Here is a 55,469-nt window from a genome sequence, read left to right as displayed (position 1 = left end):
CCTATCGGTCTCCAACCGGTTACCTGCGGTGCACCCGTTCGCCGCCTCGGGCGGCGCGAGGCGGCCGAGTTGCGGCGTCGTGATACGGCCATCATCATGGCGCCGGCCGGGGTGCCAATGCGGGGCCGTTCCGACCGTAAACCATTGCGCCGCAACTCGGCCGCCTCGCGCCGCCCGAGGCGGCGAACGGGTGCACCGCAGGTAACCGGTTGGAGACCGATAGGTCACGCCAGATCACACAATGCTTCCATTTCGGCGTGGCTCGGCAGGTAATCACCGGTCAGGGCGGCATTATTGCGATCATGCCTGACCTGACCCGCCGGGCGGTGCTGCGGATGGGAGCCAGCGCCGGCCTGGGAGCCGCCGGCGTGTTCGCCTTGAGTGGCCTGCTCGATCCGGTCAGGCCGCAGGCCGCGACGCTGCCGCAGGCTCCGGCCCCGTTCGAGCCGTCCGCGGCGAGCAGCAACCTGCCGACCAAGCTCACGGGTTCGTTCGTCTCCGCCGCCCGCGGCGGCGTGAAGACGAACTACGTGATCGCCCTGCCACCCGGCCATACCGGGACACTGCGCCCCGTGATCGCCCTGCACGGCAAGGACGGCGACGCGAACATGATGCTCGACTGCGGTGTCGAGCAAGGCCTGGCCCAACTGGTCAAGGAGGGCAAGCCGCCGTTCGCGGTGGTGGGCGTCGACGGCGGCAGCGATTCCTATTGGCACAAACGGGCCGACGGCACCGACGCCGGCGCGATGGTGCTCGACGAGCTGTTGCCGATGCTGTCCACGATGGGTTTCGACACCTCCCGGGTGGGTTTCATGGGCTGGTCGATGGGGGGCTACGGGGCGCTGCACCTGGGCGCCAAGCTGGGGCCGGCGCGGACCGCGGGGATCTGCGCGATCAGCCCGGCGCTGTACAGCTCGTTCGCCGACAGCGCCCCCAAGGCGTTCGACAGCAACGACGACTGGACGCAGAACAGCGTGCTGGGCGTGCCTGCGCTGTCGCAGATTCCGCTACGGGTGGACTGCGGCACCTTCGACCGCTTCTATCCCGCCACCCGCCAATTCGTCAGCCAACTCAAAACGCCACCGGTAGTCAGCTTCACGGTCGGCGGACACGACATGACCTGGTGGCGTCTCATGTTGCCCGGCGAGCTCGCCTGGATGGCGACCTAGCGGAGACCCCATGAGCGTCCGGCCCAGCGAACTCACCACCCGCCAAGTGGAGCGGGCGGTGAAGCGGACCGGATTTCGACCCGACATCGAGGGACTGCGGGCGGTCGCGGTCATCGCGGTGGTGCTCTATCACGCGGGCATCCCTGGCGTCAGCGGCGGATACATCGGCGTGGACGTGTTCTTCGTCATCTCCGGCTACCTCATCACCGGCCTGTTGTTCCGGGAGGCGTCCTCCACCAACACCGTTGCGCTGGGCCGCTTCTACGGCGCGCGGGCTCGTCGCCTGCTGCCGGCCGCCGCGGTCGTCGGCGTCCTCACCGCCATCGGCGCGGCCGTCGTGCTGCCGCCGCTGCAAGCGCGCAGCGTGTTCCTCGACGGCATCGCCAGCGCCCTCTACGTCGGCAACTACCGGTTCGCCACCCAGGGCACCGATTACCTGACCCCGCACCTGGAATCGCCCTTCCAGCACTACTGGTCGCTCGGCGTGGAGGAACAGTTCTATCTGGTGTGGCCGGTGCTGATCATCGGCACCGCCTGGCTGGCGCGGCGCCTTCCGGCGCTGCGGGGCGCCACACCGTATGCGGTGGTCCTGGGCCTGGTGGGGGCGGCGTCGCTGACGGCGGCCGTGCTGTGCAGCCGCACGTCGCCGTCCTGGGCGTTCTTCTCCCTGCCGACCCGCGCCTGGGAACTGGCGGCGGGTGGCCTGCTGGCCCTGTCGATTCAGCAGTGGCACCACCTGTCACTGCGCACCGCGTCGATCGCCGGCTGGGGCGGCCTGGCGCTGATCCTGCTCACCTGCACGCAATTGGACGCGCACACCCCCTACCCCGGCACCGCCGCGCTGCTGCCCGTGCTGGGCACCGCGCTCGTCATCGGCGGCGGCAGCGTCAGCCGCGGCCTGGGGGCCGGCCGGCTGCTGTGCCGGCCTGCGATGCGCGCGATCGGCCGGATCTCCTATTCCTGGTACCTGTGGCACTGGCCGGTGCTGTTGCTGATGCCCGCACTGCTGGGTGAGCCCGCAGGCCTGCCCGCCCGGCTGACCGCGACGGCGGTGTCCGCCGGGCTCGCCATCATCACCTTGCACCTGGTCGAAAACCCGGGCCGGTTCGCCGCCGCCCTGCGCCGGTCGGCGAGGACCAGCCTCGCCGTCGCCGGGGCCGCCAGCGCGGTCGCGGCCTGCGCCTGCGTGCTGTTGCTGAACGCGGTGCCGGTGCCCGTCGGTCATGGGGCGGCCGCCCCGCGGGCCAACATCGTCGCGGTTCCGCCCAGCGCCGCCCCCACCGTCAGCGCACAAGAGGCGGCGGTCCGAGTGGCGTTCGCTCAGGCGCGCGCGGCGGTCGCCGCGTCGGCGAACCTGAAAGCCGTGCCCGCCAATCTCGATCCCCCGCTCGCCAAGGCGTCCGCCGACAAGGCCGCGGTCTTCGTCAACGGGTGCGTGCGCTCCTGGCGCGAGGTCGGGCAAAACGAGTGCGCGACGGGCGATCTCGCGTCGCCGACGACGGTCACCCTGATCGGCGACTCACACGCCGCCATGTGGGACCCGGCCTTTGCGCAGGTCGCCGAGCAGCGCCACTGGCGGGTGGAGACGCTGGCCAAGGTGACCTGCCCCATCCAGGACCTGCACATCGTCAGCCCGTACCTGGGCCGCGAGTACACCGAGTGCGAACAGTGGCGCGGCCAGGTCGTGGCCCGGGTGGCCGCCGAACATCCGCGCCTGGTGGTGGTGGACATGAGCCGGCGCTACGCCGCGGACTTCGGTTTCACCTCCTACGACCCGGCGTGGATCGACACCCTGGGCCGCACCGTCACGCAATTGCGCGGCACCGGCGCTGCGGTGTTGATCCTCGGGCCCGCCCCGGATCCCCATTCGTCGCTGCCCGCCTGCCTTTCCGCGCACCTCGACGACGCCGGCGCCTGCGCGCCGACGCGGTCCGCCGCGGTCAACGACGACGGCATCGCCGCCGAGCGTGCGGCAACCACGGCCGGCGGCGGCCAGTACGCGGATCTCACCGACCTGTTCTGCACCCCCGAGCGCTGCCCGATGATCGTCGGCAACACTCTGGTGTTCCGCGACGACAACCACGTGACGACCGAGTACGCGCAGTTGCTGGCGCCGGTGATGGGCGCGCTCGCGGACCGGGCCCTGGCGGGTGGGTGAGCGGAAATGAACTTCTGGTGGTTGACGAACGTCATATCAGCGAAGGGTTTTGGGAGGTTGTAGGGGATGACTCCGCTGCTGCTGGCCTGCATTGCGGCCGCCGCTCCAGTCGCCGGGTTCGGCTTGCTGAATTTGCAAGCCCGCCTGGAGCGATGGGACTACGAGCGCCACGCCGAGGACTGAACCCCAGTCGTAAATCCGCGTGGCCGCGCCCGGACTCTGCGCGCTTTTGCTGATGTTTTGCCGCTCACCGCGGCCGCATGCTGGCTAACATGATCGACATCGATTCGTCGGCGGACATGCCGCTGCTGGACTGGAGCGAGCAGAGCTTGAGCGAGCTGCCCACTGGGACGGTGACGTTGCTGCTTGCCGACGTCGAAGGCTCGACCCGGCTGTGGGAAACCCAGTCCGACACCATGACGGCGGCCCTCGAGCAACTGAACCAGACCGTCAACGGCCTGGTCGCCGCCCACGGCGGGGTGCGGCCGGTCGAGCAGGGCGAGGGCGACAGCTTCGTGATCGCCTTCGCCCGCGCCAGCGACGCCGTCGCTTGCGCCCTGCAGATCCAACTGTCCGTACTCCCGCCGATCCGGATCCGAATAGGCGTGCACACCGGCGAGGTCCAGCTGCGCGATGCCGGCAACTACGCCGGGCCCACGATCAACCGGACGGCGCGGCTGCGCGACCTCGCCCACGGCGGGCAGACGGTGCTGTCCGGGGCCACCGAACCGCTGGTCGTCGACCGGCTACCGGCCGACGCCTGGCTGATAGACCTGGGCGTGTACCCGTTGCGGGATCTGCCGCGCCCCGAGCGCGTCGTGCAACTCAACCATCCCGGCCTGCGTGCGGAATTCCCGCCGTTACGCACCACGAACGCCGTTGCGGCGTCTCATCTTCCGGTCCAATTGACCAGCTTCGTCGGCCGTGGCGACCAGATCAGCGACGTCGGACAGATCCTGCGGGACAACAGGGTGGTCACCCTGACCGGCGCGGGCGGCGTCGGAAAGACACGGTTGGCGGTGCAGGTCGCGGCGCGGGTGTCCGACGAGTTCCCCGGCGGGGCCTGGTTTGTCGATCTCGCCCCGGTCACCAACCCCCTCGTCGTGCCCGTCACCGTGGCGCGCACCCTGGGCCTTGCCGATCAGCCGGGCCGCTCCACGATGGAAACGGTGGCGAAATTCGTCCGGGACCGCAAAATGCTACTGCTGCTGGACAATTGCGAACACCTGCTGGATGCGAGTGCCGAGCTGATCGTCGCCCTGCTCGATGCCGGGCCGGGCGTCACCGTGTTGGCGACCAGCAGGGAACCGATCGGCATGGCCGGGGAACTGACCTGGCGGGTGCCGTCGCTGACGGTCGACGGCGAGGCCCTCGAGTTGTTCGCCGATCGTGCCCGCCGCACGAGACCGGATTTTCAACTCACCGAAGACAATTCGTCCGCGATCGCTGAGATCTGTCAGCGCCTGGACGGCATGCCGCTGGCGATCGAGCTGGCCGCCGCGCGGACCCGCACGCTGTCGCTGACCCAGATCGTCGACGGGTTGCACCACAACTTCCGCCTGCTGGCCGGGGGCGCGCGCACCGCGGTCCGCCGCCAGCAGACGCTGCGCGCATCCATCGACTGGTCCCACGCCATGCTCACCGAGCCGGAACGCATACTGTTTCGCCGGCTGGCGGTGTTCATGGGAGGGTTCGACCTGGATGCCGCGCACGCCGTGGGCGCCGACGCCGGGGTCGAGCACTTTCAGCTCATCGACCTGCTCGGGCTCCTGGTCGACAAGTCGCTGATCGTCACCGAGGAAATCGACGGCATGATGCGCTACCGGCTGCTGGAGACCGTCCGGCAGTACGGCCTGGAAAAGCTGGCCGAGTCGGGTGAAGCCGAGGCCGTGCGCATTCGCCACCGCGACCACTACACCGCCGCCGCGGCGGAGCTGGAATCGCGGATGCGTGGTGACGGCTCCCCGCTGGTCCCCTGGGCCGAACTCGAGATGGCCAACCTGCGGGCGGCCCACGCCTGGAGTTGCGACGCCGGGGAGTTCGACCCGGCGCTGCGGCTGGTGTCGGCGCTGCAGCGGGTCTGGCTGACGCGTGGCCGGTTTCGCGAGGGCGTGACGGGGTTCGATGCCATCTTCAGCGACGAGCGGTACCGCGACGCGGACGTCGCGCCCCAGGTCTGGGTGCGGGGGGTCGCCGACGCCGGGCTGCTCGGGGTCTGGTCCTCGGTCCCGTTCAGCCTGCAGCGCGCGCAACAGGCCCTGGCTACCGCGCGCCAGCTCGGCGACGAGGCGCTCGTCGTGCACAGCTTGATGACCTGCGGCATGTTGGCGGTGGGCAACCCCACGTTGGCCGAACCGTACTTCACCGAGGCGGCGGATCTCGCACGCACATCGGGTGACCTCGCCGCGCTGGCGCAGCTGCGCGCCTACCAAAGTTTCACGTGTGCCGTCGGGGGTGACATCATCGCCGCGCAGGCGGCGGGCGAGGAGGGACGAGACCTCGGCGACGCGCTCGGCGACAGCTTCGCGTCCCGTTACAGTCGTACGTTCCTCGGCAGCACGCTGGCAATGCGAGGCAGGCTGACCGAGGGCCTCGAGATGTCGCGTTCGCTGGTCGAGGAGGCGCGAGCGGCCGGGGACCGCCCCATGGAGGTCTTCGGTCAGATCATCTGCGCGCAAGCGCTCGCGTCGATCGGCGATGCCGTTGCGGCGCGCACCGCAGCGCACACCGCCCTGGAAATCGGCGCCGCGCTGGGCGGTTTCCACGAGGACTCGGCCTATACGTTCCTGGCCATCGCCGAACTGGCCGCCGGTGACGCCGCGGCGGCCAGACAGGCCTGCGACGCGGCCTGGCGGTCCACGTATCCGTTGAAGGAACTTCTCAACCGGTGCACGGTGCCCATTGCCGACGCGGCGCTGGGCTGTGGCGACCTGGCCGCCGCCCGACGCTGGGCGGACGACACCGTCGCGGTCGCGCCGGGATCGCAACGGATGCTGGCGCTGACGTCGCGCGCCCGGGTCGCCGTCGCCCAGGGCGAGCCGCAGCAGGCCGAAACCGATCTGCACGACGCCGTCGCGGTCGCCGAGCGCACCGGCGGACACGTGTTACTTCCGGACGCCCTGGAGGGTCTCGCGGCGCTGGCCGCCGACTCCAACCCCGAGCACGCGGCCCGGCTTTTCGGTGCGGCAAATGGCATGCGGCAACGCCATGGCTCGGTGCGCTTCAAGGCTTTTCAACCGGCTTACGACGCGGCGCTGTCAACGGTTCGGGAAACCCTGGGGCAGGACGACTTTGAAGCCGCGTGGTCAGCGGGGCGTGCCCTGTCCACCGCGGAGGCCATCGGTTACGCGCAGCGGGGTCGCGGCGCGCGCGGGCGACCGGCCAGCGGTTGGGAGTCATTGACGCCGACCGAGATCGACGTGGTTCGCCTCGTCAGCGAAGGGCTGCCCAACAAGGACATCGCCGCGCGAATGTTCATCTCCGCGCGCACCGTCCAATCTCATCTGACGCACGTCTACGCCAAACTCGCCGTGTCGTCGCGGGTGCAGCTCGCTCAGGAAGCCGCCCGCCACACCTAGGCCGACAGCTGGGTCCGGATGAGCGGCGCGATCTTGTCCGCCATGTATTGGTGCCCGGCGTCGTTCGGGTGCACGCCGTCCGCGCCGATCAGGTCGGGCCTGCCGACGAACCAGTGTTCGGCGATCGGGTCCACCCACGTCGCCCCCGCGGACCCGGCCGCCGCGGCGAGCGCGTCGCGAATCAGCAGGATCGGGAGGGGCACGTCTGCCGTCGGCCACGGCGGCCCGATCACCAGAAACCGCGCGGACGGCGCCAGACGCCGGGCCAAATCGAATGTGCTGCGGGCTTTTTGACCGATCACACCCGGATCGATCGGCTCGTCGTTGCGCGAGCCGAAAAAAACCACCAGGACATCGTCGGCCTGCACGGCCCGGGAGGTCAGGTCCTCGAACACGCTGCCGTGGTCACCCGGCATGCCGTAACCGGCCCGGCCCTCGGCCGCCACGTCGGCCGAGATCCGCTCGCCCCGCGCGGCGAGCCCGTCCCACGCGCGGGCGGGCCACGACCTCGAGCCCAACCCGCCCTCGCCGGTGCCGGTGGTGTAGGAATCCCCGACGACCGCCAGATGGTTCAACCGGAAATCCAGGGTCAGCGTGTCGTAGGTGCGCACCTGGGCGGGATAGGCGATGCCGACGCCGACCAGAAAGGTCAAACCGATGACGAAGGTGGCCAGACGACTCACTACTACCTCCCTCCCCCGTCAACGGCATCGTCATGTGCCACTGCGTTCCATCGATTATCGCCCGCGATTCGCGGCGGGGCGCTAAGACAACCCTCACACGGCGCGGGCTGAAACCTTTTCCAGCGAACGGTCGATCGGATGGACCTTGCCACCCGCGGCCTCTTCGGGTTCGCTTCTCGCGGTGACGGCTTTGACATCCACCATCTTGCGCATCCAACGACGCGCGGGCTCTTCGACGAAGTGATACATCGCGATCGAGATCAACACGGCGATCGCGAGCAGGCCGATGACGTTCCACTTCCACGGATTGTCCTGTGGCCTCAGCTCGAATTGCTCGACGGACCAGCCCCAGGCGGTGTGCACCAGCTCGTGAACCATGTACAGGCAGAACGAGATCTGCCCGCCGTACACCATCAACCGCGTTGAGAGCGCCCTCGGCAGGCTCCCGACGCCGATCGCCAGCGTGATCACCAACGGAATGAACAGGATGTCGACCACGCCGCCGCTGTCGTTCTCCACGACGCCGGAGATCGGGTGCGCGTCAAACCAATACAGGACGCCCACCATGGCGGCCAGGAGAAACAGGGACAGGTACCCGGCGACGCGGCGGCCGCGATCGGTCAGCCGCAGCCTGCGCACCGCGGCGCACGCCAGCGCGCCGGCGACGAATTGCGTGACGATCCGCGGCAGCCAGCTCCACGGGGTGTAGAAGTGGCCGCTCGCCAGCAACATGACCACGGGCGGCAGCGCCGCCGCGAACGCGAGCACCATCAGGCTGCGCGCCCGCGTGGCCTGCTTCATCCGCAGGATGACCAGCACCAGGAGGCCGAAGAGCAGGTACGCCAGCCATTCGGCGCTGATCGACCAGGCCGGCCCGTCCCAGCTGGAGTCGTCGAAGAACGGGACGAACCACAGCTGCACCAGCAGGATCTGGCGGACGTAGCTGATCGCGGTGAGCTGACCGGCGTCGGGCGACGGCACATGGCCGACGTGCAGCGTGAAGATCACCCACAGGGCGGCGAGGTGCAGGGTGACCAGGTACACCGGCCACACCCGGGCCAGCCGCAGCCACAGGAAGTGCAGGGTGGCGCGCGTCGACCACGACCGGCCCATCCGGTCCAGGTAGTTCCAGGTCAGCACGAACCCGCTGAGGATGAAGAAAAGGTCGACGCCCTGGGCGCCGCAGTTGAGCACGGGCGCGAGGGCGTCGCGGAAGTCGGGCCCCACGTCGCCCAGCATCGGCCGGAAGTGGAAGAGCACTACCCAGAGCGCGGCGACGATGCGAAGTCCCGTCAGGGCCTTGATCTCTCCCCTGATCTCTGCGCCGCGCACGATGCTCTTTCCGCCTGGACTTCACGTTCGCCTGGTAGCTCGGCTGACCGGGCGACCTCGCGCTGTCACAAGTCCCCGCCTCGCAACCGGTAGCCCTGGCAGCCTAGCAGCGCAACCGCCGTGACGCCCGGACGGTTGTGGTGTGGCACGCGGACTTTCGCGGCGAATCGGCCCCGGACCAACTTTGCTCGTATCGGCGCGGAATGGCGGCGAAAATCGCTTCTTAACAAAACGTTAGATGCGGCTTTCACCCTCCTTAAGCTTGCGGTTTAGCGTCAAAGCCATAGCGAGCGCCACGGAGAGTGAGGGGTGCCCATGACGATCGCCGATGTCCTGACACGGGATCAGAACGGCATCTTCCAGTGCGGCGGCGCATGGGTTCGGGCTCACCGCCGCCAATTGGCGACCGTGGTGACGATCCGGGGGGAAATAAGCGCCTGCAATGCGGATCAGGTCGGCGAGCACATTCGGCGTTTCATCCTCGGAGAGGACCGCGTGGTGCTCGACATGGGCGACGTAAGCGAATTTGCTACGGCGGGCATTTCACTTCTGGAGACCTTCGATGACGCGTGCCGCGCCGAGGGGGTGCAGTGGACCTTGGTGGCAAGCCCGGCGGTCGCCGAACTGGTGGCTGACGGCGGGTTCTCCGGCAATTACTCGGTGCCCGAGGCGCTGCACGACTTGGCCGACGCGATCGCCAGCCGCCGTCGCATGGCGTTGCCGCTGGTCAGGATGTCTTAGCGCGCCGCTCACGGCGCTGCCTGGAGATTCCCACCACCGCCAGCACCCCTGCGCTGGTCAGCAGCAGCAGGGCCAGCAAGAGCAGCTGCGGGTCATACACCGTCGACGTGGTGAACGGCTGCCCGTCCGCGATCGGCGCCACCGCCACGGTGTGGTGCGACCGCGCCCAGCTGACTCCCGCGCCGATCAGCGCCGCGCAGGCCAGGGCGAGTTCGACCAACGCCCTGTTGCTCCGGTAGCGGGCGCTCACTGCGCGGACCCGGCGTCGTCGTCACGGTCGAAGTCGGTGACGTCGGCGGGCTCGACCCGCTCCTGGACCAACGGGGTCAGGGCCGCGCGGAGCTCACGGTGCCGGCGCGCCCACGCCTGCGCGTAGCGCGCGCCGGTCAGCTTCAGGCCGATGCCGATGCGGCCGCGCGGCACCCCGACCAATTCGCCTAGGGCCCGCGCCGACTGCCACCGCGCCAACTCCTTGCCGGAGGCTTCGTGGTTCTCCGGTTCCGGGTACACCTTGAGGATCTCGCGCACCAGGATGGTTTCGGTGCCCTGGCGCAGGGCGTCCTCGGTGAGTTCGACCGAGACGTGGATCCTGGCCGCCTTCACCTGCAACCCGACGAACCCCGATACCAGGACCAAGAAGATCAGCGGGATCAGGAACGACACGGGCGCACCGCTCCAGATTTCGATCAGGATCATCGCGCCCGCGGCCACCGGGCCCCACAGCACCCAGATCCAGCTGGCGCCCGGTTCGTAGAACAGCGGCTTGCGTTCCGCGGCCGTCGACTCGGAATTCACAGCAAGCCCCATCTCACGAAAGCCAACCCGCCACGTCGGCGGCCCAGTAGGTCAGCACAATATCGGCTCCGGCCCGGCGAATGCTCGTCAACGACTCGAGAGCCGCGACCCGCTCGTCGATCCAATTGTTGGCGGCCGCAGCGCAAATCATGGCGTACTCCCCCGAGACCTGGTAGGCCGCCACCGGCACCGGCGACACCTCCGCCGCGGCGGCCACCACGTCGAGGTAACCCAGCGCGGGCTTGACCATCAGGATGTCCGCGCCCTCGTCGAGGTCCAGCCGGATCTCGCGCAGCGCTTCGCGGAAGTTGCCCGACTCCTGCTGATAGGTGCGCCGGTCGCCGGACAGGCTGGAGCTGACCGCCTCGCGGAACGGGCCGTAGAACGCCGAGGCGAACTTCGCGGCGTAGGCGAGGATGACCACGTCGGTGTGGCCCGCGGCGTCCAGGCCGTCGCGTATCGCGGCCACCTGGCCGTCCATCATCCCACTCGGGCCCACCACGTGCGCGCCCGATTCCGCCTGCGCCACAGCAAGTTTCACGTAGCGAGCCAACGTGGCGTCGTTGTCCACCCGGCCCCTGGCGTCCAGGACGCCGCAGTGGCCGTGGTCGGTGAATTCGTCCAGGCAGGTGTCGGCCATCAACACCGTCGCATCGCCGAGATCCTTGGCCAGGTCGCGCAGGGCGAGGTTGAGGATGCCGTCGGGATCGGTGCCCGCCGACCCCGTCGCATCCTTGTCTTCGTCCCGGGGCACCCCGAACAGCATCAGCCCGCCCACCCCGGCCGCGACGGCGTCGGCCGCCGCGCTGCGCAGCGAGTCGCGGGTGTGTTGCACCACGCCCGGCATCGACGCGATCGGCCGTGGTTCGTCGATACCGTCGGCGACGAACATCGGCAGCACCAAATGCCTTGGCTCCAAAGATGTTTGCGCCACCAGGCGACGCATCGCGGGGGTGGAGCGGAGCCGGCGCGGACGCTGCCGCGGGTAGGCCATGGGCTAGCTCCTCTGGTGGCGGCCCACTAGCGCCTGCGGCTCTTCTTACGCGGCGGTGGCAGCGCGCCCTCGGCGCGCAACCGGGCGGCGTGCTCGGCCAGGGCATCGACCAGCGGGCCGACGGCGGCCGTCTCGGGCTGCACGTCCACCCGCAGCCCGAATTCCGCGGCGGTCTCGGCCGTCTTGGGACCGATGCAGGCGATGATCGTCCGCGCGTGCGGCTTGCCGGCGATGCCGACCAGGTTGCGCACGGTGGAGCTGGAGGTGAAGCACACCGCGTCGAAGCCGCCGGTCTTGATCATCTCCCGCGTCTCCGCCGGCGGCGGCGCGGCCCGCACCGTCCGGTAGGCGGTGACATCCTCGATCTCCCAGCCGCGCTCGCGCAGTCCCTCGGCCAGCGTCTCGGTGGCGATGTCGGCCCGCGGCAGCAGCACCCGGTTCACCGGGTCGAAAATGCTGTCGTAGTCCGGGAAGTCGTCCAGCAGGCCGAGTGAGGACTGTTCGCCCGCAGGCACCAGCTCGGGGCTGATGCCGAACGCCCGGACCCGGTCGGCCGTCGACTCGCCGACACAGGCGATCTTGACGCCCGAGAACGCCCGCGCGTCCAGACCGAACTCGCCGAACTTCTCCCACACCGCGCGCACCGCATTGGTGGAGGTGAACACCACCCACTGGAAGCGGCCGTCGACCAGACCCTTGACGGCCCGCTCCATCTGGGCGGGGCTGCGGGGCGGCTCGACGGCGATGGTCGGCACCTCGATCGGCAGCGCGCCGTAGGACGTCAGCCGCTCGCTCATCTCGCCGGCCTGGTCCTTGGTGCGCGGCACCAGCACCGTCCAGCCGTACAGCGCCCGGCTCTCCCACCAGTTCAGCTTCGCCCGGCTGGCCACCGTCTTGCCGATGGTCACCACCAGCGGCCCGGTCAACGGGCCCGCCGGGTCCGTCCCACCCAGCACGGCCGAGTCGGTCAGACCGCCCAGCGTGGTCTCGATCGACCGCTGCTGGCAGGTGGTGCCGTGCGCGGTCACCACGCACGGGGTGCTCTCGGAGAGCTCGTGCTCGATCAGGGTGCGCGCCGCGTCGGCCAGATGCGACGTGGTGGCCTGCAGGATCAGCGGGCCCGGCGCGGCGGCCAGAGCGTCCCAATCCACGTTCGGGTCGCGCACGTCGGCGACCGTGTGCGACGAGCCCAGCGGCAGCCCCGCGTAGCTGGGCACGGCGCCGGTCGGCGCCAGGCCGGGCACGATCTCGATGTGCAGGTGGCTCCGCGCGACGGCGTTCACCTCGGTGATCACCGCGTCGACCGTCAGCGGGTCGCCGGCCACCAGCCGCACCACGTCGGCGCCGGCACGGGCCTCGGCGGTCAGCGTCTTGGCCACCTCGGCCGGCTCGCCGAGCGCCGGGCGGACATCCGGACCGGCCGATATCACCGCGGGCTGCTCCGCTCCGCCGGTGGGCGCGTCACCGTTGCCGGCGGCGGCCTCGGCCGGCGCCGGGCCGGAGACGGGTGGTAGGTCCTTGCCGATCAGCGCCAGCACCGGCTCCGGCACGTCGGGGTCGGTGAACACCAGGGCGGCGTTCGCCAATACCGTCGCGGCCCGGGTGGTCAACAGACCCGGATCGCCGGGTCCGGAACCCACGTACGTGATGCGGCCGGGTCTCGGCTTACGCCCTCGCGTCGTCATTGTCGCTCCCACGTCACTCGCAATTAATTTCCTCGGTTCGGGTCCTGCCGCGCTTCGGCCATCAGCTCTCGGGCGCCGAGTTCGAACAACTCCGCGGCGACCGATACCCCCAGCTCGTGCGCCCGGTCGGCGGTGCCGATGCCGGACGCGCGTATCACGTCGGACCCGTCCAGCGCCGCCACGCAACCGCGCAGCGACAGCTCTTCGAAGACGCGGCCGTCCTCATCGATGGACTCGACCACCTCGGCGATCGCGCCCACCGGTGCGGAGCAACCCGCCTCCAGTTCGGCCAGCAGGGCTCGCTCCGCGGTGACCGACGCGCGCGTGTCGGCGTCGTCCAACTCCGCCAGCACCGCCGCCAATTCATCACCCGCGCGGCATTCGACGGCGAGCGCGCCCTGAGCCGGTGCTGGCAACATCTGCACCGGCTCTAACGTCTCGGTGACATCGTCGAGGCGACCGAGCCGGGCCAGTCCGGCCCGAGCCACCACGATCGCGTCGAGATCACCATTGCTTACCCTGTTCAACCTGGTATCTAGGTTGCCTCGTAGGGGGCGGATTTCCAAACCGAGACCCAATGCCCTAAGCTGCGCGGCCCTGCGCGGGGACGACGTGCCCACCAGCGAACCCGGCGGCAACTCCCCGAGCACCAGCCCGTCGCGGGCCACCACCACGTCGCGGGGGTCGTTGCGGGGCGGTATCGCCGCGATCGTGAACCGCGGGTCGTCCGCCGTGGGCAAATCCTTGTGCGAGTGCACCGCGGCGTCCACCCGGCCGTCGTCCATGGCCTCGCGCAGTGCGGTGGTGAAGGCGCCGACGCCCAGGGTTTCGATGGGCGCCGACGAGCGGTCGCCGGCGGTGGTGATGATCACCAACTCCGCGGGGTGACCGTTGGCGATCAGGGCGTCCCTGACGACGCCGGCCTGGGTGGTGGCCAACAGACTGCCCCGGGTGCCTATCCGGATCACATTCGCCAATCGGCTACTCGGCGGTGGGTTCTTGCGTTCCGGCGTCGAATCCCGTTGCTATGACGGGCAATTCGCCCGCAGCGACGGCGTCGACGGCGGTCTGGTCGAGTTCGAAGAGTTCGCGCAGCGCTTCGGCGTAGCTATCGCCGCCGGGGGCGCTGGCGAGTTGTTTGATCCGCACGGTCGGCGCGTGCAGCAGCTTGTCCACCACCCGCCGCACGGTGCGCGCCACCTCCTCGCGGTGGGCGCTCTGAAGGCCGGGCAGCCGGTTGTCCAGGCGCAGCAGCTCCGCCTCCACCACGTCGGCGGCGCGCTGGCGCAGCGCGGTCACCGTCGGGGTGACCTCGGCCATCCGCTGGCCGGCCAGGTAGGCGGCCACTTCGGCGGCCACGATGTGGCGCGCGGCGTGCACGTCGGACGCGGCGGCGTGCGCCGACGGCTCGTGCTGCACGCGGTCCACGTCGACGACCCACACACCGGGCAGGCCGGCGACCGCCGGATCCACGTCGCGCGGCATGCCCAGGTCGCAGATCACCAGCGGACGCGTCGACTCGTCGCGGCGGGCGGCGGCCAGCGCGTGGTGCACGTCGGCCAGCGTGATCACCGGGCTCACCGCGCCGGTGCAGCTGACCACGACGTCGGCGTCGGCGACCGCGTCGGCCAGCCGGTCGAGGGCCATCGCGTCGGCCTGCACACCGGATTCGCGGATCTTGCGGGCCAGCCGCTGCCCCCGGGACAACGACCGATTCAGGACGTGCACCCGCCGGACACCGGAGCGGGTCAGGTGGGCCGCGGCCAGGGCGCCCATCGCGCCGGCGCCGACCAGCGCGGCGGTCTTGCCCTCCAGGCCGCCCAGCCGGCGCTCGGCCATGTCGAGGGCGACCGACACCACCGAGGCGCCGGCCGCATCGATCGCGGTCTCGGAATGCACCCGCTTGCCCACCGACAGCGCCCGTTGGGCCAGCTCGTGCAGCACCCGCCCGACGGTCCGATTGCCTTCCGCGGTGGCATACGCGCGGCGCACCTGGCCGAGCACCTGCTGCTCACCCACCACGGCGGAGTCCAGCCCGCTGGCCACCGCGAACAGGTGCTCGACGGCGGCCTCGCTGTACCGGACGTACGCGTATTTGGTCAGGTCCCCCATCGACATTCCGGAGTGATCCGACAGCACCTGCCCAATGGCCGCCAACCCGCCGTGGAACGCGTCCACCACTGCATAGACCTCGACCCGGTTGCATGTCGACAGCACCATCGCCTCGGTCACCAGCGGCGACTGCAACACTCGGTCGACGATCTTGCCCTGATCGGATTCGTCGATGCTGAGTTGTTCCAGGACGGAGACCGGCGCACTGCGGTGCGAAACCCCGAAGAGCAAGACGCTCACGGCAGCATCACCTGGCCAGCTCCCTTGCTTCCTCCAGTAACTGAACTGGTTTCCAAGGTAATCGTTTATCAGGTGGGCTACCAAATAATTGCCCGGTGGTCCTCATCTCCCCAGATCCGCGCGCAGCCGCGGCTCGTCGAGGTCCCAGTAGCTGTGCTCGCGGCCGTCGAGCAGGATCACGGGCAGCCGGTCACCGAATTCGGCCCGCAGCGCCGGGTTGCCGGCGGCCGCGGCGGCGTCGACGTCGGTCGTCGACAGGTCGAAGCCCAGCTCGGACGCCAGTTCCTCGAGCCGGTCGTGCACCCGCACGCAGAGGGTGCAGCCGTCGCGAGTCAGCAGTTCCACCTGCGGCCGTCGGGGGGCGTCGGTCATGGCCATCAGTCTGGCACCGGTGACTTGTGGGGACATCTGGCCGGCGTTACTTTCCGGTCATGGCCCTGCGAGTTGACCCGGCGGTGATGCAGAGTCACGCCGTTTCCACCGCCGGCGCGGCAGAGCACCTTTCGAGCCGCCTCGCTCAGCTGGACGATCAGGTGGGGCAGATGCTGGGCGGCTGGCAAGGCGCGTCCGGGACGGCGTATTCCTCCGCGTGGGAACTCTGGCATCGGGGCGCTCGCGAGGTTCAGCTGGGGCTGTCGATGTTGGCGCGCCTCGTGGGTGAGGCCGGCGAGGGCTATCAGGCCAACGAGGCCGGGTCCGCCGCGGCGGAGCGAGCGGTGCGCGGTGGCTGAGGCGTTTCGGGTGGATCCGCAGGCGTTGGCCGACTCGGTGCAGCGGATGGCCGATTTTCAGCGCTACGCCGAGGACATGATCACCGAAATCGATTCCCGCGTAACGCGTTTGCACACCACGTGGACGGGTGAGGCTGCGGCCGCGCACGCCGAGGCGCATCAGCACTGGGTGCGCGGCGAGGCGATGATGCGCGAGGCGCTGGCGCAGTTGAAGAAGGTTGCCGCGACCGCGCACGGCAACTACACCGGGGCGATGTCGACGAATCTCGGCATGTGGTCGTGACCAGATGGCGCCGCTGGCGTGTGACGCGACTGCGCTAGACCGCGCCGGTGCCACGGTGCTGGCCACCGGCGAGTCCATGGGATCGGTGATTTCGGCGTTGACGGCGGCGCTGGCCTGCAGCGCGGGCACGAGCTTCATGGCCACCGAGACCGCCGCGGGCGGCGGCACCATGGCAATGCTGTTGGCGGAGGCCACGCCAACACTCGACGATCAACGCGAGCAAAGCTCTCAGGAAGTCGACTCCGCCTACACCACAGATGCGAGCGGACATTGTCGAGTGTGCAGCTAGCTTCACGCTCGGCGCCGAGTGTGCGGCTAGCTTCACACTCGACAGCGCGGCATAGCCGACGCCCCGCGGCACAACCGCCGGATAGGGTTGGATACCGGGACCCACTGGGTCGCCAGGCAACACAGCGATCTAGGAGGTTTGGCGATGACTTCCTCTGACCCCGTCAACGGAGACGTCAGTCGCGCTGACCTGGAGTCGCTGGCCGCCGACGCCAGCGCGGCCCGTGCGCTGGAGGACCTGCAAGCCGAAAAGGCCGCCACCGACGAGGACCGGCCCCAGCCGCCGATCGACCTGACCGCGGCCGCCTTCTTCGACGTCGACAACACCCTGGTGCAGGGCTCCTCGGCGGTGCACTTCGGCCGCGGCCTGGCCGCGCGCAACTACTTCACCTATCGCGATGTGCTCGGTTTCATCTATGCCCAGGCCAAATTCCAGGTCCTCGGCAAGGAGAACAGCAACGACGTCGCCGCCGGCCGTCGCAAAGCGCTCGCCTTCATCGAGGGCCGCTCTGTCGAACAGCTGGTGACGCTGGGCGAGGAGATCTACGACGAGATCATCGCGGACAAGATCTGGCCGGGCACCCGCGAGCTGACGCAGATGCACCTCGACGCGGGCCAGCAGGTGTGGCTGATCACCGCCACCCCTTACGAACTCGCGGCGACCATCGCGCGGCGGCTCGGCCTGACCGGCGCCCTGGGCACCGTCGCGGAGTCCGTCGACGGGGTGTTCACCGGCCGGCTCGTCGGCGACATCCTGCACGGGACCGGAAAGGCGCACGCCGTGCGGTCGCTGGCGATCCGGGAGGGCCTGAACCTCAAACGCTGCACGGCCTACTCCGACAGCTTCAACGACGTGCCCATGCTCTCGTTGGTGGGCACCGCCGTCGCGATCAACCCGGACGCACGCCTGCGCACACTGGCCCGCGAACGCGGTTGGGAGATCCGGGACTTTCGCACCGCCCGCAAGGCCGCCCGGATCGGGGTCCCGTCGGCGTTGGCGCTCGGTGCGGCCGGTGGTGCACTGGCCGCGGTGGCTTCCCGGCGGCAATCGCGCTGATAGGCTGCGCCGCTGAGACCTATTCGAGCGGAGAGCGACAGCGCTATGACAATCCCCAAGGGAGCCGAAGGGCTCATCGGCAGCCATTACCGGGCGCCGGATTACTTCCTCGTCGGCCGCGAGAAGATCCGGGAGTTCGCCCTCGCCATCAACAACGACCATCCGACGCACTTCAACGAGGCCGACGCCGCCGCGGCCGGATACGACGCGCTGGTGGCCCCGCCCACGTTCCTCGCCATCGCGGGCCGGCGCGTGCAGCTGGAGATCTTCACCAAGTTCAGCATTCCGATCAACATCGCGCGGGTCATGCACCGCGACCAGAAATTCAAGTTCCACCGGCCGATCGTCGCAGGGGATAGGCTTTACTTCGACACCTATCTAGACTCGGTCATTGAGTCCCATGGCGCCGTGATCACCGAGATCCGTAGCGAGGTCACGGACGCCGAGGGCAAACCGGTCATCACCAGTACAGTCACGATGCTGGGGGAAGCCGCAAACAACGATGCCGACCACGAAGCAACCGTCGCGGCAGTCGCGTCCATATCAGCGGGAAAGTCCATATCAGCGGGAAAGTAGGTTCGAATCAATGACGTCACAGGGGGAAAGCGGTAGCACGCAACTGAAGCCGCCGGTCGAGAAGGTCCGGTCGCACTACGACAAATCGAACGAGTTCTTCAAGCTCTGGCTCGACCCGTCGATGACCTACAGCTGCGGCTATTTCGACGAGAATCCGGACCCCCAGAACCTGACCAAGACGCTGGAAGAGGCGCAGTACGCCAAGCGCAAGCTCGCGCTGGACAAGCTCAACCTCGAGCCAGGCATGACACTGCTCGACATCGGCTCCGGGTGGGGTTCGACGATGCGGCACGCGGTGGCCGAGTACGACGTCAACGTCATCGGCCTGACGCTCAGCGAAAACCAGTACGCCCACTGCGTGGCCGAGTTCGACAAGATGGACAGCCCCCGCCGCAAAGAGGTGCGGATCCAGGGCTGGGAGGAATTCCCTGGCGACGTACCGATCGACCGCATCGTGTCGCTGGGTGCGTTCGAGCACTTCGCCGACGGCGCCGGTGACGCCGGGTACGAGCGGTACGCCACCTTCTTCAAGAAGTACTACGACCTGCTGCCCGACGACGGCCGCATGCTGCTGCACTCGATCGTGGTGCCGTCCGCCGAAGAGGGCAAGAAGATGGGCTTGCAGGTGAACATGACCCTGCTGCGGTTCATCAGCTTCATCCTCAAGGAGATCTACCCGGGCGGGAAGCTGCCTCAGGTCGACCTGGTCGACAAGTACGCGACCGACGCCGGTTTCAAGATCGAGCGCCACCACTTCATCGGCAAGAACTACGTCCCGACGCTGACCGCCTGGGGCGACGCGCTCGAGGCGCACAAGGAAGAGGCGATCGCGCTGAAGGGGCAGGAGACCTACGACATCTACCTGAAGTACTTGCGCGGCTGCTCGGACCTGTTCCGCGACGGCTACACCAACGTCTGCCAGTTCACGATGGTCAAGTAATTCGCCCGAAAAACGCCCCGGAAGCCATTGGCTCCGGGGCGTTTTCGCGTCGGCACCAAGCCGGATAGCGAACCGGGCGGGGCCGGTAAACGAAAAGCGTCAGCCGAAGAAGATGTTGCGACGGCCGGCGAGCAACCGGTACAGCGTCTGCTGGATGGTCTCGCGCACCTGATCGGTCAACTCGAAGGTGACCATCGGGTCCTCGGCGTCGGACGCGGCGTAGTCGTTGGTGTAGATCGGCTCGCCGAACGCGATGCGCCACTTCGACGGCAGCGGCACCAGGCCCGCCGGCCCGGCCAGCGGGAACAGCGGCGTGATCGGGAAGTAGGGCAGCCCGAAGAGCCGCGCCAGCAGCTTCACGTCGGTCAGCATCGGGTAGATCTCTTCCGAGCCGATGATCGAGCACGGGATGATCGGCGCCTTGGTGCGCAGCGCCGCGGTGACGAATCCGCCGCGGCCGAACCGCTGCAACCGGTAACGGTCCTCGAAGCGCTTACCCAACCCCTTGTAGCCCTCGGGGAACACGGCGGTCAGTTCGCCGGCGGCGAGCAGCCGGTGCGCGTCCGTGGTGCAGGCCATGGTGTGGCCGGCCTTGCGGGCGGCTTCACCCACGACGGGCAGGTCGAACACCATGTCGGCGGCGAGCAGCCGCAGGTCGCGCTGCGCGGGGTGCTCGTCGTGGACGGCGACCGACAGCATCAACCCGTCGAACGGCAAGACCCCGGCGTGATTGGCCACCACCAGTGCGGCGCCCTCGCTGGGCAGGTTTTCGACACCGCTGACCTCCACCCGGAACCACGACCGGAAGAAGAACCTCAGCAGAGGCCGCACGATCGCGCTGTTGAAGTGCGGATCGAAACCGAACTCGTCGACGGTGTAGTCGCCGGTGAGCCGCTGGCGCATGAACCCGGCCACTGCGGCCACGCGCTGGGCGAGGTCGTTGAGCGGCACCTCCGACGAGCCGGCGCCGGCCGCACGCCGATGCTCATCGATCTCGCGAACGACGGCGGCGATCTGCTCGGCCGACGCCCGACCATTCGGATCCGAGAGCAAGGAGGGATGCTGGCGGGCGGACTCCGCGCGCTGATCGGCTCTCCGGCGTGCTGCTACCCGACCCCGATTCGTATGCAGCGGAATAACATTCGCTCTGCTTTCACCCGCCACGATTCCTACCTGACCCCACCCCACGGAATTGGATTTCGGCTGCCCCAGCGCTGAGCTAGGGATATGGCGCGACCTTCCAAGGAGCGTACCCGATGCGGATCGATAATGGGAGTCATGCCGCGGCCGCGAACGTAGTCGTCGAAGGCCTCGGCGGTCGTCCATTTCGGCTGATAGCCCAGCTCCGTCCGCATCCGGGTGGTGTCCATGACGCGGCCGTAACTCAGGTAGGCGAACTGATCGCGGCTGATCTCGTTGTAACGGTTAGCCCGTCTCAACGAATCGAGCGCCCACACGCCAAAACCGGGCACTGGCAACGGAATCCGGCCGGCCCGGCGGATCGCTTGCGACAGCATGATGATGCCGTCGGCGCCGATGTTGAACGTGCCGGCCTTGCCGGCCATCGCCGCGCGATCCAGCGCGCCCAGCGCATCCTGCTCGTGGAGCAACTGCAGCCGCGCGTCGCGGCCGAACATCGTCGGCACCAACGGCCCGGCCAGGTACCGCGACAGCGTGGTGTCCATAGCGGGTCCGATCATGTTGGCCAGCCGCAGGATCGTCACCGCGATATCGGGCCGACGGCGGCCCAGTCCGCGGGCATAGGCCTCGATGTCCAGGCTGTCCTTCGCGAAACCGCCGCGCAAGGGCCGGCGGCTCGTGCTGTCCTCGGTGAACATCACCGGATCGTGCGCGCTGGACCCATACACCTCAGACGTCGACTTGAGCACCACGCGCCGCACCGAGGGCGCCTTCTGACAGGCGGCGAACAGCTGCATCGCACCCATCACGTTGATTTCCTTCAACGCCGCGGTGCCCCCGGACCGCGGGGCGTACGACGCCGCGGCCGCGTGCACCACGGTGTCCACCTCGCCGTTGCGAATCACTTTGGCGATGAACGGGTTACGGATGTCGGCGCGGACGAACTCCGCGCGCCCCATCCGGCGGAGCATGTCCTTGCTGGGCGCGATCGCGTCCACGGCGATGACCGCGTTGATCATCGGGTTCTGCGCGAGCCGCGCCGTCAGGTAGCCGCCCAGGAACCGGCACGCACCGGTGACCAGCACCACCTTGGGGTAGTGCACCGTGTTGCTCGCGGTGTCGCCGGTTCCGGCGCCATCCCCACTCGACTGACCCACCCAAACAGCCTATCGACTCCGGAGAGACCGCAGCGGATGCCGCGGGCGGGCCTACTTGCCGAGTTTTCTGCGCTGCACCCGAGTGCGGCGCAACAACTTGCGGTGCTTCTTCTTCGACATGCGCTTGCGCCGCTTCTTGATTACTGAACCCATGAACTCCGCTATCTGACCCGTGACCTGTTTGCAGGATTGACCCGGACACTTTACCCGGCGGGACGCACCGAACACCAAACGGCGTCGGCGACCACCGAGCGAAGAGCGAAGTGCGGTTTCGGGTCAGCCCGCGTCGAAGTAAGACGTCTCCAGCATGTCGTGCACCGCCTTGGCGTGCACCCGGAAAGACCGCCCGACCCGGACCGCGGGCAGCTCGCCGTTGTGCACCAGCCGGTACACCGTCATCTTGGAGACCCGCATCAACGCGGCCACTTCGGCGACGGTCAAGAATTGTGTCCTGCCCTGCTGGCCCTCGCCGGAACCGGTGTCCCGCTTACCAGCAGAATCGCGCGCCGATGGCCCGTTCGTAGACGTCATCGCAACCCAATCGTGTCAGGCACCCGCAATGCCAGCGGCTTCCCCTCCGCTGGCACCCACACGTGCATACAAAGAGGAGAATAGCGGGACTAATGGGGTTACTGGTACTGGTGGGGGACAATCAGTTCAAATTTCTTGGATTACTCCGATGTAATTCTTAGCTGCTCAGAGCGCGTTTTGGCGGCCTGAACGGCCGCGTCGACGGCCGTCCGCAGGCCGCCCCGTTCCAGTTCCCGCAGCCCCGCGGCGGTCGTGCCGCCGGGTGAGGTGATGGTCGCCCGCAGCTGCGTCGCCGTGGCGTCCACGCGCAGCCCCGGGGTCTCGCCCTCCCCCGGCCGCCCGTCGGCGTCCATCCGTTCCAGCAGCATGGCCGCGGATCCGGCCATCGTCTGCGCCGTCAGGTCGGTGGCCACCTCCCGGCTCAGCCCGGCGGCCACCCCAGCGTCGATCAGCGCCTCGACCATCAAGAAGAAGTAGGCCGGGCCTGACCCCGACAGCGCGGTCACGGCGTCCATCTGGGCCTCGGGCACGGTCAGCACGCCACCGACGGAGTCGAACAGGGCCGATACCCCCTCGAGTTGCGGGGCGGTGACGAACCGGCCCGTGGCCAGCGCGGTCACCCCCGCGCCGACGAGCGCCGCCGCGTTGGGCATCGCCCGGACCACCGGTGTCCCGGCGGGCAGCTTCGATTCGAAATACGAGATGCCGATGCCCGCCGCGACGGTGACGAACACCTGCTCGGCGGTGTCGCTCTCGGACGCCGCCGCGGCCCGGGACAGCTCCGCCAGCACCGGCTCCACGTCGGTGGGCTTCACCGCGACCACCACGAAGGACGCGTTCTCCGCCGCGTCGGCCACCGAGGTGATCAACACCGAATAGGTGTCGGCCAGGTACTGGGCGCGCTCGGGCACGCGTTCGGCCACCACCAGGTCTTTGACCTGCCGGCCCGCGCGCAGCAGACCCGACAGCAGTGCCTCCCCGATGCTGCCGCCACCGATGATCGCGATTCTTGCCATGCCCGACAGCATCGCAGACACCGGCGTCTAACCAGCGGCAGGGACCAGCGCCAGTTGACGGGCTTGCACCACGAGGCGGCCCAGGCTGTCGACGACGGTGTGGTCCTCGTCGAACCAGTCGTGCCCGATCTCCGTGCAGGTCGCGATGATTCGCAGCCACCCGTCGGCGGGCAGCCCGCGCAGGAAGGCGGTCAGTTGGACGGTGGGCGCCCAGCCGGTGCGTTCCACGGCGAAGGTCACCGGCGCCGACAGATCCCCGCACATCAGCGCGAACAGGGCGTCCGGGGCGACGTCGCGGGGGCGCGCCCACATCTGGATCACCGGCGGGCCCCCGTCGGCCGTCGGACCCAGCGTCGACAGCACCGGTCGGACGTCGCAGCCCTCGCCGAGGTGCACCAGGCCGGCCAGCGGGTGGCCCGGCCCGATCGGGGCGATGTCGTCGGGCGGCTCGGGCGCCATCAGGTCCACCACCGGGTTGGCCGACAGCAGGGGCTTGGCGTCACCGTCGGGCGGAAAGTGTTCGGGCTCGCCGAGGTTGACTACGGCGTGCACGGCGGTCCGATCACCCTGGGTGAGCTCGACGTCGACGACGCTGATGCGGCGGCCGCGCTTGCGGATCGACGTCACCAGGTGCATCGGCCCCGGATCCGGGGCCCACAGGAAGCTCGCCGACACCGCGACCGGCTGCTGAACCGGTTCGAACTCGCTCGACGGCCCACCGCAGGCGGTGCGGGCGGCATTGGCGCAGAGCGCCAGCATGGCGCCGCCGTGCACCTTGGGACCGATGGTCCAGTGCTTGTCGAGCTCGCCCTCGAAGACGCCGGGGCCGACCTCCCGCAATGCCATCGCGGTGGTGAATAACGCGTTCATGGTCTCCTGGGTCTGTCAGCGCAGCAGGTGCGTGCGGGCGAACTGCAGCGATTCGGCGAGCATGCTCTCGCGCTCATTGGCTGAACGCGCGCTGGACGTGGAAACTTCCAGGATGACGTGGCCGGCGAAGTGGCTGCCGGCCAGCATCTGGCACACCTCGGCGGTGGGCTGGGTGCCGCGCCCGGGCACCAGGTGCTCGTCGGCGGGCAGGCCGCTGCCGTCGCACAGGTGCAGGTGCACCAATCCGCCGCCCATCCGCTGCGCCATGTCCAGCGAGTCGCTGCCCGCGGTCGCGGTGTGGGACAAGTCCAGCGTGTAGTGGGCGTGGTTGCCGTCCAGCGGGTCGTAGGAGGGTGCGAACGCCGAGATCGCCGGGCCGGGGCCGCCGCCCCGCCTGCGCATCCGCTCCAGCGATTGGCCCGAGCCGAAGAACCGGTCCGCCCGGAACGGGAACATGTTCTCCACCGCGATCAGCACGTCACTCGAGGCTTCCAGCTCGGCGACCTGGTCGCTGAACCCCTCGGCGTAGCGCCGCTGCCAGCGAAACGGCGGATGCACGACGACGGTCTGCGCGCCGAGTTGTTCGGCGGCCCGCACGCTGCGGTCCAGCTTGGGGATCGGGTTGGCGCCCCACACCCGCTGCGAGATCAGCAGGCAGGGCGCGTGCACGGACAGCACCGGGACGCGATAGCGCCGGGACAGCTTTTCGATGGCGTCGATGTCCTGGCTGACCGACTCGGCCCACACCATCAGCTCGACGCCGTCGTACCCGAGCCGCGCGGCGTACTCGAACGCGGCCTCGGCCCGCAATGGGTACACCGAAGCCGTTGAGAGTCCGACTTTGATAGCTGGGCGCAACGGTCTGTGTGGTCCCCGGTCCGCCTAGCCCGACTGCAACGACAGCGCCAACGGGCCCAGGGTGATCAGCGCCCCCACCGCGACCGCGATCAATGTGCTCGCGATGTCCTCGGTCTTGCGCACCACCCGGACGCCGACGACCAGGCCGAGGATCACCAGCACCGAGAGCACCAGCGCCACGATGCTGTTCCAGCGCCACAGCTCGTCGAAGGCGACGAACAGGCCGGCGCCGAAGGCCACGGCCAGGATCGACTGGAAGACGACCAGGCTGCCGCGCCACAACGCCTCGAACCTGCCCGGGCCCGCGTGGGCGTCGGTCGCCGTGGCCACCCCCTCGGTCGCGCCGTCGGGGTGGTCCTCGTCGCGCTCCTCGTGCGGCAACAAACCGGCGGCGAACGGGTCCTCCGCGTCCTCGTCGTCCTCGTCGGCCTCGGTCTGCAGGTAGGAGCGCACATAGGCGGAATCCTCCAGCGCGGGCTCGGCGTCGCGGACCTCCGAATCCATCACGTCCACCGGCAGATCGGTGTAGTGGTCCAGCGGATCGGGATTCATGTCCTCGGCGCCCGATTGCCCGATGCCGTTGGTCTCCCCCGCCTCGCCGTGGCTCAGCGGGCGCGGGTACGCGCTGCGCTCGGGGCCGGAGGCCTTCTTGGGCTGAGACGGCGACTTGGGCCAACGCGGCTCGGGCTGCGACCAGTACGCGGCCGCGGGCTTGTCTTCGGTTTGCTGCTCGGCCTCGGTTTCCTCGGCGGCCGGCCGTTCGGCCGTGCGCGGGTCCTCGTCGTCGTCACGGATGATCGGGATCTCACCGGTCAGCTCGGCGACGGTGACCGCGTCGCTATCGCCGCGCCGCCTGCGCCTGCGCCGCGTGACCGCGGGGGCGCCGATGGTTCCGTTCCTGGCCAGAAGTTCGGCCACCGAGATCGGCCGAGTGCCGGGGCTCTCGGTCTCGGAGTGTGGTCCGGTCATGCTTTGTCGCCTCTCGATCGGTTGCCGTCCCGATCACCTGCCTGGCCTCCAGCATCGCGCACGGATCGCTTCATGAGGGGCGTTCCGTCGGCTTCGCTGTCGAGTTTGCGCAAGATGAGACCTTCCCGTAACGCCCACGGGCAGATATCCACCGATTCGATCGACAGCGCTCGCATACTCGCCTCCGCCACCAGCGCACCCGCCACGATCTGTGGCGCGCGCTCGGCGCTCACCCCTTCCAGTTCTGCCCGGTCAGCGGTCGTCATCCTAGAGATGAAAGATATGAGTTGCCTGAGGCCGTTTGCTGTGAGCGTCCTCTTCACCCGCGGTCCTGCAGCCGACGGCGCCGCGCCCGTCAGCCGCGCGAGCGAGCGAAACGTCTTCGACGTCGCCACCGCCAGGTCGGGCGCGCCGGCGTCGAGCACCTGCTCGCTGGCCTCGGCGAGCTCGGCGTCCAGCCAGTCCCGCAGCATCCCGACCCTGCGCCGCCCGGGCGGGTCGTCGGGTAGCCATTCGCGGGTCAGCCGGCCGGCGCCCAGCGGCAAAGACAGCGCCACCTCGGGCTCCTCGTCGACGCCGCTGGACATCTCGAGCGAGCCGCCGCCGATGTCGAGGTTGATGATCCGCCCCGCGCTCCAGCCGTACCACCGGCGCACCGCCAGGAAGGTCAGCCGCGACTCGTCGACCCCGCTGAGCGCCTCCAGCTCGACGCCGGTTTCCTTGCGGACGCGGGCGAGCACGTCGTCGGAGTTCACCGCGTCGCGCAGCGCCGAGGTGGCGAACGCCATCAGCTCGGCGCACCCGGAGCTGTCCGCGATCTTGGCGAACTCGTCGATCGTGGAGATCAGCTTCTCGGCGCCGCGCTTGGTGATCTTGCCCGAGCTGTCGATCGACTCGGCCAATCGCAGCGTGGCCTTCGTCGAACTCATGGGCGTGGGATGCCCGCCACGGTGCGCATCAACCACCAAGAGGTGAACCGTGTTGCTGCCCACGTCGAGCACGCCCAATCGCACGGGAAACAACCTAGTCGGATACGGGTGGGCCGCGCGTTGCGGCCCGCTGGGGACGTTGCCGATCTTGATCCGTCGGGCCCCGAGTGTCAGCGGGCCGAAGAGCCGGTTTTGTCGACTAACGTGGACGCCGTGGCGAATTCCTACCCTGAGCCGGGACACGAGGTCGAACTGGACTTCGCCCGTGAGTGGGTGGAGTTCTATGACCCGGACAACCCCGAGCACCTGATCGCGGCCGACCTCACCTGGCTGCTGTCGCGGTGGACTTGCGTGTTCGGCACGCCCGCCTGCCACGGCACGGTGGCGGGCCGCCCGGACGACGGCTGCTGCTCGCACGGGGCGTTCCTGTCCGACGACGACGACCGCGCCCGGCTCGACGACGCCGTGCAGCAGCTGACCGACGAGGACTGGCAATTCCGCGAAAAGGGCTTGGGCCGCAAGGGGTATCTGGAGCTCGACGAGCACGACGGGCAGCCGCAGTACCGCACGCGCAAACACAAGGACGCCTGCATCTTTCTGAACCGGCCCGGCTTCCCCGGCGGCGTCGGATGCGCCCTGCACAGTAAGGCCCTCAAGCTCGGCGTCGCGCCGCTGACCATGAAGCCCGACGTCTGCTGGCAGCTGCCGATCCGGCGCAGCCAGGAGTGGGTGACCCGGCCCGACGGGACCGAGATACTCAAGACCTGGGTCACCGAATACGACCGCCGCGGTTGGGGTTCCGGCGGCGCCGACCTGCACTGGTACTGCACCGGCGACCCCGGCGCCCACGTCGGCGCCAAGCAGGTGTGGGAGAGCATGGCCGACGAGCTCACCGAGCTGCTCGGCGCCAAGGCCTACGCGGAGCTGGCGGCGATGTGCAAGCGCCGCGGCAAGTTGGGGCTCATCGCGGTGCATCCGGCGACTCGGCTCGCCGAGTAGCACCAGTCTTGTTGTAGGACAAGAGCATTCGCTGCGCGCTGGCGTGCAGGTACGCCTCGACCGCCGCGGCGGCCCCCGCCTCGTCGCCCGCCAGCACGGCCTCGGTGATCGCGCTGAGGCCGGCCACCACGGGCGCGGCGTCGTCGTAGGCGGCGGTCAGTTCGTGCTCCCGGCCGCCGAAAGCGTCCTCGACCCAGCGATACAGCAACACCAGCGCACGGTTGCGGCTGTGCTGGATGAGCGTCCGAAAGTAGGCGAGGTCGGCCGCCTGGCGCGCCTGGACGCTATCGGCGTCGCGGACCGCCGCCAGCGCGGCGCGCAGCGCCTCGGCATCCTCGGGCGCGCCCCGTCGCGCGGCCGACCGGCCGATCAACGGCCCCAAGGCGGCCCGGATCTCGAACAGTTCCACGAGGAACTCCGGCCCCAGCTTGCGGACCAACGCCTCGACGACCGCGGGGTGGGTGAGCCCGTGCGGGTCGGCGACCACGTTGCCGCTGCCGTGCCGGGTCTCGATCAGCCCCATCTCCTGCAGCCGGGCCAGGCCTTGGCGCAGCGACGTGCGGTTGACACCGAGCTGTTCGGCCAGGTCCCGCTCGGGCGGCAGGGCCGTACCCGGCGGAAACGCGCCGTCGAGGATCGCGTCGGTGATCGACGCGGCGATCTGTTCATCGACGCGCTGGCGGTCGGGCGGGCGCAGCGGACTTGACTGGTTCATTGGCTCAACCAATATAGTGGACGCATCCACGGAAGGTGAGCAATGGACGGAGACACGCGATTGGCGGCGGCCCCACGCTGGCGCGGCAAGGCCGGCCGCCTGGAGGTCTGGTACGCCACCCTCTCGGATCCGGCGACGCGCGCCGGGCTGTGGGTGCACTGCGAGACGGTCGCCCCGCTCCGGGGCGACGCCTACGCGCACGGCTGGGCCACCTGGTTCCCCGCCGACGGCCCGCCCCGCACCGAGCGGTTCGGTCCCGCGCCCGCCCAGCCCCCGTCCGGCCCCTGGTGGTTCGACGCCGCGGGCGCGCGGGTGGGCGACAAACAGCTGACCGGGCGCGCCGGCTCGCTCGCTTGGGACCTGTCCTGGGCCGAAACGGGCGCACCGCTGTGGACGTTTCCCCGCGCGGCCTGGGACCGCGAGCTGCTGCCGGGCGCCCAGGTCGTCCTCGCCCCCACCGCCGACTTCGCCGGCTCGCTCACCGTGGCCGACACCGCTTTGCGCCTCGAGGGGTGGCGCGGCGGGGTCGCCCACATCTACGGGCACGGCAACGCCAAGCGCTGGGGATGGGTGCACGCCGACCTCGGCAACGGCGATGTGGTGGAGGCGGTCAGCGCCGTCTCGCACAAGCCGGGGTTGCGCAGGCTGGCCCCGCTGGCGTTCGTCCGGTTTCGCATCGACGGAAGGGATTGGCCCGCAGGTCCATTGCCGTCACTGCGGATGCGGACCACCCTCGGCGTGGCGCACTGGCAGCTGGAGGGACGCATCGGCGGCCGGCGGGTGCTCATCCGGATCGACCAGCCGGCGGAGAAGTGCGTGAGCCTGGAATACACCGACCCCGACGGCGGCAGGGCGGTGTGCACGAACACCGAACAAGCCGACGTCCACATCGAGATCGACGACCGGCAATGGTCGGTGCTGGGCACCGGGCACGCCGAGGTGGGCCTGCGCGGCGATGCGGCGCCGGATGTCAACGAAAGGATCCCGACATGAGCTTTCTGCTCGACCCACCACTGCTGTTCGCCTCCGGCGTGCTCATTGAGCGGCGGCTGCCCGCCGACCAGCGCGACGTTGCGGAGGCCGCCACCCTGGGCGTCTTCTTCGGCGGGTCATTCGGGCTCTACAACAACGTGCCCGGCCTCGGGGTGCTGTGGCGCCCCTTCCGCGCCCGCAACGGCCGCGACTTCATGTGGAACAGCGGCATTTTCCGCGTGGACACCGCCAAGGCGGAGTGGCCCCTGCACGCTGCGGCGGGCGCCATCTTCGCCACCTACCCGTTCTTCATCAAGCTGGGCCGCCGCCTCGCGCGGCTGATATGAGCCTGGTCGGCTCGTTCGGCACCGCGCTGCTGCCCGAGGAACTCGGCGGCCCGGCGGCCTCCGAGCTGACGCAGCGCGTCGAGCGCTACCTGCGGCAGCTGCCGACGACGTCACGGGTGGCGGCGCGTGCCGGGCTGCTCACGCTGGCCGCGGCCAGCTACGTCACCACCGGCCGGTCGATGTCGCGGCTCGGCCCCGACCGACGCGAGCAGGTGCTGCGCCGGGTCGCCGCGCTCAGTCCGGACGCCGGCGCGGCCGTCGAGGCATTGAAGGCGATCGCGTTGCTGGCCAACGGCGCGGAAACCTATGCGCCCGAGCTTCTTTCGCACGCGAGCCAGCACGGGACGGCACGGCCAGATTCGGCGTTGAACATCGCCTCGTCGGCCGAGAGCCGCTCCGTCGTCACCGCCGACGCGGTGATCGTGGGGTCCGGCGCCGGCGGCGCGATGGTGGCCCGCTCCCTGGCGCGGGCCGGACTGGACGTCGTCGTCCTCGAGGAGGGACGCCGCTGGACCGTCGGGGAATTCCGGACCACCCATCCGATCGATCGCTATGCCGGGCTGTACCGCGGGGCCGGCGCCACCGTCGCCCTGGGGCGCCCGTCGGTGGTGCTGCCCATCGGCCGGGCGGTCGGCGGCACCACGGTGGTGAATTCCGGCACCTGCTACCGCCCGCCGCCGGCGGTGCAGCGGCGCTGGCGCGACGACTTCGGGCTCACCCTGGCCGATCCCGACCGGCTGGGCGAGCGCCTCGACGACGTCGAGCGCACGCTGCAGGTCGCCCCGGTGCCGCTGGAGATCATGGGCCGCAACGGCCGGCTGCTGCTGGACGCCGCCGCCACGCTGGGCTGGCGGGCGGCGCCCATTCCGCGCAACGCACCGGGCTGCGAAGGGTGCTGCCAGTGCGCGATCGGGTGCCCGCGCAACGCCAAGTTCGGCGTGCACCTCAACGCGCTGCCGCAGGCGTGCGCGGCGGGCGCGCGGATCATCTCCGAGGCCCGCGTCGAGCGGGTGCTGCACCGGCGCGGGCGCGCCCGCGGCGTGCGGGCCCGCCGGCCCGACGGCACGGCACTGGACGTCCTGGCCGACACCGTCATCGTGGCGGCCGGCGCCACCGAGACGCCGGGATTGTTGCGGCGCAGCGCTTTCGGCTCGCACCCGCGACTCGGCCGCAACCTGGCGCTGCATCCCGCGACGATGCTCGCGGGGCGCTTCGAGGACGACGTCGTCGCCTGGCACGGGGTGCTGCAAAGCGCCGCGGTACACGAGCTGCACGAGTCGCACGGCGTGCTGATCGAGGCCACGTCCACCCCGCCCGGAATGGGCTCGATGGTGTATCCCGGCTACGGCGCCGAGCTGCTCGGCTGGCTGGACGCCGCGCCCCGGGTGGCCACGTTCGGCGCCATGGTGGCCGACCGCGGTGTCGGGTCGGTGTCCACGGTGCGCGGTGAGACGCTGGTGCGCTACAACATCGCCCCCACCGACGTCGGCAAGCTCGTGGTGGCGATCGAGGCGATGGGCCGGCTGTTGTTCGCCGCCGGCGCGACCGAGGTGCTCACCGGTCTGCCCGGCGCGATGACGGTGACGTCGCTGCCCGCCCTGCGGGATGCGTTGCGGCGCAGCGATCCCCGAAGCCTGCACCTGGCCGCCTTCCACCCGACCGGCACGGCCGCCGCGGGCGCCGACGATCAGTTGTGCCCGGTCGACGAGGCGGGGCGGTTGCGCGGCGTGGACGGCGTGTGGGTGGCCGACGCCTCGATCCTGCCGAGCTGCCCGGAGGTCAACCCGCAGGTGTCGATCATGGCGCTGGCGCTGGGCGTGGCCGACGAGGTGATGGGTGCCCGGTGATCGTCGCCATCAACGCCGGCCGAAACGTACGCCCGGGCCGGGCGGCGTCGACGCGGGCGTCCGGTAGAGCACGCGGAGCCGCCCTCGCCTCCGGGGCGTTCGTCGTCCAGGCCGCGGGCACCGACAGCGGACCGAGTGAATCCGCGTCACCCATCCCGGCGGACGGGGCACCGACCCCGCACGCCGGGTGAAACGGCCATGCGGGCCGCGCGTTTGGGTCTGTCGGCATGTCCCTCATCCGGCGCCGGAAAGCGTTTGGGCCCAATCCAATAGCCCATCCACGTCGAGCTGGGGCTCAATCCCGGCGGTACCCGCGAGCCCCGGCGCGGCCAGCGGAGTCCCCAATGCGCCGGTCGGGCTGGGTATCGGCGTGACCGTGGCGATGCTGACGGTGCCGAAGACGTTGGTGATGGACGCGCCCGCGGGGCCGGCGATGGCGGTGGCCGTGTTGCCGATGGTCTGGACCGCGACCTGTTCCGCCCCGACGACGGGGAGTGTGGCGGAGCCGTTGACGAGGGTGACCAGGACCTCCTGGAACGATCCCGGGGTCAGGACGAGCGGGCTGGACCCGGCGGTGACGTCGACGCCGCCAGGGACCAGAACACCACCCTCGGAACAGTCGATCAGCGTGTGAATTGTGCTGCCGGGGTTGACGATAACGGATCCGAAGCTGATGAGGTTGGTGCCGGAGCCCGTGATGGTGATCGAGCCGCTGTTGAGGTACATGCCCGTGTTGGTGCCGATGGCGATGGTGCTGCCCGGTGGGGCGGTGACCGTTTCGCCTGGCGCGACGGGCGTGGCGGCGGTGGCGGTGTGCATCGTGGCATTGGCCGAAGCCAGCTGCCGGGTGGCGTTGCCGGTGGCCTCCGCCGCCAGCGTCTGGGCCTGGGCGCCCTGCCTGGCCGGGTTCGTGGTCCGCGGCGGCTCGTCGAACGGGGTCAGCCTGCTGGCGATCTCGCAGGCCGCCGAATAGCCGTACATCGCGCTGGCGTCTTGGACCCACATCTGCAGGTATTGAGCCTCGGCGGCCGCGATCGCCGGGGTGTTCTGACCGAAGAAGTTGGTCGCGATCAGCGCCAGCAATTGCGCCCGGTTGGCCGCGATCACCGGCGGCGGCACGGTCATCGCAAACGCCGCCTCGTACGCGGCCCCCGCCGCGTAGGCCTGCACGCCGGTCTGCGCGGCCTGCGAGGCGGCGCTGGACAGCCACTGCACGTAGGGTGTGGCCGCCGCCGTCATCAGCAGCGACGACGGGCCGGACCATGCCTGGCCGGTCAGACCCGCCAGCTCGGTCGCGTAGCCGGCCGCGGTGGATTCCAGCTGCGCGGCCAACGCTTCCCAACCCGCCGCGGCCGCGAGCATCGGCCCCGCCCCGGGCCCGGAGTACATCAGCCCGGAGTTGATCTCCGGAGGCAGCGACGCAAAGTCCATGTCGGCAGTCCTCTCCGCAGCGGGCCGGGCCCGATTTTCAACAGCCATAGAATAATTTTTCAACGGCGATAGAATAACGTGCCTGGCGGTCGAGTACCAGCAAATGTCGTAAACGGCGCGTGACAATCAGGCCGCAGGCGGCCGCCGCGAAATGCCCGGGAAGCTAGGCGGTTACGTCTGCGGATCCGGCGCGGCCGCGTGCCGCGGCTGGTGCAGCAGCGCACGAACCAGCGGGCGCGGCCCGACGGACCGAAGCATCTGGCTGGCCGGGCGGACCCGGACCCGCTTCGGCCACCAGAACCAGCGGCCCATCAGCGTCATGATCGACGGCGTGATCAGCGTCCGAACGACGAAGGTGTCGAACATCAGACCGATACCGATCGTCGTACCGAACTGACCGATCGCCCGCAGATCGCTGGAGAGCATCGCGGCCATGGTCACGGCGAACACCACACCGGCCGCGGACACCACCGGGCCCGTCACGCCGACGCCGCGGATGAGTCCGGTGTTCAGGCCGGCCCCGATCTCCTCCTCGATCCGCGACACCAGCATCAGGTTGTAATCAGACCCCACCGCCAAGAGCACGATCAGCGCGAATTCCGTTGCCACCCAGTGCAACTGGAAGTGGCCCAAATGCTGCCAGATCAACGTCGAGAATCCGAACGCCGCTCCCAGCGACAGCACGATCGTGCCGACGATGACGCCCGCCGCGACCAGAGCGCGGGTGACGATCACCATGATGATGAAGATCAGCACGATCGACGCCACCGCGGCGATCAGCAGGTCGTACCAGGCGCCGGTGGCGATGTCGTTGAATGTCGCGGCGGTGCCGCCGAGGTAGATGTCGGCGTTCTCCAGCGAGGTGAGCTTCAGCGCCTCCTTGGCCGCGTTGCGCTCTTGCTCGACGGACTTGATGCCTTCCGCGGTTGCCGGGTCCAGGGAGTGAGTGATGATGAAGCGCGCGGCCTTTCCGTCGGGCGACACCATCAGGCTCAACCCGAACTGGAAATCGGAGTTCTGGAAGATCTCCGGCGGCAGGTAAAACAGGCTCTCCACCCGAGCGTCGTTGAACGACTTACCCATCACAGCATTGGTGTCGGTGAGCCGGTCGAACTGGTCGATCAGACTGTCGAACGAGCTGTAAATGGTCAGCGTCGTATCCCGGATCGCCTTCGACACGGCGATGTTCTCCGGAATGATCGCCAACAATTCGCGCGTGGCCGCGGCCGTGTTGGTGAGATCGCCGGTGAGGGCGTGGAACTTCTCGGCGAGCTGATCAAACCCGTCCAAGGCGTCGAACAGGCTACGCAGCGACCAGCACATCGGGATGTCGTAGCAGTGCCTCTCCCAGTAGAAGTAGCTGCGGATCGGTCGCCAGAAGTCGTCGAAATCGGCGATGTGGTCGCGAATTTCGTCGGTGATGGCGGCGGTCTCCGCCGTGGTTTTTGCGCTGTCGTCCGTCGCGTTGGCGAGCTTCTGGGTGATCGCGTACTGGCGTTCCAGCAGGGAGATCTGGGTGTCGAGGAACCCCGTGATCTTCTTGATGTCGCCGACGCGGTCTCTCAGGTAGTTGAGGTTGTCACGGATCGGCGCGGTTTGCACGCTGAGCTGGAACGGAATTGACCCGTCTTCGATCGGTGGGCCGAGCGGTCGGGTGATGCTCTGCACCCGTTCGATGCCCGGCACCCGGAAGATGGCACCGGCAACCTTGTCCAGCACCAGCATGTCTCGGGGATTGCGCAGATCGTGGTCCGATTCGATCATCAGCAGGTCCGGGTTGAGACGGGCCTGGGTGAAGTGCCGGTCGGCCGCGTCGTAGGCCTGGACCGAGGCGGCGCTATGCGGCAGGTAGTAGAGGTCGTTGTAGCGCGGGGTGAAGCCCGCGAGACCAAGGGCGCCAACGATCGCAAGAATGACGGAAATGGCGAGGATGGGCGCCGGCCAGCGCACGATGGCCGTCGCCAGGCGGCGCCACCGGGTGTAGTTGAACTTGCGCTTGGGGTCCAGAAGACCGAAGCCACTGGCGACTGCGATGAGAGCGGGCGTCAGCGTGACCCCGGCCGCCACCACCACCAGCAGACCGATCGCGCACGGGAACGCCAGCGAACTGAAGTAAGGCAGCCGGGTGAACTTCAAGCAGGCCAGCGCCCCAACAATGGTCAGACCCGAGCCCAGGACCACCTTGCTGACACCGGCGAAGGTGTCGTAATAGGCGGCTTCCCGGTCCAGACCGCGTTCACGGCCCTCCTGGTAGCGGCCCACCATGAAAATCGCGTAATCGGTACCCGCCGCGATCGCGAGTGAGGTCAGCAGGTTCACGGCGAAGGTCGACAACCCCATGACGCCGGTTTCGCCCAGCAGCGACACCACGCCGCGGCCGGACAGCAGCCCAATGAAGAGGATGAACATGGTCAGCAACACGGTGCCGATGGACCGGTAAACGAACATCAGCATGATCGCGATGATGACGACCGTGATGATGGTGATCTTGGCCAGGCTCTTGTCACCGACAACGATCACGTCGGCGGTCAGCGCTCCCTGGCCCGCGACGTAGGCCTTGACGCCGGCGGGCGGCGTGGAGTCCGCGACGATCTTGCGCACCGCGGCAACGGATTCGTCGCCGACCGCCCCTCCCTGATCGCCTTTGAGGTTGACCTGGACGTAGGCGGCCTTATGGTCGTAGCTCTCCACACCTGAGGACGTGAAGCGCTGTCCCCAGAAGTTCAGCGCGTGCTCGACGTGTTCGTGGTCGGCCTGGATCTTTTTGACTAGGTCGTCGTAGAACCGGTGCGCGTCCGGGCCGAGCGGTTTATCACCGACCAGGGTGACCAGGACGAGGTTGTCGGAGTCGTACTCCTTGAACTTCTCGCCGATGTGCTTCATCCCGGTGACCGACGGTGCGTCGGACGGCGAGAGCGGAACGGAGATCTCCTCGGCAACCTTCTCCAACTGTGGGACGAAGACGTTGACGCCGACCGCGATCAGCACCCAGCAGACGACGATCGGCAGCGCCAGGACGCGGACGGCGCGGGCGATACGCGGCTTGTGCTCGACTTCGGTGGGTTGTGCGACGGGTATTTCGTCGGTGTCGCTGGTGTTGTCGGTCATGCGGACTTGTCCAGGCAGGAGACCTGCGCATTGCGCGTCTCGGCTTGCCGTTGATCGACCAACTTGCCGTCGACCGTGATCCGGCAACCGATGGAGGGGCTGTCACCTTGCGCGACGACGTAGGCGAAGATGCCGGGCATCTGGGCGACGATCGTCGTCGACCACGGCAACGTGGTGAAGTTGGCCTTCTGCGGTTGCGCGTCGGCATCCATCCAGTTGACGACGCCGGTGGTCCCGGCTGGCCCCAGGATTTCGTAGACGGCGGTCTTGGCGGCGTAGGGCGGGGTCGCGTCCCGCGGATCGGGCTTGGGCAGGCCGGGTCCCGGGAAAACGCCGTTGAGGCGGTCCACCGCGACGCCGCCGATGATCACCGCCACCACCACGACCACGGGAACCCATGCCCGCTTGAGAAGCGTCAACACCGTTCCCCCCGATCACGGTCCACCAATGGGCTGATGCTAAGACAGTTCACCCGTTCGAGCATTTCGTCGCGCGCCACGGCTACCCCGAACGTCATGGCTGCCGAATTAATTCCTTCGGCTGCGCCGACGTGTTCGAGGCCACGTCGCCGCCCGGGCCGTGACCACACCGCTCGCCGAAAGCCGCCTTGGGCCACTCGCCGCCGCCGACCGGCATCACGGGCCTGGAACGGCCTGCGCCGCAGGACATTTCGCTGCCGGATGCCGACCCGGCGCCTATTGGCCTGCCGCGCCGTCGAATTCATCGTGATCGCCGCGACGGTCGTGTCGAACCGCGCCGCGATCGACATCCGCCGACGACCGAGTTAGTTTGAAAAACTAATTCGCTGGCGCCGGCGATTTCCGGTTGAATTGCGCACTTGGCATTTCTGCGAAATGCGGAAACGGGCAGCGATTGAGCGCCCCCGCGCGTACCCTGACGACATGGCTACCAAGGTCAGGACCTGCGTGCATTGCGGCCACACGTTCGATCCCAACGACCGACCGCGCGACTTGTCCGACCCGGACTGGCTTCCGGCCGCTTCAATTTATTGTTCGCATGAATGCAGTGACCAGTTCCATTGCGAAATGTCGCATTGCTGCTCGACCCGTGCGAAAAAGAAGGGTCAGCGCGAGGGCGCCAGGGCGGCGCGATAATCCCGCTTCCCCGCCAGATCGGATAAGGTGTGACCGCCCAGCTAGCAACTGTCGTCTGCGGGAGCAACCGATGGAGTTAACGACAATTCTGTGCAACCACGCCGAGGCGCAGAACAACTTGTTGTACGTCATGGGCGGCGGCGTAGACCGGGCGGTCATTCCGGCGGGACGCTCAGGGCCCTTCACGGTTTCGTTGGCCCTCGGAATCATCGCGGAGGTCCCGTGGACCGCTACCAACGAAGAGCACACCGTCACCGTCGACCTGGCGGACGAGGACGGCCATCCGGTCGAGGTCGACAAGGGATTCGGCGAGCGGGAACCGTTCCGGGCACATTTTCGATTCAACGTTGGCCGACGGCGCGATGTTGAGGACGGCGAAACCCAGTCGGTGGCGTTCGCGGTCAATATGCCCGTGCTTCAGTTGGAGAAGCTGGGGACGTACGTCTTCACCGTCACAATCGACGACGACGCCCGGCGCCGTCTGCATTACCGGTTGGTCGGCCAGACGGACGTGACCATCACGACGAACGAACCAACCAGCCGCGGACCACTCATCCCCAGGGTCTAGCCCTCCAGCTTGTAGCCCAGTCCCCGCACGGTGACCAGGTGGACCGGGTTGGCCGGGTCGGCTTCGATCTTGGACCGCAGACGCTTGACGTGGACGTCGAGCGTCTTGGTGTCGCCGACGTAGTCGGCGCCCCACACCCGATCGATCAACTGCCCGCGGGTCAGCACCCGCCCGCTGTTGCGCAAGGAGGGCTTCGAGGCCACCGTCGTGACGGATGGACAGGCCGCACTGGCCGAGTTCGACCGTGGCGGCGCCGACATCGTGCTGCTCGACTTGATGCTGCCCGGCATGTCGGGGACCGACGTGTGCAAGCAGCTGCGTGCTCGTTCCAGCGTGCCGGTGATCATGGTGACCGCGCGAATCCGGGCGATCAACTCGCGCGCCGAATACGGCTTGGTCACGTAGTCGTCGGCGCCGAGTTCCAGCCCGACGACCTTGTCGATCTCGCTGTCCCGCGCGGTCACCATGATCACCGGCACGCTGGAACGAGCACGCAGCTGCTTGCACACGTCGGTCCCCGACATGCCGGGCAGCATCAAGTCGAGCAGCACGATGTCGGCGCCGCCACGGTCGAACTCGGCCAGTGCGGCCTGTCCATCCGTCACGACGGTGGCCTCGAAGCCCTCCTTGCGCAACAGGAATGCCAGCGGATCGGCCAGCGACTCCTCGTCCTCCACGATCAGCACACTGGTCATCAGCGCGACTCCTCATCGCTTTGCTCTGCATTGTCGTACGCGCGGGTCATCTACTCAGTTCTTCCTCTCGTTGTGACCTGTTGGGCCGCACGTCGCGACCCTGCGGTTGCTCGGGTTCTTCGTCGTTGTCCTTATAGGCCGGAATCGACAGCGTGAACGTGGAACCGGTGCCCGGCTTGCTCCACACCCCGATGCTGCCGTTGTGATTGGCCGCGACATGTTTGACGATGGCCAGGCCCAGCCCGCTGCCGCCGGTGGCGCGCGAGCGTGCCTTGTCCCCCCGGAAGAACCGCTCGAAGACCCGCTCCTGATCCTCCAGCGCGATCCCGATGCCCCGGTCGGTCACGGCGATCTCGATGTTGTCGCCACGGCGGCGGCGGCTGATCGAGACCGGTGAACCGGGTGGCGAATAGGCGATCGCGTTGGACACCAGGTTGGCCAGCGCGGTGACCAGAAGCGTCTCGTCGCCCAGCACCCGGAGGCCGCTGGGCGCGTCGGTGCGAACCTCGATCTGGGCGTTGTCGGCGGCCACCTTGTGCCGTGAAATCGCCTCGGACACAACGGTATCCACGTCGACCTCGGTCACGTTGGGCAACCGTTCGGCACCCTGCAGCCGGGACAGCTCGATCAGCTCGGCGACCATGTCCCCCAGCCGGTTGGCTTCGACGAGCACCCGCTCGGCAAACCGGCGAACGGTTTCAGAGTCGTCCGAGGACGCCAACAGCGCCTCGGCGAGCAGGGCCATGGCGCCCACCGGGGTCTTGAGCTCGTGGCTGACGTTGGCCACAAAGTCGCGCCTGGTCGCCTCCATGCGCGCGTAGTCGGACTGATCGTGGGCGAACACCACGGCGAACCGCCGGTCTTCCTCGCTGAGCAACCGCGCCTGGCCGTGCACGGACAGGCCGGACCGGCCGGCCGCCCGTTTGGCCGGCCGCAGGTCGAACTCCACGTCGACGCCGCCGAGCGCCTGCTGCGCCGCTTCCCACGCCTGGTCGTCGAGCTGGCGGTCGCGCACCAGGCCCAGCTCCCTGGCCCGATCGTTGAGGTAGACGACGTCGCGGTGAGAATCGACGACCGCCACCCCGAGCGGCATCAGCGCGACGATGCGTTGCAGCATTTGCGCGACCGTTATCCCGGTCCACTCGGTGCTGACCCGCTGCCTGCGATGAGCGGCTTTCGGCGACAGCCGGGTCCCGGCTGCCACACCTATGGCCAGCCCCAGCACGGACAAGACCCCGGCCAGCAACAGCGCCGAGAACACAGTCACATAGCAAATCCTACAAATCTTCGGAAACGCTGCCCTAGCGGAACGAGGCCAAAATCGGACAAGTCACACTTTTCGCTTCAGGTGTTCCACTCCCGTTAACGCGATGTTCGGCAAACAGGCCTTTGAAACTCGCTTTGGGCCGGTGGCCGGTTTTACCGGCGCCCCTGGCTGGCAACCGCCGCGGCGCCCGCGGCGGCGGCCTCCGGGTCGAGGTAGGTGCCGCCCGCGACCACCGGCCGCAGGTCGGCGTCGAGGTCGTAGCGCAGCGGAATCCCGGTCGGGATGTTCAGCCCGACGACGTCGTCGTCGGACATCTGGTCGAGGTACTTCACCAGGGCCCGCAGCGAGTTGCCGTGCGCGACGATCAGCACCGTCTTGCCACTGCGCAGGTCCGGGACGATGACGTCGGTGAAATACGGCAGGAAACGCACGACCACGTCGGCCAGGCATTCGGTCAGCGGGCCGCCCCCGATGTCGGCGTAGCGGGGGTCGGTGTCCTGGCTGAACTGGCTGCCCTTCTCGATCGGTGGCGGCGGCGTGTCGTAGCTGCGCCGCCAGGTCATGAACTGCTCCTCGCCGTAGCGGTCCTTGGTCTCCGCCTTGTTGAGGCCCTGCAGCGCCCCGTAGTGCCGTTCGTTGAGCCGCCAGCTGCGCCGCACCGGAATCCACAACCGGTCGGCGGCGTCGAGGGCCAGGTGCGCGGTGGTGATCGCGCGGCGCAGCAGCGACGTGTAAAGGACGTCGGGCAACAGGTTCTGCTCGGCCAGCAGCTCGCCGCTGCGCACCGCCTCGGCCCGGCCCTTCTCGGTCAGGTCCACGTCGACCCATCCGGTGAACTGGTTGCTTGCGTTCCATTCGCTCTCGCCGTGGCGGAGCAGCACCAACGTGCCGGTATCTCCCATGCCGGCTAGCTTATTCGTCGTCTTCGTCGATCAAATGAGCGAACGCCTGCAGGTTCTTCAGCGACTCGCCGCGAGACACCCGCCAGTCCCACTCTTTTTGGATCGACGAGCGAAATCCCAACTCCAGCAACGTATTGAAGTCCGCGTCGACCGCTTCGAGCACCTGCCCGAGCACCCGGTCGATCTCGTCGGCGTCCACGGACGCGAGCGACATGCGTCCCACCAGGTAGATGTCGCCGACGTTGTCCAGCGTGTAGGCCACGCCGTAGAGGCGGCGGTTGCGCCTGAGCAGGAAGCGGTAGACCCCCTCGTGGTTCTCGTCGGGCCTGCGGCACACGAACGCCTCGATGCGCACCGAGTGCTCGCCGACGCTCAGGATGGTGTTGGTCTTGAGCTTGCGCTCGCCGGGCAGCTCCACCACCAGTCCCGACCGGCCGCCGTGCGCGCCGTCGTGTTTCGAGTACACAAGACCGCTGGCCTGCAGCGCGTCCTCGATCACGCGCTCGACCGTGGGGCTCACGCGCCGACCCCGCGGCGCTCGGCGGTGTACCCGCTGATCGCGCGGCGATAGCTGGTCAGCAGCGCGTCGGTGGTGTTCTCCCAGGAGAACGTGGCCGCGTGTGCGGCGGCGGCCCGGCTCATCGCCTCGGCCTGCGGCGCCGGCAAGCGCAGCATTCGGTCCAGCGCGCCCGCCCACCGATCGACGTCATGGCCGGCCACCAGCGTGCCGGTGATCCCGTCCCGCACGGCCACCGGGAGACCGCCGACCGCGGCGGCCACCACCGGGGTGCCACAGGCCTGGGCCTCGACGGCGACCAGGCCGAACGACTCCGAATAGCTCGGCACCGCGACCAGGCTGGCGGCCTGGAACAGGGTGGCCAGGTCCGAGCGGGACTGCGGGGGCAGGAAAGTCACCCGCGCGGAGATGCCGAGTTCGTCGGCGAGCCGCCGCAGCCCGTCCGGGGAGGCCAGGCCGCTGCCCGACGGGCCGCCGGCGACCACGATGCGCACGCCCGGCAGTTTCGCGGCGGCCCGCAGCACGATGTCGGGGGCCTTCAACGGCTGGATTCGCCCGACGAACGCCACCACGTCCTCGTCGAGCGGCAGCCCCAGGGCGGCCCGGGCCGCGCGGCGCTCACCCGGGCGGAACACCTCGAGATCGACGCCGGGGTGGACCACGTCGATGCGGGCCGGGTCGGCGCGGTGGATCGAAATCAATTGCCTGGCTTCGTCATCGGTGTTGACGATCAGCCGGTCCGCCTCGTCGACGACCTGCTGCTCGCCGACCGTGCGCAGCGGCGGCTCGGGCGCGTCACCCGCGGCCAGCGCGGCATTCTTGACCGCGGCGAGCGTGTGCGCGGTGTGCACCAGCGGCACCGCCCAGCGGTCGCGGGCCAGCCAGCCGACCTGTCCGGACAGCCAGTAGTGCGAATGCACGATGTCGTAATAGCCCGGCTCGTGCGACGCTTCGGCGCGCAGCACCCCCGCGGCGAACGCGCACAGCTGGGTGGGCAGGTCGTATTTGTCCAGCCCCTCGAACGGCCCCGCCACCACGTTGCGCACCAGCACGCCGGGCGCCACCCGGGCGACGGGCGGGTCGGCGGACGCGGTGGCCCGGGTGAAGATCTCCACCTCGATGCCGCGGCGCGCCAGGTGCAACGCGGTCTGCAGCACGTAGACGTTCATGCCCCCGGCGTCGCCGGTGCCCGGCTGCGCCAGGGGCGAAGTGTGCACCGCCAACACTGCGACGCGGCGCGGTTTCAGCCGGAAGACGTCATCGTGCCGCACTCTTTCATCTTTACAGGACGTTCGGCCCACGAGCCCAGCGCCCAGGACACGGCTTCGCGTTAAGCGGAAGGCTCGTCGGCGGAGACGTCGCGCAGCCGCGGGCCCAGCGCCCCCGCGCGGCGCATCGCACCGAGCGGGTCGGCATACAGCCCGCCCAGCGACACGGTTCCGGCGCCGGCCTCCTGCACCCGGTTCCCGAAGACGGTGACGCGGATGTCGCGTGCCGGCAACACCGAGTGCTCGGCGAACGCCGCCTCGACGTGCTCCATGCCCTCGGGATACTCGGTGAAGGCCTGGCCGCCGACTACCAGCTCGTCGGGGTTGAGCATGTCGCGCAGCAACGCCACGGCCTGCCCGAGCACCCGGCCCCGCTCGTTGAGCAGCTGTTTCGCCTGCTCGTTGCCGCCGCGGGCCAGCCGCAGCAGATCGTTGATGCCGGCCGCCGACGCGTTCGGGCGGCCCGCGGGCGCGAACGGCAGGATGCGCAGCCGGCGCGCGGCGGTCAGGACCGCCTCGTCGCTGACGGTGGATTCCAGCTGGCCGGTGCCGCCCAGCAACTCGGAGTGGGCGGGCAGGGCGGCGATCGTGCCCGGGCCGCTGGCCGGGCAGTGCACCCGCCCGCCGATCACCAGCGCGTAGCCCACGGTCTCACGGGCGTAGACGTACAGGCTGGTGGGCGAGCTGGGCACGAATCGCCGCAGTCCGAGCAGCAGCTCGGCCCCGGCCATGGCGTCGACGTGCGAGGCCACCGAGACGGGCAGTCCCAGCGCATCGGCCAGCACGGGGCCAACCGGCGCCTGCCGCCAGCCGAGCCGCGGGTGGTCGACGTGGCCGGTCGCGCTGTCGACCGTGCCGCCGATCGCGACGCCGACCCACAGCGGGCGCCGCCGATGCCAGCGCTGCAGGTAGCGGGCGGCGCTCTCGGCCAGCGTCGCCAGGGCGGGCCCGGCGGGGCTGAGCGGTGTCGGCGTCTCGACGGTGTCGAGCGTGCGACCGAACAGGTCGGTGGCCACGATGCTGGTGGTGCGGGCGCCGATGTGGATGCCCAGCGTCACGAACGGTTCGTGGTTGACCTCGACCGGCACGCGGGGCCGACCGATCGCGCCGGAGACGGCCAGGTCGGCGCGTTCCCGCAGCAAACCGGCCTCGAGCAGGGCGATGACCTGGCGGTTGACCGTCGCGATGCTCAGCGAGGTGACGCCGGCGATGACGTCACGGCCGACGGGGCCGCGCAAGCGGACGGCCCGGAAAACCGAGGCCGCCGCCGAGTCGGCGATGTGCAGGGCCGGCGGCACGATCTGACGCCGCACCGACCGGTGGCCCTTGTAGGTGGCACGGGTGGGCGAATGATGAGTCTGGGTGAGGGTATTCGAGCGCACGAGCGTCCTTTGTCCGAGTCTTTGTTGGCCGTCACTGGCCACACCTGAAAGTCAGGAGCGGCAAAGTGCGCGACAACAACACGCACCCGCCGCGCAGAGACACGCGGTGGTGGTGCTGGACAGGGCGCTGAGGTGCACCTCGAAAATTTAGCACGCTCACTAAGGTTGTTTCTATGACTGGAAATGTCAGGAATGAACGCGTCGCCGTGGTCACGGGGGCCAGCTCCGGAATCGGCGAGGCGACGGCCCAGACCCTCGCTGCGCAGGGCTTTCACGTGGTCGCGGTCGCGCGCCGGGCCGACCGCATCAACGCCCTGGCGAGGGAGATCGGCGGAACCGCCATTGTGGCCGACGTCACAGACGACGCCGCGGTCACCGCGCTCGCCGACGAGCTGAGCCGGGTCGACGTGCTGGTCAACAACGCCGGGGGCGCCCGCGGCCTGGCGCCAGTCGCCGAAGCCGACTTCGAGCATTGGCGATGGATGTGGGAGACCAACGTGATGGGCACGCTGCGGGTCACCCGCGCGCTGCTGCCCAAGCTCATCGACTCGGGCGACGGGCTGATCGTCACGGTTACTTCGGTTGCCGCACTTGAGGTTTACGACGGGGGCGCCGGTTACACGGCGGCCAAACACGCGCAGGGGGCGTTGCACCGCACGCTGCGCGGTGAGCTGCTGGGCAAGCCGGTTCGGCTGACCGAGATCGCGCCGGGCGCGGTCGAGACGGAGTTTTCGCTGGTCCGCTTCGACGGCGATCAGCAACGCGCCGACTCGGTGTACACCGGCCTCACGCCGTTGGTGGCCGCCGACGTCGCCGAAGTGATCGGCTTCGTGGCCTCGCGGCCGCCGCACGTCGACCTCGACCTGATCGTCATGAAGCCGCGCGACCAGGCGTCGGCCACCCGCTTTAACCGCCGGGGCCAGTCCCCGGACTAGGCGAGGTGGTGGTCGTCGTCGGCGTGCCGGACAGGCTCGGGGCGGTCGACGGCGTCACCGGCGCGGTCACCGGGATCTGGGTTGACGGCGGGTGCGCCGTGGGCGGCGGCAGCGCCGACATCGCGACCCAGGTGTCCCAGTCGACGGCCCAGTCCCAGATGTCGCCGTCGGAGTAGGACAGCTGGATCGAGCTGCCCGTCACCTCGACCGGGTCGCCGTACATCGCGGACTGGTAGTACTGCTCCGCGTCGCCGGTCGACAGGTTGATGCAGCCGTTGGTGACGTTGGTGTTGCCCTGCGCGCCCGCACTCATCGGATTGGCGTGGATGAACTCGCCGTTGTTCGAGATCCGCACCGCCCACCGTTCGTGCACGTGGCTGTAGCCGGCGGCCGGGTTGGACATGTAGAAGTCCGCGTACTTCTCGGTGACCACGTGGATGCCGTTGCGGGTGACGTTGCGCGCCTTGTCGGCCTCGCCGTAGCTGCACGGGAAGTCCATGATGACGCCTTCGTCCCTGACCACCTGGATGCGGTGCGACGAGACCTCGGCCTTGACCACCTGCCGGCGACCGATCTGGATGTTCAGCGAGATGTCGTCGGCGCCGTAGGCGCTGTCGCCGAACGGCAGCCCGTACAACTTGGCGTCGACGTTGACCGTGGTGCCCGCCGGGTAGTACTCGCGGGTGCGGTAGTGCACGCGGGCGCCCTGCGCCTCGTCGGGCAACCAGGCCCAACTGCCCTCGACGGGCGGGTTGGTGGTGACGGTCAACGCCTTCTCGACGGCGGCCTTGTCGGTGATCGGCGCGTCGAACTGGATGATGATCGGCGCCGCGACCCCGACGGTCTGGCCGTCGGCCAACTGGAATGCCCCGCCGATCTTCTTGGTGGGCGTCACGGTGGTGAACTTGCCCGTCACCGGGATGGCCTTGCCGTCGTGCCCCACGGCCGAGCCGCTCCAGGTGTAGGTCGCGTCGTAGCCCAGCGGCTCGGTGGTGCTGTAGACGGTGCGGTCGGAGTTGAACTTGCCCGCCACGGCCTTGCCCGCGGAATTGGTCAGCGTCACGTGCTGGAACCAGCCGTCGCTGATCTCGACGCTGATCGGCGCGATCGGCACCACGTTCTCGGTCGCATCGGCCGGCTGGAACTTCAGCTTCGGCGCGGGCTGCTCCTTCTTCTCGGCCTGCTTGGCGGCCGGGCCGCCGCACGCGGCCAAGACGCTGGGGGCGAACATCCCCAGTCCGAGGGTCGCCAAAGCCACGCGCCGGTTGATCGGCTGCGGGTCGCGCGACGTGCTCACGAAAGTCAAAGATACCGGGCAAAATCCACCAACTCCGCCGCGACAATTCGGGCGTCGGCGGATTCGGAGCTATAGCCTGCAGCCGAGCAGGACCGGCTCCGGTTTCAATGTGACACCAAACACATCACGAATCCCGTCGCGGATGACCCGGGCCAGCGCGATCACCTCTTCGGTGGTGGCCCCGCCGCGGTTGGTCAGCGCCAGCGCGTGCTTGGTGGACAGCCGGCACCGGGCCCCCGGATCGTCCGGATATCCCTTGGCGAAGCCGGCCCGCTCCACCAGCCAGCCGGCGGCCAGCTTGACGCCGTCGGGGGCCGGGTAGTGCGGAACCGGGCCGCGGTCGTCTCCGAAAGTGTGGGCCAGCCGCTCGTAAACCTCGGGTGCGACCACCGGGTTGGTGAAGAATGAACCCACGCTCCAGGTGTCGTGGTCGTCCGGGTCGAGCACCATGCCCTTGCGGCCCCGCAGCGTGAGCACCGCCCGGCGCACCGCCCGTGGGTCGGCCCGCTCGCCGCCGCTCACGCCCAACGCGGCCGCCAGCTCCCCGTAGCGCAGCGGCGCGCTCTGGCCCGAGGCGTCCAGCGCGAACTCGACTTCCAATACCACCCAAGGGGTTTCGGGGCCGGCCTGCTTCAGCACGCTGGTGCGATAGCCGAAGCCGAGCTCGCCGCCCGGCACCCAGCGCACCTCCCCGCTGTCGCGGTCCAGGATCCGCACGCGGGTGATGGTGTCGGAGACCTCGGCGCCGTAGGCTCCCACATTTTGCACCGGGGTGGCCCCGGCCGAACCGGGAATCCCGGACAGGCATTCCAGCCCGCCCAGACCATGCTCGATGGCAGCTACCACGACGTCGTCCCACACCGCGCCCGCCTCCGCGCGCACCAGGGTGTTGTCGATCGTGATGCCGCTGTTGGCCAACCGCACCGCGGTCAGGTCCGTCAGGCTGTCCGCGATCACCAGGTTGGACCCGCCGGCGAACACCAGCACCGGGGAACGTTCTCCCCCACGGCTTTCGGCATCCAGCTCCCGCACCACAGCGATCACCTGGTCGGTGCTGGCGCAGGTGATCAGGCGGCGCGCCACCGGCCCCACCCGCAACGTCGTCAGCGGCGCGAGCGACACCGCTTCGGCGACCTGCGCGCCGGCGAACGTCGGACCGGCGTCGCTGGATTTCATGGCCCGTAACGGTAGCCTCACCTGCTATGCCGCGTTCATTCGACTTGTCGGCCGACTACGACGGCAGCGTTGAAGAGGTTCATCGGGCGTTCACGGACGAGACCTATTGGCGGGCACGGCTGGCCGGATCCGGCGTTGACATCGCCACGCTGGAATCGATGCGGGTCGGTGGCGAAACCGGGGACGACGACACCGTCGAGGTCGTCACCGTGCAAGTGATCCACAGCCACAAGCTGCCCGGGATGGTCACGCAGCTGCACAGCGGCGATCTGCGCATCCGGCGAGAGGAAGTGTGGGGACCGGTCGCCGACGGCACCGCGCAGGGCACCGTCGTCGGCTCGATTCTGGACGCCCCGGTCAACCTGACCGGCACCGCGACGCTGTTGCCGATCCTGGAGACGGGCGGCGCCCGGCTGACGTTCCGGGCCACCGTCCAGGTGCGCGTCCCGATCATCGGCGGCAAGCTGGAGAACATCATCGGCACCCAGTTGGCCGAGCTGGTGGCGGCGGAGCAACGGTTCACCACGGAGTGGATCGCCAAAACGGTATGAGGGCGGCGAGCCTAAGCTGGCGCCCATGCGAATCGCGCTGGCCCAAATCCTCAGCGGGACCGACCCGGCCGCCAACCTAGGGCTGGTCCGCGAGTACAGCGCGCAGGCCGCCGACGCGGGTGCCCAGTTGGTGGTGTTCCCGGAGGCGACCATGTGCCGGTTCGGCGTTCCGCTGGCGCCCGTCGCCGAGCCGGTCGACGGGCCGTGGGCGACGGGTGTGCGACGGATCGCGACCGACTGCGGAATCACGGTGATCGCCGGCATGTTCACGCCGGCCGGGGACGGCCGGGTGAAGAACACGCTGATCGCGGCCGGTCCGGGCAGCCCCAACGAGCCGAACGCGCACTACGACAAGATCCACCTCTACGACGCCTTCGGCTTCACCGAGTCGCGCACCGTGGCCCCCGGCCACGAGCCGGTGGTGATCACGGTCGCCGGCGTCCGGGTGGGGTTGTCCGTCTGCTACGACATCCGCTTCCCGGCGCTGTACACCGAGCTGGCCCGCCGCGGCGCCCAGCTGATCGCCGTGTGCGCGTCGTGGGGCTCGGGGCCCGGCAAGCTCGACCAGTGGACGCTCCTGGCGCGGGCCCGCGCCCTCGACTCGATGAGTTACGTTGCGGCGGCCGGCCAGGCCGACCCGGGCGCACCGCTGACGGAGTCGGGCGCGCCCACCGGGGTGGGTGGCAGCCTGGTGGCCTCGCCGTTCGGTGAAGTCGTCGCGTCGGCCGGGTCCGGGCCGCAGTTGGTGGTGGCCGACATCGACGTCGACCGGGTCGTCAAGGCGCGCGAGAGCATCGCGGTGCTGCGCAACCACTCAGATTTCGCTCAGCTCGATAGGGCAGAATCAGTCGGGTGACGAACCCACAAGGACCGCCGAACCAGGACCCTTCGACGTGGGGCCGTCCCGGCAACCAAGGCCCGTTCGGTCAGCCCCCCACCGAGCGGCCGACCGAGCGGATCAACACCGGTGGTCCGGCGCCCGCGCCCCCGCCGCCGGCCGCCGGTCCGCCGCCGGGTCAGACCGAACGGATCGCCACGCCGCCGCCGAACATGCAGCGGCCCGAGTACGCGCCGCCGCCCCCGCCGACCCCGCCTGCGGGGCCGACGGAGAAGCTGCCCACCCCGGGCGAGGAACCGGCGCAGGGCAAGAAGAAGCGCCGCTTCCTGCGCGACCCGCTCTCGGTGCTGCTGGTCTGCATCATCGTGGTCTGCCTGGTGATCGCAGGCCTGGTCGGCGCGGAACTGTACGTCCGCCACGTCGCCAACAGCAAGGTCGCCGAAGCGGTGGCCTGCGAGGTCAAGGACCAGGCCACCGCATCGTTCGGGGTGGCGCCGTTGATGCTGTGGCAGCAACTCACCAAGCACTACACCAACATCTCGGTGCAGACCGCCGGTAACCAGGTCCGCGACGCCAAGGGCATGAAGATCGACATCAACATCCGCGACGTCCGGCTCAAGGACACGCAGGACTCCAAGGGCACGATCGGGTCACTCGACGCGACCGTCACCTGGACGTCCGACGGCATCAAGGAGTCGGTCCAGAACGCGATTCCGGTGCTGGGCCCGTTCGTCACCAACACCGTGACCACCCACCCCGCCGACGGGACCATCGAGCTGAAGGGCATGTTGGACAACCTGACCACCAAGCCGGTGGTGTCGGGGACCGGCCTTCAGCTGCAGATCGTCAGCTTCAATGCGCTCGGCTTCACGATGCCCAAGGAGTCGGTGCAGTCGACCCTGGACGACTTCACCTCGCAGTTCACCAAGAACTACCCGTTGGGCATCCACGCGGACAGCGTGCAGGTCACCAACGACGGTGTGACCAGCCACTTCTCGACGCGTAACGCGAGCATCCCGACCGGCAACAACAACGACCCCTGCTTCGCCAACCTCTGACAATTGAGCCCGTTCGGCAACGATGCGCGCCGGCACGGCGCGGTGAGGCGCCGGACAATTCAGCCAAGCCCGTCGAGCACGGCACGGGTGCCGGACAGGCCGAGCCGGGTGGCGCCGGCGTCCAGCATCGCGAGCGCGTCCGCGGCGGCGCGGATGCCGCCGCTGGCCTTGACGCCCAACCGGCCCCCGACGGTCTGACTCATCACGGTGACCGCGCGCACCGACGCGCCCCCCGCGGGATGGAACCCGGTCGAGGTCTTGACGAAGTCGGCGCCGGCGTCCTCGGCCGCGCGACACACCTGGACCAGCGTGCTCTCGTCCGTCCCGGAGAACAGCACCGCCGACTCCACGATCACCTTGAGCACGGAACCGGCATCCACGTCGTTCATGGCGGCCCGCACGGCCGCGATGTCGGCCCGCACCGCGTCGATGTCTCCCGCCAGCGCGGCGCCGATGTCGATGACCATGTCCACCTCGGCGGCCCCCGACGCCACGGCCCGTTCGGCCTCATGCGCCTTGACCGCCGAAATGTGCTTGCCCGACGGGAAACCCGCGACGCTAGCCACCCGGACGCCCCCGGTGCGCACCGCGACCGGAACCATCGACGGCGACACGCACACCGCGTAGACGCCCAATTCGGCGGCCTCGCCGACGAGCGCGGCCACGTCCGCCTCGGTGGCCTCGGGCTTGAGGAGCGTGTGGTCGACCATCGCCGCCAGCTGCGCCCGGGTGGGTTTGCCGGCCACTAGAACCTCTCCTCGGGCCCGCCGGGATTGCAGCCCGACGCGACCATCTCGGCGTCGTCGACGACCGGGCGCCACGGCTCCAAGTTCCAGCTGGTCTTGCCGGGCTCGGCCACCTCGGCGAACTGCCAGTGGCAGATGAACTGCGCGCGCATCCCCGGGGTGTCCGCGTCCGGCGACAGCGCCAACACCTCGCCCCACGCCTCGTCGGCGAGCGCGACGTTGCCGGGTTGCCCGGCGGCGGCCGCCCGCCCCGACGGTGTCGGGAAGACGCGCAGGCTGCTCATGCCGCGCCACTGCCCCCACTCGGTGTGGTCGATGAACGGCGGGGACGGCAAAACCGGAGCGGCCGCCGCGGTGGCCGCCGGGCCCCACAGCGCGACAAGCACGGCGGCGGGCGCCGTCAGCAGCGCCTTCATCCGGCTAGCGCGACTTACCTTGGATTTCCAGAAGTTTCGGCCGTACGTCCACGAGATAGACGCCGGCCGCGCACGCGGCGATCGCCATCCCGAGTACCCCGAAAACAAAACTCAGGATGGACGTCAGCGCGACAGCCAGCCCCAGGATCACCAGCCACACCGGCTTGGTCAGCTTTTCCGCGGCCGTGTACGCGTCGGGCCGCTGCAGCGCGGCGTGCACGAACGCGTATACCGCCGTGACCAAAACGGCGATCTGCAAGACCAACATGACGGTTCCCACGAGGTGGCTCACGCCTTAAGCGTATGCGGGCCCCGTCCCAAACGTCGACTCAGAGTTGCCCGAGGGCAACTCCGAGTCGACCGTCGGACTTACTTCTGGGTGACCTTCTTGGCGGACGCCTTCTTGGCCGGAGCCTTCTTGGCCGGAGCCTTCTTGGCGGGCGCCTTCTTGGCGACGGCCTTCTGGGCCTTCTTCGCCGTCTCGTCGGACTTCTTGGGCAGCTCGATGCCGACCAGCTTGGCTGCACGCTCGCCGACCGCGCGGGTCTGCGATGCGACGGTGCCCAGCGCTTCCTGGGTCAGCTCGACGGCCTGGTCCACGTAGCCCTCCGCGCGCGCGGAGGCGTCGTCCAGACCCGTCTGGCTGCGCAGCCGCTGCAGGGCGGCCTCGCCCCGCTCGACCAGCTCGTTGTAGCGGTTGGTCGCGGCGTCCAGGTAGCCCTCGGCCGCCTTGCGCAGCTCGTCGCTGGTGAAGCGCTCGCGCAGCTCGCCGAGCTGCTCGGGCAGGTCCTCCTGCAACTTGGTCAGGCGAGCGCGGCTCTCCTCCACCCGGGTGCGGGTGTCGACGCGGGTCTCTTCGGCGCGATCACGCAGGTTCGCGATCAGCTCGTTGACCGTCGCCAGGGCCAGGTCGGCCGCGCCGAGGGCCGCGAGCAGCGGAGCCCGCAGATCTTCGATGTTGGTGTTATCCGCCATGGTGATTCCTTTCGTTAACGGCGTTCTTGGGTGTTGCTATGGGAGACGAAGGGCTGTAATCCAAGCGGTCGGTGGTCTATGCGTGCCGGCCAGAAGGGGGAAGCTCACTCGCCGTTGGGTTCGGTGGAACACTCCTCGTCGCTTGGTTCACTGATTTCATTTTGTTGGGTGAACGATGTGTAGATGTCGAGCAGAACCTGCTTCTGGCGCTCGGTGATCGCGGTGTCGGTGATAATGGCGTCGCGCACCTGGCTTTTGTCGCTCGGCTCCAAAATCCCGGCCCGCACATAGAGAACCTCGGCGGAAACCCGCAAGGCCTTCGCGATTTGATTGAGCACGTCGGCGGACGGCTTGCGCAATCCGCGCTCCACCTGGCTCAGGTACGGATTGCTGACCCCGGACTTTTCGGCGAGTTGGCGCACCGAGACCTGCGCGAGTTCGCGCTGGGTGCGAATGAAGCTGCCGATGTCCGAGGCCATGTCGGAGGCGGCATTGGACACCTTCGCGGAGAGCTTCTCCTCGGGTGCCATGGCGCGCTCCTGGGTCGGATGGTCGATGGTGACGGCCATCAGACTACTACAAGTGCTTGCTATTGCAAGCACTTGTTAGCACTACTAGAAAAGTACCTGCGCGACCGCGTAGATCACCAGGCCCGCCAGCGACCCGACCACGGTCCCATTGATCCGGATGAACTGCAGGTCACGGCCCACGTGCAGCTCAATGCGCCGGCTGGCCTCCTCGGCGTCCCAGCGCTCGATGGTGTCGGTGATGATCGCTGTGATCTCGACTCCATATTGCGAAACCAGGTGCTGGGCCGCCCGCACGATCCAGTTGTCCACCTTGTCGCGCAGGTCGGCGTCGTCGCGCAGCGACTCCCCGATGCGGACCACCGTGTCGGCGATCCGGGTGCGCAGCGTGCTGGACGGGTCGTCCACGCCCTCGAGCACCAGCCGTTTCAGCGTCTTCCAGGCCGTCGCGGCGGCATTGGCGATCTCGTCGCGCGCCATCAGCTGCTCTTTGATCGCGTCGGCGCGCGCGATGGTGTCGGCGTCGTTTTGCAGGTCGTCGGCGAATTCGAACAGGAACCGGGTCGCCGACCGGCGCAGCTCGTGATCGGGATTGCGGCGCACCTTGTCGGTGAAATCCATCAGCTCCCGGTGGATGCGGTCGCCCACCAGGTGGTCGATGAACCGCGGCGACCACGTCGGCGAGTCACGCTCGACGACCCGCTGGATCACCTCGCCGGCGTTCAGCGACCATTGGAAGGCCCGGTCGGCCAGCAACTGGATAAGTGCCTCCTGCCGGTTCTCGGCCAGCAGTGTCGCCAGGACCCGCCCGACCGGCGGCCCCCACTGGGGCTCGGCGATGCGCCGCACGATCATCCGGTCGATCACCTGCTGGACGTCCTCGTCGCGCAGCAGCTCGACCAGCACCCGTAGCACCGTGGCGGTCTCGCTGGCCACCCGCTCGGCGTGCGAGGCCTCCGACAGCCACTTGCCGAGCCGTCCGGGCACCTGGGCGTCGCGGAGCTTGGTCTCCACCACAGGGGGCGACAGGAAGTTCTCCCGCACGAAGGTGCCCAGCCCCTCGCCGAGCTGATCCTTCTTGCGCTTGATGATCGCGGTGTGCGGGATGGGGATGCCCAGCGGATGCCTGAACAGCGCCGTCACCGCGAACCAGTCCGCGAGGGCGCCCACCATCCCGGCCTCGGCGGCGGCACCGACATAGCCGACCCAGGCGCCCAGGTTCGCGTGGGCCTGCGCCCAGCGGCAGCCGAGGAACAGGCCGGTGGCGCCGATCAGAAAGCTCAGCGCCACCGCCTTCATCCGGCGCAGCGCCACCCGTCGCTCGGCGTCGGCCTGCGGGTCGGCGCCGGCGAAGGATTCGGCGAGCGACGGATGGGGACGCCCGGTTCCGCTCGACGGGGTCGTCGGGGCGGGGGCCGCCGCGCGGGGCCCCGGTGCTTCGCCTCGGGGCGAGGCTCTGTGTACCACCACTCCATCATTCATCGTTGTGGGCGTTTGGTGTGACCGCACTGTTCACAAGCCCGCGAGGGGCGCGCGGTCACCGTTCGAAACAGGCCCGCACGCCGTATTATCGAGGGCGTCTAGTGAATGGGATATCGGCGACAGTGGCAGAGCGAACGTTGGCGGCGGCGGCCAAGACGGATGGCCGCAAGCGGCGCTGGCACCAACACAAGGTGGAGCGCCGCAACGAGTTGGTAGACGGCACGATCGACGCGATCCGGCGGCAGGGCGGCGCCCTGAGCATGGACGACATCGCCGCGGATATCGGCGTATCCAAGACGGTGCTGTATCGCTACTTCGTCGACAAGAACGACCTGACGACCGCCGTGATGATGCGGTTCACCCAAACCACCCTGATTCCCAACCTGGCCTCGGCGCTGACCTCCAATCTGGACGGCTTCGACCTGACCCGCGAGGTCATCCGGGTGTACGTCGAAACCGTCGCGAACGAACCCGAGCCATACCGCTTCGTGATGTCGAACAGCTCGGCCAGCAAGAGCAAGGTGATCGCCGACTCCGAGCGCATCATCGCCCGCATGCTCGCGGTGCTGATGCGCCGACGCATGCAGCAGGCGGGGATGGACACCGGCGGGGCGGAGCCGTGGGCCTACCTGATCGTCGGCGGTGTGCAACTGGCCACCCACTCCTGGATGTCGTTCCCGCGCATGAGCCGCGACGAGTTGATCGACTACCTGACGATGCTGAGCTGGAATGCGTTGAAGGGCATCGTCGAGGTAGGCGGATCGCTGGAGAAGTTCCGCGAGGAGCCCCACCCGTCGCCGATCGTTCCGCCCCGCGGCCAGTAGATGCGTCCCCGCGGGGGGCCCGGGGCGGTTCTCATTTTGTGAATTCGACCCGTTTCGTGTGACGCTATGACCCGCTAGTGAGAACGACGTGCATCGCCCGCAGCGACTAGCATGCAGAGGGTGCACCGGGGGCGACGCAGCTGCGCCGTGCTGGCCGGGCGTCCCTGCCTCCGCGTAAATGAAAGGCTCTTCTCGACATGTCTGTGCAGCTCACGCCGCATTTCGGAAACGTGCAAGCCCACTACGACTTGTCCGATGATTTCTTCCGGTTGTTCCTGGACCCCACCCAGACGTACAGCTGCGCCTACTTCGAGCGCGACGACATGACCCTGGAAGAGGCGCAGCTTGCCAAGATCGACCTGGCGCTGGGCAAGCTCAAGCTGGAACCGGGCATGACGCTGCTGGACATCGGCTGCGGCTGGGGAGGAGCGCTGCACCGGGCGATCGAGAAATATGACGTCAACGTGATCGGGATCACGCTGAGTCGCAACCAGTTTGCCTACAGTAAGGCCAAAATGGCCGCCATCCCCACCGACCGCTCCGTCGAAGTCCGGTTGCAGGGCTGGGAGGAATTCGACGACAAGGTCGACCGAATCGTCAGCATCGGCGCCTTCGAGGCGTTCAAGGCCGACCGGTGGCCGGCCTTTTTTGAACGTGCCCACCACATCCTGCCCGACGA

At 69.0% G+C, this 55,469-nt stretch carries 58 protein-coding genes and 2 pseudogenes; 22 read left to right on the top strand and 38 right to left on the bottom strand.

Going from position 1 to position 55,469, the window contains the following annotated elements; all coding sequences use genetic code 11:
- The first annotated feature begins 293 nt into the window (after positions 1-293).
- The 3 genes from A5704_RS11200 to A5704_RS11190 all read left to right on the top strand — a co-directional run bounded on the left by A5704_RS11200 (position 294) and on the right by A5704_RS11190 (position 6,905).
- A complete protein-coding gene (locus A5704_RS11200; protein ID WP_197499192.1) occupies positions 294-1,169 on the top strand; it encodes an esterase family protein in 876 nt (291 codons plus the stop codon).
- A gap of 46 nt (positions 1,170-1,215) precedes the next feature.
- Positions 1,216-3,327: an acyltransferase family protein gene (locus tag A5704_RS11195; protein ID WP_197508473.1), complete on the top strand. Its 2,112-nt coding sequence runs from the start codon at positions 1,216-1,218 to the stop codon at positions 3,325-3,327.
- 260 nt (positions 3,328-3,587) lie between these two features.
- Positions 3,588-6,905 (top strand): LuxR C-terminal-related transcriptional regulator, encoded by a 3,318-nt coding sequence (locus A5704_RS11190; RefSeq protein ID WP_082950511.1) that lies wholly within the window; start codon positions 3,588-3,590, stop codon positions 6,903-6,905.
- Here A5704_RS11190 and A5704_RS11185 read toward each other — a convergent pair.
- Positions 6,902-7,588 carry a GDSL lipase gene (locus tag A5704_RS11185; protein ID WP_067756009.1) on the bottom strand — a complete coding sequence of 229 codons (687 nt, stop codon included), beginning with the start codon at positions 7,586-7,588 and terminating at the stop codon, positions 6,902-6,904. The two genes, A5704_RS11190 and A5704_RS11185, sit on opposite strands and share 4 nt — an antisense overlap.
- 93 nt (positions 7,589-7,681) lie before the next feature.
- Positions 7,682-8,920: an acyltransferase gene (locus A5704_RS11180; protein ID WP_067756007.1), complete on the bottom strand. Its 1,239-nt coding sequence runs from the start codon at positions 8,918-8,920 to the stop codon at positions 7,682-7,684.
- A 315-nt stretch (positions 8,921-9,235) separates the two neighbouring features.
- Between A5704_RS11180 and A5704_RS11175 the strand changes: the two genes are divergently transcribed.
- On the top strand, positions 9,236-9,661 hold the full coding sequence (locus A5704_RS11175; protein ID WP_067756028.1) for an STAS domain-containing protein: 426 nt from the start codon (positions 9,236-9,238) through the stop codon (positions 9,659-9,661).
- On the opposite strand, the gene A5704_RS11170 is transcribed toward A5704_RS11175, so the two are convergent.
- From A5704_RS11170 to A5704_RS11140, 7 genes and pseudogenes are all read right to left on the bottom strand, one after another.
- Positions 9,648-9,911 carry a hypothetical protein gene (locus A5704_RS11170; RefSeq protein ID WP_067756004.1) on the bottom strand — a complete coding sequence of 88 codons (264 nt, stop codon included), beginning with the start codon at positions 9,909-9,911 and terminating at the stop codon, positions 9,648-9,650. The two genes, A5704_RS11175 and A5704_RS11170, sit on opposite strands and share 14 nt — an antisense overlap.
- Complete coding sequence (locus tag A5704_RS11165) at positions 9,908-10,420, bottom strand: DUF3093 domain-containing protein (RefSeq protein ID WP_082950516.1); 513 nt, start codon at positions 10,418-10,420, stop codon at positions 9,908-9,910. The genes A5704_RS11170 and A5704_RS11165 overlap by 4 nt, the downstream gene beginning before the upstream one ends.
- Positions 10,421-10,469: 49 nt before the next feature.
- Positions 10,470-11,450 (bottom strand): porphobilinogen synthase, encoded by a 981-nt coding sequence (gene hemB, locus A5704_RS11160; RefSeq protein ID WP_082950512.1) that lies wholly within the window; start codon positions 11,448-11,450, stop codon positions 10,470-10,472.
- 26 nt (positions 11,451-11,476) lie between these two features.
- Entirely contained in the window at positions 11,477-13,135 is a 1,659-nt protein-coding gene (locus tag A5704_RS11155; protein WP_067755995.1) for a uroporphyrinogen-III synthase, read from the bottom strand.
- A gap of 23 nt (positions 13,136-13,158) precedes the next feature.
- Positions 13,159-14,103, bottom strand: coding sequence for a hydroxymethylbilane synthase (hemC, locus tag A5704_RS11150; RefSeq protein WP_067756023.1), 945 nt, complete (start codon positions 14,101-14,103; stop codon positions 13,159-13,161).
- A gap of 13 nt (positions 14,104-14,116) precedes the next feature.
- Positions 14,117-15,487 carry a glutamyl-tRNA reductase gene (locus tag A5704_RS11145; protein ID WP_067889020.1) on the bottom strand — a complete coding sequence of 457 codons (1,371 nt, stop codon included), beginning with the start codon at positions 15,485-15,487 and terminating at the stop codon, positions 14,117-14,119.
- Positions 15,488-15,494: 7 nt separating this feature from the next.
- Positions 15,495-15,859: pseudogene (locus A5704_RS11140) on the bottom strand (glutaredoxin family protein).
- A gap of 59 nt (positions 15,860-15,918) precedes the next feature.
- Between A5704_RS11140 and A5704_RS11135 the strand changes: the two are divergent.
- The 6 genes from A5704_RS11135 to A5704_RS11110 all read left to right on the top strand — a co-directional run bounded on the left by A5704_RS11135 (position 15,919) and on the right by A5704_RS11110 (position 19,362).
- Positions 15,919-16,218 carry a WXG100 family type VII secretion target gene (locus A5704_RS11135; protein WP_067889017.1) on the top strand — a complete coding sequence of 100 codons (300 nt, stop codon included), beginning with the start codon at positions 15,919-15,921 and terminating at the stop codon, positions 16,216-16,218.
- The gene (locus A5704_RS11130; protein WP_067757715.1) at positions 16,211-16,501 is read left to right on the top strand and encodes a WXG100 family type VII secretion target; all 291 of its coding nucleotides are present in this window, start codon (positions 16,211-16,213) and stop codon (positions 16,499-16,501) included. The genes A5704_RS11135 and A5704_RS11130 overlap by 8 nt, the downstream gene beginning before the upstream one ends.
- 4 nt (positions 16,502-16,505) lie before the next feature.
- Complete coding sequence (locus A5704_RS29615; protein WP_067757712.1) at positions 16,506-16,790, top strand: hypothetical protein; 285 nt, start codon at positions 16,506-16,508, stop codon at positions 16,788-16,790.
- A 144-nt stretch (positions 16,791-16,934) separates the two neighbouring features.
- Positions 16,935-17,846 (top strand): HAD family phosphatase, encoded by a 912-nt coding sequence (locus A5704_RS11120; protein WP_067889014.1) that lies wholly within the window; start codon positions 16,935-16,937, stop codon positions 17,844-17,846.
- Positions 17,847-17,891: 45 nt separating this feature from the next.
- Complete coding sequence (locus A5704_RS11115) at positions 17,892-18,422, top strand: MaoC family dehydratase N-terminal domain-containing protein (RefSeq protein ID WP_067757706.1); 531 nt, start codon at positions 17,892-17,894, stop codon at positions 18,420-18,422.
- Positions 18,423-18,432: 10 nt separating this feature from the next.
- A complete protein-coding gene (locus A5704_RS11110; RefSeq protein WP_067757703.1) occupies positions 18,433-19,362 on the top strand; it encodes a cyclopropane mycolic acid synthase family methyltransferase in 930 nt (309 codons plus the stop codon).
- A 99-nt stretch (positions 19,363-19,461) separates the two neighbouring features.
- Here A5704_RS11110 and A5704_RS11105 read toward each other — a convergent pair whose 3' ends face one another.
- The 9 genes from A5704_RS11105 to A5704_RS11070 form a co-directional block, all read right to left on the bottom strand.
- Positions 19,462-20,550: a lysophospholipid acyltransferase family protein gene (locus tag A5704_RS11105; RefSeq protein ID WP_197499036.1), complete on the bottom strand. Its 1,089-nt coding sequence runs from the start codon at positions 20,548-20,550 to the stop codon at positions 19,462-19,464.
- Complete coding sequence (locus A5704_RS11100) at positions 20,532-21,659, bottom strand: SDR family oxidoreductase (RefSeq protein ID WP_067889011.1); 1,128 nt, start codon at positions 21,657-21,659, stop codon at positions 20,532-20,534. Before A5704_RS11100 ends, A5704_RS11105 begins: the two co-directional genes overlap by 19 nt.
- Before the next feature lie 51 nt (positions 21,660-21,710).
- Positions 21,711-21,812: a 30S ribosomal protein bS22 gene (locus A5704_RS27615; RefSeq protein WP_003402602.1), complete on the bottom strand. Its 102-nt coding sequence runs from the start codon at positions 21,810-21,812 to the stop codon at positions 21,711-21,713.
- 123 nt (positions 21,813-21,935) lie between these two features.
- On the bottom strand, positions 21,936-22,190 hold the full coding sequence (locus A5704_RS11095; RefSeq protein ID WP_046185670.1) for a cell division/environmental response transcriptional regulator: 255 nt from the start codon (positions 22,188-22,190) through the stop codon (positions 21,936-21,938).
- Between the two features lie 140 nt (positions 22,191-22,330).
- Complete coding sequence (gene proC, locus A5704_RS11090) at positions 22,331-23,206, bottom strand: pyrroline-5-carboxylate reductase (protein ID WP_197499035.1); 876 nt, start codon at positions 23,204-23,206, stop codon at positions 22,331-22,333.
- A gap of 27 nt (positions 23,207-23,233) precedes the next feature.
- On the bottom strand, positions 23,234-24,076 hold the full coding sequence (locus A5704_RS11085) for a thioesterase family protein (RefSeq protein ID WP_067757691.1): 843 nt from the start codon (positions 24,074-24,076) through the stop codon (positions 23,234-23,236).
- A 15-nt stretch (positions 24,077-24,091) separates the two neighbouring features.
- Positions 24,092-24,934: a sugar phosphate isomerase/epimerase gene (locus A5704_RS11080; protein WP_067757688.1), complete on the bottom strand. Its 843-nt coding sequence runs from the start codon at positions 24,932-24,934 to the stop codon at positions 24,092-24,094.
- A gap of 24 nt (positions 24,935-24,958) precedes the next feature.
- The gene (locus A5704_RS11075) at positions 24,959-25,903 is read right to left on the bottom strand and encodes a hypothetical protein (protein WP_067889008.1); all 945 of its coding nucleotides are present in this window, start codon (positions 25,901-25,903) and stop codon (positions 24,959-24,961) included.
- Positions 25,900-26,916: a Ppx/GppA phosphatase family protein gene (locus tag A5704_RS11070; RefSeq protein WP_067306251.1), complete on the bottom strand. Its 1,017-nt coding sequence runs from the start codon at positions 26,914-26,916 to the stop codon at positions 25,900-25,902. Before A5704_RS11070 ends, A5704_RS11075 begins: the two co-directional genes overlap by 4 nt.
- A gap of 120 nt (positions 26,917-27,036) precedes the next feature.
- On the opposite strand from A5704_RS11070, the gene A5704_RS11065 reads away from it, so the two are divergent.
- Entirely contained in the window at positions 27,037-27,831 is a 795-nt protein-coding gene (locus A5704_RS11065) for a hypothetical protein (RefSeq protein ID WP_067757682.1), read from the top strand.
- On the opposite strand, the gene A5704_RS11060 is transcribed toward A5704_RS11065, so the two are convergent.
- Entirely contained in the window at positions 27,794-28,546 is a 753-nt protein-coding gene (locus A5704_RS11060) for a FadR/GntR family transcriptional regulator (protein ID WP_067889005.1), read from the bottom strand. The genes A5704_RS11065 and A5704_RS11060 overlap by 38 nt on opposite strands.
- Before the next feature lie 42 nt (positions 28,547-28,588).
- Between A5704_RS11060 and A5704_RS11055 the strand changes: the two genes are divergently transcribed.
- Genes A5704_RS11055 through A5704_RS11045 form a run of 3 tightly spaced genes read left to right on the top strand, consistent with a single transcriptional unit; the run spans position 28,589 to position 31,712 of the window.
- On the top strand, positions 28,589-29,539 hold the full coding sequence (locus A5704_RS11055) for a hypothetical protein (RefSeq protein WP_067757674.1): 951 nt from the start codon (positions 28,589-28,591) through the stop codon (positions 29,537-29,539).
- Complete coding sequence (locus A5704_RS11050) at positions 29,536-29,865, top strand: hypothetical protein (RefSeq protein ID WP_067757671.1); 330 nt, start codon at positions 29,536-29,538, stop codon at positions 29,863-29,865. Before A5704_RS11055 ends, A5704_RS11050 begins: the two co-directional genes overlap by 4 nt.
- Positions 29,862-31,712, top strand: coding sequence for a GMC family oxidoreductase (locus A5704_RS11045; RefSeq protein WP_067781609.1), 1,851 nt, complete (start codon positions 29,862-29,864; stop codon positions 31,710-31,712). Before A5704_RS11050 ends, A5704_RS11045 begins: the two co-directional genes overlap by 4 nt.
- Here the strand turns inward: A5704_RS11045 and A5704_RS29745 are convergent.
- The 4 genes from A5704_RS29745 to A5704_RS11030 form a co-directional block, all read right to left on the bottom strand.
- The gene (locus A5704_RS29745) at positions 31,663-31,866 is read right to left on the bottom strand and encodes a hypothetical protein (protein ID WP_368664926.1); all 204 of its coding nucleotides are present in this window, start codon (positions 31,864-31,866) and stop codon (positions 31,663-31,665) included. The genes A5704_RS11045 and A5704_RS29745 overlap by 50 nt on opposite strands.
- A gap of 80 nt (positions 31,867-31,946) precedes the next feature.
- Entirely contained in the window at positions 31,947-33,143 is a 1,197-nt protein-coding gene (locus tag A5704_RS29610) for a PPE family protein (protein WP_067889002.1), read from the bottom strand.
- A 171-nt stretch (positions 33,144-33,314) separates the two neighbouring features.
- A complete protein-coding gene (locus A5704_RS11035; protein WP_067888999.1) occupies positions 33,315-36,251 on the bottom strand; it encodes an RND family transporter in 2,937 nt (978 codons plus the stop codon).
- Positions 36,248-36,670, bottom strand: coding sequence for an MmpS family transport accessory protein (locus A5704_RS11030; protein WP_197499033.1), 423 nt, complete (start codon positions 36,668-36,670; stop codon positions 36,248-36,250). The genes A5704_RS11035 and A5704_RS11030 overlap by 4 nt, the downstream gene beginning before the upstream one ends.
- Positions 36,671-37,436: 766 nt before the next feature.
- Between A5704_RS11030 and A5704_RS11025 the strand changes: the two genes are divergently transcribed.
- Positions 37,437-37,934 (top strand): hypothetical protein, encoded by a 498-nt coding sequence (locus tag A5704_RS11025; RefSeq protein WP_067757656.1) that lies wholly within the window; start codon positions 37,437-37,439, stop codon positions 37,932-37,934.
- Here A5704_RS11025 and A5704_RS29740 read toward each other — a convergent pair.
- Positions 37,931-38,194, bottom strand: coding sequence for a helix-turn-helix domain-containing protein (locus A5704_RS29740; RefSeq protein WP_369828453.1), 264 nt, complete (start codon positions 38,192-38,194; stop codon positions 37,931-37,933). The genes A5704_RS11025 and A5704_RS29740 overlap by 4 nt on opposite strands.
- Between A5704_RS29740 and A5704_RS29165 the strand changes: the two genes are divergently transcribed.
- Positions 38,142-38,339 carry a response regulator gene (locus A5704_RS29165; protein ID WP_369828452.1) on the top strand — a complete coding sequence of 66 codons (198 nt, stop codon included), beginning with the start codon at positions 38,142-38,144 and terminating at the stop codon, positions 38,337-38,339. The genes A5704_RS29740 and A5704_RS29165 overlap by 53 nt on opposite strands.
- 11 nt (positions 38,340-38,350) lie before the next feature.
- Here the strand turns inward: A5704_RS29165 and regX are convergent.
- The 6 genes and pseudogenes from regX to A5704_RS10995 all read right to left on the bottom strand — a co-directional run.
- Positions 38,351-38,629 (bottom strand): annotated as a pseudogene (regX, locus tag A5704_RS29160) (two-component sensory transduction protein RegX); the annotation flags it as partial.
- Positions 38,630-38,675: 46 nt separating this feature from the next.
- The gene (locus A5704_RS11015) at positions 38,676-39,896 is read right to left on the bottom strand and encodes a cell wall metabolism sensor histidine kinase WalK (RefSeq protein ID WP_156670177.1); all 1,221 of its coding nucleotides are present in this window, start codon (positions 39,894-39,896) and stop codon (positions 38,676-38,678) included.
- A gap of 152 nt (positions 39,897-40,048) precedes the next feature.
- Complete coding sequence (locus A5704_RS11010) at positions 40,049-40,798, bottom strand: phosphoglyceromutase (protein WP_067757650.1); 750 nt, start codon at positions 40,796-40,798, stop codon at positions 40,049-40,051.
- A gap of 10 nt (positions 40,799-40,808) precedes the next feature.
- Positions 40,809-41,318, bottom strand: a complete 510-nt coding sequence (locus A5704_RS11005; protein ID WP_067757647.1) for a YbjN domain-containing protein — start codon at positions 41,316-41,318, stop codon at positions 40,809-40,811.
- Positions 41,315-42,616, bottom strand: coding sequence for a D-inositol-3-phosphate glycosyltransferase (gene mshA / locus A5704_RS11000; RefSeq protein WP_231968985.1), 1,302 nt, complete (start codon positions 42,614-42,616; stop codon positions 41,315-41,317). The genes A5704_RS11005 and mshA overlap by 4 nt, the downstream gene beginning before the upstream one ends.
- A gap of 29 nt (positions 42,617-42,645) precedes the next feature.
- Entirely contained in the window at positions 42,646-43,896 is a 1,251-nt protein-coding gene (locus tag A5704_RS10995; RefSeq protein WP_231968988.1) for an ROK family transcriptional regulator, read from the bottom strand.
- 242 nt (positions 43,897-44,138) lie between these two features.
- Here A5704_RS10995 and A5704_RS10990 point away from each other — a divergent pair, with 242 nt between their 5' ends.
- Entirely contained in the window at positions 44,139-44,900 is a 762-nt protein-coding gene (locus A5704_RS10990; protein ID WP_067757634.1) for an SDR family NAD(P)-dependent oxidoreductase, read from the top strand.
- Here A5704_RS10990 and A5704_RS10985 read toward each other — a convergent pair.
- Positions 44,872-46,206, bottom strand: a complete 1,335-nt coding sequence (locus A5704_RS10985) for an Ig-like domain-containing protein (protein ID WP_067757631.1) — start codon at positions 46,204-46,206, stop codon at positions 44,872-44,874. The two genes, A5704_RS10990 and A5704_RS10985, sit on opposite strands and share 29 nt — an antisense overlap.
- A gap of 60 nt (positions 46,207-46,266) precedes the next feature.
- Positions 46,267-47,373: a UDP-N-acetylmuramate dehydrogenase gene (locus A5704_RS10980; RefSeq protein WP_067888987.1), complete on the bottom strand. Its 1,107-nt coding sequence runs from the start codon at positions 47,371-47,373 to the stop codon at positions 46,267-46,269.
- A 26-nt stretch (positions 47,374-47,399) separates the two neighbouring features.
- Between A5704_RS10980 and A5704_RS10975 the strand changes: the two genes are divergently transcribed.
- The 3 genes from A5704_RS10975 to A5704_RS10965 are packed head-to-tail and all read left to right on the top strand — an operon-like array spanning position 47,400 to position 49,820.
- A complete protein-coding gene (locus A5704_RS10975; RefSeq protein ID WP_067757623.1) occupies positions 47,400-47,924 on the top strand; it encodes a DUF2505 domain-containing protein in 525 nt (174 codons plus the stop codon).
- Positions 47,925-47,949: 25 nt separating this feature from the next.
- Positions 47,950-48,780 (top strand): carbon-nitrogen hydrolase family protein, encoded by an 831-nt coding sequence (locus A5704_RS10970; protein WP_067757620.1) that lies wholly within the window; start codon positions 47,950-47,952, stop codon positions 48,778-48,780.
- Positions 48,777-49,820, top strand: a complete 1,044-nt coding sequence (locus A5704_RS10965; RefSeq protein WP_067757617.1) for a DUF2993 domain-containing protein — start codon at positions 48,777-48,779, stop codon at positions 49,818-49,820. The genes A5704_RS10970 and A5704_RS10965 overlap by 4 nt, the downstream gene beginning before the upstream one ends.
- 59 nt (positions 49,821-49,879) lie before the next feature.
- On the opposite strand, the gene deoC is transcribed toward A5704_RS10965, so the two are convergent.
- The 6 genes from deoC to A5704_RS10935 all read right to left on the bottom strand — a co-directional run bounded on the left by deoC (position 49,880) and on the right by A5704_RS10935 (position 53,966).
- On the bottom strand, positions 49,880-50,566 hold the full coding sequence (gene deoC, locus A5704_RS10960) for a deoxyribose-phosphate aldolase (protein ID WP_067757614.1): 687 nt from the start codon (positions 50,564-50,566) through the stop codon (positions 49,880-49,882).
- A complete protein-coding gene (locus A5704_RS10955) occupies positions 50,566-50,982 on the bottom strand; it encodes a DUF2599 domain-containing protein (protein ID WP_067757611.1) in 417 nt (138 codons plus the stop codon). The genes deoC and A5704_RS10955 overlap by 1 nt, the downstream gene beginning before the upstream one ends.
- A gap of 4 nt (positions 50,983-50,986) precedes the next feature.
- Complete coding sequence (locus tag A5704_RS10950) at positions 50,987-51,274, bottom strand: DUF2516 family protein (protein ID WP_067282206.1); 288 nt, start codon at positions 51,272-51,274, stop codon at positions 50,987-50,989.
- A gap of 77 nt (positions 51,275-51,351) precedes the next feature.
- The gene (locus tag A5704_RS10945) at positions 51,352-51,957 is read right to left on the bottom strand and encodes a heparin-binding hemagglutinin (RefSeq protein WP_067757608.1); all 606 of its coding nucleotides are present in this window, start codon (positions 51,955-51,957) and stop codon (positions 51,352-51,354) included.
- Positions 51,958-52,061: 104 nt separating this feature from the next.
- Positions 52,062-52,487, bottom strand: a complete 426-nt coding sequence (locus A5704_RS10940; RefSeq protein ID WP_067757727.1) for a helix-turn-helix domain-containing protein — start codon at positions 52,485-52,487, stop codon at positions 52,062-52,064.
- A gap of 84 nt (positions 52,488-52,571) precedes the next feature.
- Positions 52,572-53,966, bottom strand: a complete 1,395-nt coding sequence (locus A5704_RS10935) for a DUF445 domain-containing protein (protein WP_067757605.1) — start codon at positions 53,964-53,966, stop codon at positions 52,572-52,574.
- 122 nt (positions 53,967-54,088) lie between these two features.
- Here A5704_RS10935 and A5704_RS10930 point away from each other — a divergent pair, with 122 nt between their 5' ends.
- Together A5704_RS10930 and A5704_RS10925 are read left to right on the top strand one after the other, a co-directional pair.
- A complete protein-coding gene (locus A5704_RS10930) occupies positions 54,089-54,790 on the top strand; it encodes a TetR/AcrR family transcriptional regulator (RefSeq protein ID WP_067757602.1) in 702 nt (233 codons plus the stop codon).
- 197 nt (positions 54,791-54,987) lie between these two features.
- A partial coding sequence (locus A5704_RS10925) for a class I SAM-dependent methyltransferase (protein ID WP_156737659.1) occupies positions 54,988-55,469 on the top strand: 482 nt, incomplete at its 3' end.

The organism is Mycobacterium sp. E735, from assembly GCF_001666955.1.
GTDB lineage: Bacteria > Actinomycetota > Actinomycetes > Mycobacteriales > Mycobacteriaceae > Mycobacterium.
The sequence above is the reverse complement of the archived record's forward strand: the minus strand, read 5'-3'. Positions and strand labels throughout refer to the sequence as shown.

Coding starts and splice junctions, on each gene's coding strand:
- A5704_RS11190 (WP_082950511.1), top strand. CDS start 3,588: ATGCTGGCTAACATGATCGACATCGATTCGTCGGCGGACATGCCGCTG.
- A5704_RS11175 (WP_067756028.1), top strand. CDS start 9,236: ATGACGATCGCCGATGTCCTGACACGGGATCAGAACGGCATCTTCCAG.
- hemB (WP_082950512.1), bottom strand. CDS start 11,450: ATGGCCTACCCGCGGCAGCGTCCGCGCCGGCTCCGCTCCACCCCCGCG.
- A5704_RS11155 (WP_067755995.1), bottom strand. CDS start 13,135: ATGACGACGCGAGGGCGTAAGCCGAGACCCGGCCGCATCACGTACGTG.
- A5704_RS11135 (WP_067889017.1), top strand. CDS start 15,919: ATGGCCCTGCGAGTTGACCCGGCGGTGATGCAGAGTCACGCCGTTTCC.
- A5704_RS29615 (WP_067757712.1), top strand. CDS start 16,506: ATGGCGCCGCTGGCGTGTGACGCGACTGCGCTAGACCGCGCCGGTGCC.
- A5704_RS11120 (WP_067889014.1), top strand. CDS start 16,935: ATGACTTCCTCTGACCCCGTCAACGGAGACGTCAGTCGCGCTGACCTG.
- A5704_RS11115 (WP_067757706.1), top strand. CDS start 17,892: ATGACAATCCCCAAGGGAGCCGAAGGGCTCATCGGCAGCCATTACCGG.
- A5704_RS11110 (WP_067757703.1), top strand. CDS start 18,433: ATGACGTCACAGGGGGAAAGCGGTAGCACGCAACTGAAGCCGCCGGTC.
- A5704_RS27615 (WP_003402602.1), bottom strand. CDS start 21,812: ATGGGTTCAGTAATCAAGAAGCGGCGCAAGCGCATGTCGAAGAAGAAG.
- A5704_RS11095 (WP_046185670.1), bottom strand. CDS start 22,190: ATGACGTCTACGAACGGGCCATCGGCGCGCGATTCTGCTGGTAAGCGG.
- proC (WP_197499035.1), bottom strand. CDS start 23,206: ATGGCAAGAATCGCGATCATCGGTGGCGGCAGCATCGGGGAGGCACTG.
- A5704_RS11085 (WP_067757691.1), bottom strand. CDS start 24,076: ATGAACGCGTTATTCACCACCGCGATGGCATTGCGGGAGGTCGGCCCC.
- A5704_RS11075 (WP_067889008.1), bottom strand. CDS start 25,903: ATGACCGGACCACACTCCGAGACCGAGAGCCCCGGCACTCGGCCGATC.
- A5704_RS11060 (WP_067889005.1), bottom strand. CDS start 28,546: ATGAACCAGTCAAGTCCGCTGCGCCCGCCCGACCGCCAGCGCGTCGAT.
- A5704_RS11055 (WP_067757674.1), top strand. CDS start 28,589: ATGGACGGAGACACGCGATTGGCGGCGGCCCCACGCTGGCGCGGCAAG.
- A5704_RS11050 (WP_067757671.1), top strand. CDS start 29,536: ATGAGCTTTCTGCTCGACCCACCACTGCTGTTCGCCTCCGGCGTGCTC.
- A5704_RS11045 (WP_067781609.1), top strand. CDS start 29,862: ATGAGCCTGGTCGGCTCGTTCGGCACCGCGCTGCTGCCCGAGGAACTC.
- A5704_RS29745 (WP_368664926.1), bottom strand. CDS start 31,866: ATGGGTGACGCGGATTCACTCGGTCCGCTGTCGGTGCCCGCGGCCTGG.
- A5704_RS29610 (WP_067889002.1), bottom strand. CDS start 33,143: ATGGACTTTGCGTCGCTGCCTCCGGAGATCAACTCCGGGCTGATGTAC.
- A5704_RS11035 (WP_067888999.1), bottom strand. CDS start 36,251: ATGACCGACAACACCAGCGACACCGACGAAATACCCGTCGCACAACCC.
- A5704_RS11025 (WP_067757656.1), top strand. CDS start 37,437: ATGGAGTTAACGACAATTCTGTGCAACCACGCCGAGGCGCAGAACAAC.
- A5704_RS29740 (WP_369828453.1), bottom strand. CDS start 38,194: ATGTCGGCGCCGCCACGGTCGAACTCGGCCAGTGCGGCCTGTCCATCC.
- A5704_RS11010 (WP_067757650.1), bottom strand. CDS start 40,798: ATGGGAGATACCGGCACGTTGGTGCTGCTCCGCCACGGCGAGAGCGAA.
- A5704_RS10990 (WP_067757634.1), top strand. CDS start 44,139: ATGACTGGAAATGTCAGGAATGAACGCGTCGCCGTGGTCACGGGGGCC.
- A5704_RS10980 (WP_067888987.1), bottom strand. CDS start 47,373: ATGAAATCCAGCGACGCCGGTCCGACGTTCGCCGGCGCGCAGGTCGCC.
- A5704_RS10975 (WP_067757623.1), top strand. CDS start 47,400: ATGCCGCGTTCATTCGACTTGTCGGCCGACTACGACGGCAGCGTTGAA.
- A5704_RS10970 (WP_067757620.1), top strand. CDS start 47,950: ATGCGAATCGCGCTGGCCCAAATCCTCAGCGGGACCGACCCGGCCGCC.
- A5704_RS10955 (WP_067757611.1), bottom strand. CDS start 50,982: ATGAAGGCGCTGCTGACGGCGCCCGCCGCCGTGCTTGTCGCGCTGTGG.
- A5704_RS10945 (WP_067757608.1), bottom strand. CDS start 51,957: ATGGCGGATAACACCAACATCGAAGATCTGCGGGCTCCGCTGCTCGCG.
- A5704_RS10940 (WP_067757727.1), bottom strand. CDS start 52,487: ATGGCACCCGAGGAGAAGCTCTCCGCGAAGGTGTCCAATGCCGCCTCC.
- A5704_RS10935 (WP_067757605.1), bottom strand. CDS start 53,966: ATGAATGATGGAGTGGTGGTACACAGAGCCTCGCCCCGAGGCGAAGCA.